This is a genomic window from Dictyobacter sp. Z7_2, assembly GCF_057551105.1.
In genome coordinates this window covers 1-57,276 of sequence record NZ_BAAJPE010000001.1, presented here as the reverse complement: position 1 = coordinate 57,276, position 57,276 = coordinate 1, and the positions used below count along the sequence as shown (strand labels likewise).

Annotated in this window: 57 protein-coding genes and 4 pseudogenes; 36 read left to right on the top strand and 25 right to left on the bottom strand. The window is 50.3% G+C overall.

The genetic code is table 11. The annotated features are described in order from the left end of the window. Positions 1-458: 458 nt before the first annotated feature. The gene (locus AC27N8_RS00305) at positions 459-1,358 is read left to right on the top strand and encodes a serine/threonine protein kinase (RefSeq protein ID WP_487062798.1); all 900 of its coding nucleotides are present in this window, start codon (positions 459-461) and stop codon (positions 1,356-1,358) included. A gap of 30 nt (positions 1,359-1,388) precedes the next feature. After that, positions 1,389-1,988 carry a hypothetical protein gene (locus AC27N8_RS00300; protein ID WP_487062796.1) on the top strand — a complete coding sequence of 200 codons (600 nt, stop codon included), beginning with the start codon at positions 1,389-1,391 and terminating at the stop codon, positions 1,986-1,988. A 22-nt stretch (positions 1,989-2,010) separates the two neighbouring features. Here AC27N8_RS00300 and AC27N8_RS00295 read toward each other — a convergent pair whose 3' ends face one another. Both AC27N8_RS00295 and AC27N8_RS00290 read right to left on the bottom strand, forming a co-directional pair. Then, a complete protein-coding gene (locus AC27N8_RS00295; RefSeq protein WP_487062794.1) occupies positions 2,011-2,238 on the bottom strand; it encodes a response regulator transcription factor in 228 nt (75 codons plus the stop codon). A 320-nt stretch (positions 2,239-2,558) separates the two neighbouring features. Further along, the gene (locus tag AC27N8_RS00290; RefSeq protein ID WP_487062792.1) at positions 2,559-3,377 is read right to left on the bottom strand and encodes a GNAT family N-acetyltransferase; all 819 of its coding nucleotides are present in this window, start codon (positions 3,375-3,377) and stop codon (positions 2,559-2,561) included. Positions 3,378-4,075: 698 nt separating this feature from the next. On the opposite strand from AC27N8_RS00290, the gene AC27N8_RS00285 reads away from it, so the two are divergent. Next, on the top strand, positions 4,076-4,351 hold the full coding sequence (locus AC27N8_RS00285) for a transposase family protein (protein ID WP_487062790.1): 276 nt from the start codon (positions 4,076-4,078) through the stop codon (positions 4,349-4,351). Positions 4,352-4,442: 91 nt separating this feature from the next. Here the strand turns inward: AC27N8_RS00285 and AC27N8_RS00280 are convergent, their stop codons facing one another. Together AC27N8_RS00280 and AC27N8_RS00275 are read right to left on the bottom strand one after the other, a co-directional pair. Then, the gene (locus tag AC27N8_RS00280; RefSeq protein ID WP_487062788.1) at positions 4,443-4,667 is read right to left on the bottom strand and encodes a hypothetical protein; all 225 of its coding nucleotides are present in this window, start codon (positions 4,665-4,667) and stop codon (positions 4,443-4,445) included. Between the two features lie 87 nt (positions 4,668-4,754). Then, positions 4,755-5,060 (bottom strand): S24/S26 family peptidase, encoded by a 306-nt coding sequence (locus AC27N8_RS00275; protein WP_487062786.1) that lies wholly within the window; start codon positions 5,058-5,060, stop codon positions 4,755-4,757. A 203-nt stretch (positions 5,061-5,263) separates the two neighbouring features. On the opposite strand from AC27N8_RS00275, the gene AC27N8_RS00270 reads away from it, so the two are divergent. The 4 genes from AC27N8_RS00270 to AC27N8_RS00255 all read left to right on the top strand — a co-directional run bounded on the left by AC27N8_RS00270 (position 5,264) and on the right by AC27N8_RS00255 (position 9,205). Continuing rightward, complete coding sequence (locus tag AC27N8_RS00270) at positions 5,264-6,778, top strand: ISL3 family transposase (protein WP_487062784.1); 1,515 nt, start codon at positions 5,264-5,266, stop codon at positions 6,776-6,778. A gap of 417 nt (positions 6,779-7,195) precedes the next feature. Then, the gene (locus tag AC27N8_RS00265; protein WP_487062782.1) at positions 7,196-8,044 is read left to right on the top strand and encodes a GNAT family N-acetyltransferase; all 849 of its coding nucleotides are present in this window, start codon (positions 7,196-7,198) and stop codon (positions 8,042-8,044) included. A gap of 91 nt (positions 8,045-8,135) precedes the next feature. Then, positions 8,136-8,636 (top strand): hypothetical protein, encoded by a 501-nt coding sequence (locus AC27N8_RS00260; protein ID WP_487062780.1) that lies wholly within the window; start codon positions 8,136-8,138, stop codon positions 8,634-8,636. Then, complete coding sequence (locus tag AC27N8_RS00255) at positions 8,633-9,205, top strand: AAA family ATPase (RefSeq protein ID WP_487062778.1); 573 nt, start codon at positions 8,633-8,635, stop codon at positions 9,203-9,205. The genes AC27N8_RS00260 and AC27N8_RS00255 overlap by 4 nt, the downstream gene beginning before the upstream one ends. Here the strand turns inward: AC27N8_RS00255 and fxsT are convergent. After that, positions 9,191-11,683, bottom strand: coding sequence for an FxSxx-COOH system tetratricopeptide repeat protein (gene fxsT, locus AC27N8_RS00250; RefSeq protein ID WP_487062776.1), 2,493 nt, complete (start codon positions 11,681-11,683; stop codon positions 9,191-9,193). The genes AC27N8_RS00255 and fxsT overlap by 15 nt on opposite strands. A 234-nt stretch (positions 11,684-11,917) precedes the next feature. Here fxsT and AC27N8_RS00245 point away from each other — a divergent pair, with 234 nt between their 5' ends. The 4 genes from AC27N8_RS00245 (at position 11,918) to AC27N8_RS00230 (ending at position 16,067) form a co-directional block, all read left to right on the top strand. Beyond that, positions 11,918-12,439 (top strand): hypothetical protein, encoded by a 522-nt coding sequence (locus AC27N8_RS00245; RefSeq protein WP_487062774.1) that lies wholly within the window; start codon positions 11,918-11,920, stop codon positions 12,437-12,439. 218 nt (positions 12,440-12,657) lie between these two features. Then, the gene (locus AC27N8_RS00240; RefSeq protein ID WP_487062772.1) at positions 12,658-13,356 is read left to right on the top strand and encodes a DUF998 domain-containing protein; all 699 of its coding nucleotides are present in this window, start codon (positions 12,658-12,660) and stop codon (positions 13,354-13,356) included. Positions 13,357-13,775: 419 nt separating this feature from the next. Beyond that, entirely contained in the window at positions 13,776-14,654 is an 879-nt protein-coding gene (locus tag AC27N8_RS00235) for an aminoglycoside 6-adenylyltransferase (RefSeq protein WP_487062770.1), read from the top strand. 384 nt (positions 14,655-15,038) lie between these two features. Continuing rightward, entirely contained in the window at positions 15,039-16,067 is a 1,029-nt protein-coding gene (locus AC27N8_RS00230; protein ID WP_487062768.1) for an RNA polymerase subunit sigma-70, read from the top strand. A 269-nt stretch (positions 16,068-16,336) separates the two neighbouring features. On the opposite strand, the gene AC27N8_RS00225 is transcribed toward AC27N8_RS00230, so the two are convergent. Both AC27N8_RS00225 and AC27N8_RS00220 read right to left on the bottom strand, forming a co-directional pair. Further along, the gene (locus tag AC27N8_RS00225) at positions 16,337-17,347 is read right to left on the bottom strand and encodes an aldo/keto reductase (RefSeq protein ID WP_487062766.1); all 1,011 of its coding nucleotides are present in this window, start codon (positions 17,345-17,347) and stop codon (positions 16,337-16,339) included. A 538-nt stretch (positions 17,348-17,885) separates the two neighbouring features. After that, a complete protein-coding gene (locus tag AC27N8_RS00220) occupies positions 17,886-18,395 on the bottom strand; it encodes a pyridoxamine 5'-phosphate oxidase family protein (protein WP_487062764.1) in 510 nt (169 codons plus the stop codon). Positions 18,396-18,547: 152 nt separating this feature from the next. Between AC27N8_RS00220 and AC27N8_RS00215 the strand changes: the two genes are divergently transcribed. The 3 genes and pseudogenes from AC27N8_RS00215 to AC27N8_RS00205 all read left to right on the top strand — a co-directional run. Further along, on the top strand, positions 18,548-19,180 hold the full coding sequence (locus tag AC27N8_RS00215; protein ID WP_487062762.1) for a TetR/AcrR family transcriptional regulator: 633 nt from the start codon (positions 18,548-18,550) through the stop codon (positions 19,178-19,180). Between the two features lie 208 nt (positions 19,181-19,388). Further along, positions 19,389-19,922, top strand: a complete 534-nt coding sequence (locus AC27N8_RS00210; RefSeq protein WP_487062760.1) for a transposase family protein — start codon at positions 19,389-19,391, stop codon at positions 19,920-19,922. Between the two features lie 555 nt (positions 19,923-20,477). Continuing rightward, positions 20,478-20,744: pseudogene (locus AC27N8_RS00205) on the top strand (transposase); the annotation flags it as partial. Between the two features lie 167 nt (positions 20,745-20,911). Here AC27N8_RS00205 and AC27N8_RS00200 read toward each other — a convergent pair. Continuing rightward, positions 20,912-21,325, bottom strand: coding sequence for a hypothetical protein (locus AC27N8_RS00200; protein WP_487062758.1), 414 nt, complete (start codon positions 21,323-21,325; stop codon positions 20,912-20,914). A 240-nt stretch (positions 21,326-21,565) separates the two neighbouring features. Between AC27N8_RS00200 and AC27N8_RS00195 the strand changes: the two genes are divergently transcribed. From AC27N8_RS00195 to AC27N8_RS00180, 4 genes are all read left to right on the top strand, one after another. Further along, positions 21,566-21,766, top strand: a complete 201-nt coding sequence (locus tag AC27N8_RS00195) for a site-specific integrase (RefSeq protein WP_487062756.1) — start codon at positions 21,566-21,568, stop codon at positions 21,764-21,766. Positions 21,767-21,796: 30 nt separating this feature from the next. Further along, positions 21,797-22,648, top strand: a complete 852-nt coding sequence (locus tag AC27N8_RS00190; RefSeq protein WP_487062754.1) for a tyrosine-type recombinase/integrase — start codon at positions 21,797-21,799, stop codon at positions 22,646-22,648. Between the two features lie 22 nt (positions 22,649-22,670). After that, entirely contained in the window at positions 22,671-23,195 is a 525-nt protein-coding gene (locus AC27N8_RS00185; protein ID WP_487062752.1) for a hypothetical protein, read from the top strand. Positions 23,196-23,356: 161 nt separating this feature from the next. Further along, positions 23,357-23,503 carry a helix-turn-helix domain-containing protein gene (locus AC27N8_RS00180; protein ID WP_487062750.1) on the top strand — a complete coding sequence of 49 codons (147 nt, stop codon included), beginning with the start codon at positions 23,357-23,359 and terminating at the stop codon, positions 23,501-23,503. A gap of 174 nt (positions 23,504-23,677) precedes the next feature. On the opposite strand, the gene AC27N8_RS00175 is transcribed toward AC27N8_RS00180, so the two are convergent. The 9 genes from AC27N8_RS00175 to AC27N8_RS00135 form a co-directional block, all read right to left on the bottom strand. Then, on the bottom strand, positions 23,678-24,445 hold the full coding sequence (locus AC27N8_RS00175) for an alpha/beta hydrolase (protein ID WP_487062748.1): 768 nt from the start codon (positions 24,443-24,445) through the stop codon (positions 23,678-23,680). A 156-nt stretch (positions 24,446-24,601) separates the two neighbouring features. Continuing rightward, positions 24,602-25,114 (bottom strand): RNA polymerase sigma factor, encoded by a 513-nt coding sequence (locus AC27N8_RS00170; RefSeq protein WP_487062747.1) that lies wholly within the window; start codon positions 25,112-25,114, stop codon positions 24,602-24,604. Between the two features lie 14 nt (positions 25,115-25,128). Next, complete coding sequence (locus AC27N8_RS00165; protein WP_487062745.1) at positions 25,129-25,368, bottom strand: YgaP family membrane protein; 240 nt, start codon at positions 25,366-25,368, stop codon at positions 25,129-25,131. 98 nt (positions 25,369-25,466) lie between these two features. Beyond that, positions 25,467-25,928: a terminase gpP N-terminus-related DNA-binding protein gene (locus AC27N8_RS00160; RefSeq protein ID WP_487062743.1), complete on the bottom strand. Its 462-nt coding sequence runs from the start codon at positions 25,926-25,928 to the stop codon at positions 25,467-25,469. Positions 25,929-26,059: 131 nt separating this feature from the next. Continuing rightward, positions 26,060-26,233, bottom strand: a complete 174-nt coding sequence (locus tag AC27N8_RS00155; RefSeq protein ID WP_487067864.1) for an HNH endonuclease — start codon at positions 26,231-26,233, stop codon at positions 26,060-26,062. A gap of 74 nt (positions 26,234-26,307) precedes the next feature. Next, positions 26,308-26,490 carry an HNH endonuclease gene (locus AC27N8_RS00150; protein ID WP_487062741.1) on the bottom strand — a complete coding sequence of 61 codons (183 nt, stop codon included), beginning with the start codon at positions 26,488-26,490 and terminating at the stop codon, positions 26,308-26,310. A 99-nt stretch (positions 26,491-26,589) separates the two neighbouring features. Further along, complete coding sequence (locus tag AC27N8_RS00145) at positions 26,590-28,179, bottom strand: reverse transcriptase domain-containing protein (protein WP_487062739.1); 1,590 nt, start codon at positions 28,177-28,179, stop codon at positions 26,590-26,592. 909 nt (positions 28,180-29,088) lie between these two features. After that, positions 29,089-29,412, bottom strand: coding sequence for a group II intron reverse transcriptase/maturase (locus AC27N8_RS00140; RefSeq protein WP_487062737.1), 324 nt, complete (start codon positions 29,410-29,412; stop codon positions 29,089-29,091). 169 nt (positions 29,413-29,581) lie between these two features. Beyond that, positions 29,582-30,508, bottom strand: coding sequence for a WD40 repeat domain-containing protein (locus tag AC27N8_RS00135; RefSeq protein ID WP_487062735.1), 927 nt, complete (start codon positions 30,506-30,508; stop codon positions 29,582-29,584). Between the two features lie 879 nt (positions 30,509-31,387). Here AC27N8_RS00135 and AC27N8_RS00130 point away from each other — a divergent pair. The 6 genes and pseudogenes from AC27N8_RS00130 (at position 31,388) to AC27N8_RS00105 (ending at position 34,407) form a co-directional block, all read left to right on the top strand. Continuing rightward, positions 31,388-32,083 (top strand): AraC family transcriptional regulator, encoded by a 696-nt coding sequence (locus AC27N8_RS00130; RefSeq protein WP_487062733.1) that lies wholly within the window; start codon positions 31,388-31,390, stop codon positions 32,081-32,083. A gap of 171 nt (positions 32,084-32,254) precedes the next feature. After that, entirely contained in the window at positions 32,255-32,902 is a 648-nt protein-coding gene (locus AC27N8_RS00125) for a pentapeptide repeat-containing protein (RefSeq protein WP_487062731.1), read from the top strand. Positions 32,903-33,061: 159 nt separating this feature from the next. Continuing rightward, positions 33,062-33,157: pseudogene (locus AC27N8_RS00120) on the top strand (LacI family DNA-binding transcriptional regulator); the annotation flags it as partial. Continuing rightward, complete coding sequence (locus AC27N8_RS00115; protein WP_487062729.1) at positions 33,111-33,317, top strand: hypothetical protein; 207 nt, start codon at positions 33,111-33,113, stop codon at positions 33,315-33,317. The pseudogene AC27N8_RS00120 and the gene AC27N8_RS00115, both read left to right, overlap by 47 nt. Positions 33,318-33,797: 480 nt before the next feature. Next, positions 33,798-34,034, top strand: coding sequence for a hypothetical protein (locus AC27N8_RS00110; RefSeq protein ID WP_487067929.1), 237 nt, complete (start codon positions 33,798-33,800; stop codon positions 34,032-34,034). Next, positions 33,958-34,407 (top strand): ISL3 family transposase, encoded by a 450-nt coding sequence (locus tag AC27N8_RS00105; RefSeq protein WP_487062727.1) that lies wholly within the window; start codon positions 33,958-33,960, stop codon positions 34,405-34,407. Before AC27N8_RS00110 ends, AC27N8_RS00105 begins: the two co-directional genes overlap by 77 nt. Before the next feature lie 273 nt (positions 34,408-34,680). On the opposite strand, the gene AC27N8_RS00100 is transcribed toward AC27N8_RS00105, so the two are convergent. The 3 genes from AC27N8_RS00100 to AC27N8_RS00090 form a co-directional block, all read right to left on the bottom strand. Beyond that, positions 34,681-35,919 carry a leucine-rich repeat domain-containing protein gene (locus tag AC27N8_RS00100; protein ID WP_487062725.1) on the bottom strand — a complete coding sequence of 413 codons (1,239 nt, stop codon included), beginning with the start codon at positions 35,917-35,919 and terminating at the stop codon, positions 34,681-34,683. Positions 35,920-36,359: 440 nt separating this feature from the next. Further along, the gene (locus AC27N8_RS00095; protein WP_487062723.1) at positions 36,360-36,827 is read right to left on the bottom strand and encodes a GNAT family N-acetyltransferase; all 468 of its coding nucleotides are present in this window, start codon (positions 36,825-36,827) and stop codon (positions 36,360-36,362) included. After that, the gene (locus tag AC27N8_RS00090) at positions 36,828-37,631 is read right to left on the bottom strand and encodes an alpha/beta fold hydrolase (RefSeq protein WP_487062721.1); all 804 of its coding nucleotides are present in this window, start codon (positions 37,629-37,631) and stop codon (positions 36,828-36,830) included. It lies immediately after the preceding gene. 420 nt (positions 37,632-38,051) lie between these two features. Here AC27N8_RS00090 and AC27N8_RS00085 point away from each other — a divergent pair, with 420 nt between their 5' ends. Beyond that, entirely contained in the window at positions 38,052-38,531 is a 480-nt protein-coding gene (locus AC27N8_RS00085) for a hypothetical protein (protein ID WP_487062719.1), read from the top strand. A 534-nt stretch (positions 38,532-39,065) separates the two neighbouring features. Here AC27N8_RS00085 and AC27N8_RS00080 read toward each other — a convergent pair. From AC27N8_RS00080 to AC27N8_RS00070, 3 genes are all read right to left on the bottom strand, one after another. Then, a complete protein-coding gene (locus AC27N8_RS00080; protein WP_487062717.1) occupies positions 39,066-40,571 on the bottom strand; it encodes a TIR domain-containing protein in 1,506 nt (501 codons plus the stop codon). A gap of 442 nt (positions 40,572-41,013) precedes the next feature. Beyond that, positions 41,014-41,535, bottom strand: coding sequence for a HEAT repeat domain-containing protein (locus AC27N8_RS00075; protein ID WP_487067862.1), 522 nt, complete (start codon positions 41,533-41,535; stop codon positions 41,014-41,016). 217 nt (positions 41,536-41,752) lie between these two features. Continuing rightward, positions 41,753-42,781: an FTR1 family iron permease gene (locus AC27N8_RS00070; protein ID WP_487062715.1), complete on the bottom strand. Its 1,029-nt coding sequence runs from the start codon at positions 42,779-42,781 to the stop codon at positions 41,753-41,755. Positions 42,782-43,376: 595 nt separating this feature from the next. On the opposite strand from AC27N8_RS00070, the gene AC27N8_RS00065 reads away from it, so the two are divergent. The 5 genes and pseudogenes from AC27N8_RS00065 to AC27N8_RS00045 all read left to right on the top strand — a co-directional run bounded on the left by AC27N8_RS00065 (position 43,377) and on the right by AC27N8_RS00045 (position 46,059). Then, a complete protein-coding gene (locus AC27N8_RS00065) occupies positions 43,377-44,198 on the top strand; it encodes a COG4705 family protein (RefSeq protein WP_487067860.1) in 822 nt (273 codons plus the stop codon). A gap of 123 nt (positions 44,199-44,321) precedes the next feature. Further along, positions 44,322-44,681: a hypothetical protein gene (locus tag AC27N8_RS00060; RefSeq protein ID WP_487062713.1), complete on the top strand. Its 360-nt coding sequence runs from the start codon at positions 44,322-44,324 to the stop codon at positions 44,679-44,681. Between the two features lie 370 nt (positions 44,682-45,051). After that, positions 45,052-45,264: pseudogene (locus tag AC27N8_RS00055) on the top strand (helix-turn-helix domain-containing protein); the annotation flags it as partial. A 177-nt stretch (positions 45,265-45,441) separates the two neighbouring features. Further along, entirely contained in the window at positions 45,442-45,687 is a 246-nt protein-coding gene (locus tag AC27N8_RS00050; protein WP_487062711.1) for a hypothetical protein, read from the top strand. A 246-nt stretch (positions 45,688-45,933) separates the two neighbouring features. Then, positions 45,934-46,059 carry a hypothetical protein gene (locus tag AC27N8_RS00045; protein ID WP_487062709.1) on the top strand — a complete coding sequence of 42 codons (126 nt, stop codon included), beginning with the start codon at positions 45,934-45,936 and terminating at the stop codon, positions 46,057-46,059. A 75-nt stretch (positions 46,060-46,134) separates the two neighbouring features. Here AC27N8_RS00045 and AC27N8_RS00040 read toward each other — a convergent pair whose 3' ends face one another. Beyond that, positions 46,135-46,890, bottom strand: coding sequence for an aminoglycoside adenylyltransferase domain-containing protein (locus AC27N8_RS00040; protein WP_487062707.1), 756 nt, complete (start codon positions 46,888-46,890; stop codon positions 46,135-46,137). Positions 46,891-47,156: 266 nt separating this feature from the next. Next, the gene (locus tag AC27N8_RS00035) at positions 47,157-48,239 is read right to left on the bottom strand and encodes an IS256 family transposase (RefSeq protein WP_487062705.1); all 1,083 of its coding nucleotides are present in this window, start codon (positions 48,237-48,239) and stop codon (positions 47,157-47,159) included. A 553-nt stretch (positions 48,240-48,792) separates the two neighbouring features. On the opposite strand from AC27N8_RS00035, the gene AC27N8_RS00030 reads away from it, so the two are divergent. The 6 genes and pseudogenes from AC27N8_RS00030 to AC27N8_RS00005 form a co-directional block, all read left to right on the top strand. Beyond that, positions 48,793-49,626, top strand: a complete 834-nt coding sequence (locus tag AC27N8_RS00030; protein ID WP_487062703.1) for a protelomerase family protein — start codon at positions 48,793-48,795, stop codon at positions 49,624-49,626. Between the two features lie 278 nt (positions 49,627-49,904). Continuing rightward, positions 49,905-51,323, top strand: a complete 1,419-nt coding sequence (locus AC27N8_RS00025) for a tyrosine-type recombinase/integrase (RefSeq protein ID WP_487062701.1) — start codon at positions 49,905-49,907, stop codon at positions 51,321-51,323. Then, the gene (locus AC27N8_RS00020) at positions 51,304-54,315 is read left to right on the top strand and encodes a hypothetical protein (protein ID WP_487062699.1); all 3,012 of its coding nucleotides are present in this window, start codon (positions 51,304-51,306) and stop codon (positions 54,313-54,315) included. Before AC27N8_RS00025 ends, AC27N8_RS00020 begins: the two co-directional genes overlap by 20 nt. Positions 54,316-54,562: 247 nt before the next feature. Next, positions 54,563-55,138, top strand: a complete 576-nt coding sequence (locus AC27N8_RS00015) for a hypothetical protein (RefSeq protein ID WP_487062697.1) — start codon at positions 54,563-54,565, stop codon at positions 55,136-55,138. Next, a complete protein-coding gene (locus tag AC27N8_RS00010) occupies positions 55,096-55,764 on the top strand; it encodes a hypothetical protein (RefSeq protein WP_487062695.1) in 669 nt (222 codons plus the stop codon). Before AC27N8_RS00015 ends, AC27N8_RS00010 begins: the two co-directional genes overlap by 43 nt. A 28-nt stretch (positions 55,765-55,792) precedes the next feature. Then, positions 55,793-57,276, top strand: a pseudogene (locus AC27N8_RS00005) (hypothetical protein); the annotation flags it as partial.

The window sequence follows — 57,276 nt, the reverse complement described above, 5'->3', positions numbered from 1 at the left end:
CTGGTTATGCTAGACGAAAAAAGGGCGTGTGTATAGGACCATTTAGCGTCGATTATCTCAGACCATTTTGGACGTCCTCCACTTTTGGAGGATCGGAGAAGCGAAATATGAGAGACTGACGTCAGAAGGGTTCCATGAACAAATCTCGGCCGATGTACACCAAAGCATTCAAGTAGCATGCTGTGACACTCTTTAAAATCATATAAAAGAACAATCCTATCGCCAACATACTGATCTGTATTCTCATCTCCTGAAGTCGCTCAGTGCAAGCCAAAGAGGAATTTTAAAAAGCTCTGCTCTAGAACTTATTCCCTTTACAAAATTCTCTGCTGGATTTATGATTACTGATAGATCAGCAATATCGAGATTACGCTGGAATTTTACTATCTGGATGAATAAGTCTATTTGAATCGAATGATATTTTATTTATTGCTCTACTCAAGATAGGAGTCAATTTTATGAATGCTTCCCCCATTTTTTGTAATAACTGTGGTGCAGAAAATAGCGTAGATACACTTTATTGTCAATTTTGTGGAGAATATTTCCGTAATGATATTTCTCATGCTTCTCACATTGTTACTGCTGAACCTCAAAAATTGCTTCACCAGCGTTATCGTATTGTTGCCACACTCGGACATGGTGGGATGGGAACTGTCTACAAAGCTGAAGATGTTCAGTTAGGGAACCGTCTCGTTGCGATCAAGGAGATAGATCGAACACATCTCAACAAAGAGGAGAGTGTAGAAGCGTCAGATAACTTTAAACGTGAAGCACATATGCTTGCTGGACTCACCCATCCAAATTTACCCAGCATCCACGATTATTTTGAAGAACAAACATGCTGGTATCTTGTAATGAGTTATATTGAGGGGCAGACGCTTGAAGACTATGTAGTGGGGAGAGGGAAAAAACTGACGCTTATGGAAACGCTCTCCATTGCTACAAGCCTCTGTTCCGTTCTGAGTTATCTGCATTTGCATCAGCCACCAATTATCTTCCGTGACTTGAAGCCAACAAATATTATGCGTACGACAGATGGCCATATCTATCTCATCGATTTTGGCATTGCGCGTCACTTCAAGCCGGGTCAGGCAAAAGATACAGCGAACTATGGATCGGCTGGTTATGCGCCACCCGAACAATATGGACGTGCTCAGACGACTCCTCGCTCGGATATCTATAGTCTTGGTATTCTGCTTTATCAACTGGTATCAGGGTATGATCCATCGTTATCCCCATTTCGTCTTCCTCCTCTGATGGCTGACCAATTGAATATCCCCGTCAAGCTTGTCAACTTGATTACACAGATGACAGAACTTGATGAAAAGAAGAGACCGGCTAGCATGAGCGTTGTATAAGAAAAGCTCCACGAGCTTTCTCTCTCCGATATGTCAACTTCCCTTTCTCAAAAAGAACAAACCTTCTATGAGGAGCCGTCTGTCTATAAACAGATTGATGAACCAGTACGTGTCTATAAGCAGGTCGCCGAATCTACACAGAATGATAACCCTCAACTTCATGAGTTACAGGGGATACGTGACACTCCAGAAAGGCAACAGCAGTCTTTCCAGCAAATGTATAGTGCTTCTCCATTGGCCTCTGCTCCTACAAATAGGCATAAGTCAGCGCTGTGGCGCAGATTTTGGTTGGTTGTGGGAATGATTTTGGGGATAGTACTGGCATTTTTAGGAAGTGTCAGTTTTTCTGACGCCTTTTTTAATCAAATATATCATGTGGGCACAAGTGATCCAGCAGGTGACTATGTGTTTAGTTCAATTTTTCTATTGCCAGGACTTTTCCTACTAGCAAAAAGCACGATATCGGTCATCGGTAAATATATTGGTATTCCAATTATTCTTCTTGGCTTGATCATCATCCTGGCTGGGTTGGCGTCCAGTGGTCAATTTGTTTCCTATCTTATTGGAGGAGCCTTTACTATACTGATGGGTGCAATGATGTATGCATTCTCACGAGGCCGAAAATGGTAGCTGTTCTGGGCATACCATTGTGTTAGAGCAGGCCGTATTCCCGTGCACGCGCAATTGCCTGTGTTCTGTTGGCGGCGCTCAGTTTACTAAGAATACTGGAAATATGCTTCCTGGCCGTCGAAAGCTGGATTACCAACGCATCGGCAATCTCCTGATTGGATGCCCCTTGTGCCAGTTGTTGGAGGACACGCCGTTCCTGTGCCGTCAGCGGATCAACAAGCCCGCAAGCTCTCCTCTTCTCGACGAACATGTTCTCTGTTAAAAGCAGAGTAGGTGTCAGTTTGAGTGGCGCTATCAATGAGCTTCTAAGGCGATAGAATATGGTTCAAGGGTTGGGTAGTAAATTAACGTGAATGTTCGACGAGAACTCGTCATCTATCCCCCTCACACACCGCTACGCATTATACGTGCGCTGAAAGGTTCCCTGTGGATCAGGCAAGGAACAACCTGGGCAATACGCTAATACAATGAGAGCGTGTTTAACAAAAGGCTTTTGTCTTTTTGCTAAGCACGCTCTATTTCAAAAAAAGGCTATCCTGCTTGCTTGGAATAGTCTCCTACATGCATGATTTATGTTGGCACTTGTCTATATTGACAGTAATAAACGGGATAGTCCAGCCTCTTCTCGAAACCTAACTTCAAGGCAGTTGCTCTGGATGGCGTGTTTGTGGCCGAACAATCCCAGCCAATTTCCGTTGCTCCTTTGTTAAATGCGTGCTTGATCACTACTGATGCGAGATGTGTTGCAATGCCTTTGCGTTGGTATGCTTCGATGGTCCCAATACCCAGTTCATAGCAGCCCTGATAGTGATATTCGGCCAGACACCAGGCGACAAGCTTGTGACCATCTTGTGCACAGAAGCCGAAATTCTGACGGAAAAAGTGCTCAAGCGAAGGACTCTCAGAGTGTATCTCCTCAAGCAGAAGTTGCCTGTTCACAAGTGTGGCATCTCCTAACATGGTCTCATCAAGGCAACTGAAGGTGATCGCTTCTGGAAGAGACTGGCTATATGGTGGGTGTGGTTCTCTCAGGCGATAATACTGTCTCCACCCAGGAACAGTTTCTTGCTCTTTCAGCAATTGCTCAAGGGCCTGTTTCCAGGGGGCTGATACGTCGTACACCACAAATTCGTAGCTCTGCGCAAGAGACTCTTTGAAGAGCATGTCTATGACGTCTGCGAGCATGCGAGGCGATGGTTCTCCGCTCACATAGACTCGATGCTGATTGGACGGGATCAAAATGGCAGTTCCTGGGCAGCCGGGATCATCGACATAGATTCTTCCTGGCAGTATTCTAGCAAGGACAGTCTGTACTGCAAGATGATAGGTTATTTCCTCAAACAGGTGATGGACGGATGGATAGTTGTCTGGTTCGAGCAAAAAAGACATAGATATCCTCTCTTGACGTTGAGACTCATGCCAACCTGGCTGAGTCCTATCGGTGTTGGACTAAAATTTCGGAAAGGCTCCTGAGATGAAAAGCACAAATCGCTTCCCAGCGCCGCGAAGAGGCCATTGTGCACTTTTGCTCTTTCCTTCCTACTGATGCTCTCATTGAGAAGCTATTGGGTGGGAAGAAGAGCGCATTGTCATCTCGCCTGTGCGCAAGCATATCTAGGCTCTGGTTGGGCAAAAGGCACCAGTGAAAAGATCAAAATGAAGGTGTTGTATTCCCGAGCAAAAAATGTGGTCCACTCAGGGTATGAGGAAGAGATGGGGAGAGTCTATGAACAACCTGTATGCCCGTGAGATCAAGACTGGCTTACCCTCTTTATCCATACACCTGTGTAGAGAAATCGCTGTTCAGAAATAGCGAACATCATCGCGATCATATGTCCTCCTTTCGACTCCTGTAAACAACAATAGAGAAGTGTAGATTAAGTGTAGTATCAGCAGCGCTCTGTGTCAAGAGTACATTTGGGAAAACTCTCTCTCTCCTTAAAAAAGCTTCTTGAATGTTGTAGATTCTCATTATCCTAGGATCTGGCACACTCTTGGTGACGACGATCGTTCGCTTGCATCAGCTCATCATTTGGATTATCCTTCTGAGCAAATCAGCCTGTTCTTCAGAGAAGGATCAGACGAAGATGATGAACATGAAGCTTGCTCTAACGCTCCCCAACGACTTCCAACTTGTTGGGGTGGAGAAGGGGGATGATCATCTGACAGTGATGATCGCTTCGACGCAACTTTTTTCTCGCTGCCCCTTGTGCGGAGGAGAAGCAACGCGGGTGCATAGCCGCTCCATCCGCCACGTTGCCGATCTTCCGTGCGCAGGACAGCCAGTACGCTTGTTCATTCATGCTCGCAAATATTTTTGTGAGGTAATGACCTGTACACGCAAAATCTTTTTGGTGAGATGATGCTATGTGCAGGTGCGCTTGCATCTGTTTGCCGTTTTTGGTGCGATAACGAAGCTTAAAGGTGTAAGGCTGGTCGTAATAAGCAAAAACGTCAGGATCGTGCTACCATTAGGTAGATGGCTCCAAGCTCGACCAGGCTCTCAAACTGGATTGTCATCCCCATTTTTCGGCTGGAGTAGAAATCTGAGACGTTCCCAGCGCGTCCTTGAATGCGGCGAGCAGGATCTGACTGACGAATACGTGCCAGAAACTCGGAGGTCTGAGGCGGAAGGGCACGCTCCTGGCAATAGCGCTGTAATTGAGTCGACGTTATCATCGAACCTCCTTTTTCAAGGTACATTGACAGGGTTTCAGGCCACTCAACACTTTTGCTCATCGAGAATGGGATGTTCGCGCGCTTCCTCTAACGTCCCTCAATCTGCATGGCCCGCCCATAGATGGCATGAGGACCAACCCAACCATTAATGCCTCCATGATTATTTCCAATCAGAAACCGTTTTTGGTCAATGGCCTTGATTAAGTGCAAATAGACATTCCCTTTGACCTGCACCAGGACAATATCGCCTACCTGCAACAGCTCTGGAGAACACGGCTGGAGGGTGACGAGATCTCCATCATTCACTTTCCCAGTCATTGAATGACCTCGTGGCTTGATCTGTGCTTGTTGTCCTTCCCGTAACTTCTCTATGGCAAATGTTGCCCAATTCATATGAGAATTCCTTTTCACTATCATCTTGTAATTTGTTCTCACTTGTAATTCGTTCTCTAGTTTATCATATCCACAGGCAAATAAACATGTTTTGAACCATGTATTGATTCTTACGCAATCTTGCTGATCCCCCATGTGGTACACGAAAAATTCGAACATTTTTTCGACTCTGCATGACTTTTTCGAGGAACTCAAGACATCCCATGATCATCATTTTTCCAGACCTTCCCACCTTCGAAGTAGAAGGAGTAGAGGAAGCTGAGGAGATTATCCTCATCCTTCGTGCGGTATCCCCAACAGCACTTTGTCCCTCTTGTGGGGCTGCATCTTCGCGTGTCCAAAGTCGATATACAAGGACACTACGCGACCTTCCTTCTGTTGGGCGCCCAATCCGTCTCATTATGCGAGTGCGTCGTTTTTTCTGTAAAAACCGTACCTGCGCTCAAAAAATCTTTGTTGAGCGACTTTCAGAGCTCTGTCATCCTCATGCACAACGCACAAAACGCTTGCAACAAGCTCTCTGTGGGCTTGGGCTCAAAATAGGGGGCCAAGCTGGGGTAGATTGTGGAAGTGAGCTTGGCATAAGTGGGAGTCGCGATACGATTTTGCGTCTGATTCGAAAATCAGAACCACCAGCCCAACAAGAGCCACACATCATTGGTCTGGATGACTGGGCGTGGAAACGCGGACTGCGCTATGAAACCCTGATCTGTGATCTGGAGCAAGGTGTGCCCATCGATCTGTTACCCTACCGTGCCGTCGAGACAGTCTCAGCGTGGCTGCAGAACCATCCCAAGATCAACATAGTCAGTCGTGACGGCTCACAGGAATATGCCTCAGCAATCAAAAAAAGTGCTCCAAAAGTCAGGCAAGTGAGCGATCGCTGGCATTTGATAAAAAATCTTGCAGGATGTGTTTCGGTCGTCCTAACCCAATGTCTCACGGAGATCCGTCATGCAGAGCGGGCTACCGTCACGATCCCTGAAGAAGAGCAGCAAAGACACCTCCAGAGCCATCCAAGGACACAGGCAGAGCGACAGACACAACAGACTCGTCAGTCCGAGCGAAGCGCTCGCTACGAGCACATCATTGCGCTCTCCAAACAGGGGATGAAGTTTTCAGATATTGCGGTTCACGTCGGAATGCCTGAACGGACCATTCGACATTGGCTTTCAGAGCGAGGCATCCCGTATACTCGTCCGCGTCGCCAACGGCCTCGCCTCATTGATCCCTACAAAACCTATCTGCTTTCGCGTTGGCACCAAGGCTGTCACAATGGTTTACAACTCGAAAGAGAACTGAGAGCAAAAGGCTACAAAGGATCTGAGCGTGCGGTCTATCGCTACTTGGAGACGTTAAAACCATCTGAACTCTCTGTTCGAAAACACCGTTCTGCTGACACTCTAGGACAGCGTGTTTTTCCCAGAGTGCCCAATCCACTTTTGACCCTCTCAGCACCACAAGCGACCTGGCTCTTTTTCCGCAAGCAAGAGGATTTAAAGGAGGAAGAATTGGCGTACCTTCAATTGTTGAGGCAGGCCAGCCCACCAGTTGAAGCGACGTATCAACTGGTGAACACCTTTCTGCATATGGTGCGCGAACGCACAGGAGAACAGCTTGATGCTTGGCTGGAAGCAGTCCAAGCGAGTCATCTCAAGGCATTTCAATCCTTTGTGACTGGTGTACTACAAGATAAAGATGCAGTTCTCGCAGGATGAACATTGCCTTGGAGTAATGGTCCTTTAGAGGGCAATGTGAATCGACTGAAGCTCATCAAAAGAAGCATGTATGGTCGCGCTGAATTCGATCTTCTCAAGCTTCGAGTGCTCTACCAAAGTCAAAAGAATCGGGGCAGAAAGGACAAGAAGCATCAAGCACAAGAGGTAAATTCCCTGCAGAAACCGAAGATGATGAAATGTGGTATAAACCTCTATTATACCACAACTGACATCAGCAAGGTTGCGTAAGAATCAGGTTATGTGTCAAAAGCCCCGTCTTCACCTGAGAATATGGTAAACTAGGGAGGGAAGAAATTTCTTTAGAACATTTCCACGAAAAGGAGCCTGTACGGAAGATGCCGACGCATAGGAGTGTTTGGCACATATAGCAAGCATTAAACCATCCAGGAGCTTCCTATGAATCAACGACTACAAGACCTTTCAGAGCCATCCATCATGAATGCAATTGAGGCCAATGTCCGAGAGTTCTTGCTTACTCTCGGACGGTTAGGAGGGGGAGAAGAGCGCGATGAGCCAGCCATTCAGTGGATTATTGGTGGTGCACCCATTAGCTACCATAATTGTGTGGTGCGTGCGACCTTGACAGCAGAGACTGTAGATGAGGCTATTCTCGCCTCGGTGCAATGCTTCCAGGCACACAAGGTGCCAGGGTCTTGGCACCTTGGCCCCTCGATGCGTCCTGCTCATCTTGGCGAGCGACTGGTTGCGCACGGCTTCACGCCGGGTGGTAGTGAGCCAGGCATGGCCGTCGATTTGCAGACCATTCCTGAACAGGTTTCTATTCCTACAGGCTTTGTGATTGAACGCGTCCATGATAAGCAGGAACTCTGTGTGTGGAAACAAACGCTTGGCATGGGTTTTGGTGAGGGGGAGATCGAGGCGAATTGGGTCGGGGAGATGTACCAGAAGGCCGGCCTGAGCGATCAGGAAGCATGGCATCATTACCTGGGCCGTTGGAATAGCGAGCCAGTGGCCACGGCATCCCTCTTCCTGGGGGCAGGAGTCGCCGGAATTTACTTTGTCTGGACGCTTCCACCAGCACGACGACAAGGCATTGGGGCTGCGATCACCCTGGCAGCGTTGCAGGATGCCCGCAGGCTTGGCTGTCGATTAGGAATTTTAGGCTCATCCTCCATGGGTTATGCGGTCTACCAACGCCTGGGCTTCCGAGAATACTGTCGGATCGAAATGTACGAGTGGCCGTCATCCGATACCAACTTCGTAGGAACCCAATGGGATCAGTGAGAGGAAAAAACGCCTTGAGGAATTTTTCCAAGACACCGATTTTGGTCGGGGTGACCAATTGCTGCCGTCCGTCACCTGTTTCCAGGAGTAAATGATGACGCCAGCACAGTTTCAACGCTATTGCCAGGATCTTGCACTTCCGGTCGAGGCGGTCGATTTTCTTGCTCGTGTTCACCAATCTCCACCCGCTCGTCGTGTCCAGGGGCGAGCGGGGAATGTCTCTGGCTTTTACTCGAGTCGAAAAATGGGGGTAACGATCCAGTTCGAAAGTCTGGTGGAACTTGGTGCCATTTATCTGATGGAGCACGATTTCGCCGTTTTTGCCTTTTACGACCAGCCCCACATCTTCAAATTACGCTACCTCAACAAAACTGGGAAGCACATGCAAGGGCAACTACTACATTCCAGATTTTCTGGTACTCCGCACGACTGGCGTCGTGTTGGAAGAGTGGAAAACGGAAGAAGAGCTCTTCAAGCTGGTCGAAAAGCAGCCCTATCGCTACCAACGAACGGAAGAAGAAGGCTGGCTCTGCCCACCAGGAGAGGAGATAGCGAAGACGCTCGGCCTGTCCTAGGGAAAAGCTATCCTTGAGAGCATCGAAGGGACGGCAAACAATCTTGCCCGCCTCCCTTCTTCGCCAAATGGAACGCACAAACAATGCTTCCCCTCCTATTTCTGAGCCACACAGTCCGTCTGTGCCTGTTCCTCTCTTGCTCCTGGAAACGCGTCCACCAGATGGGACGACCTTTAACCGTGCCGATTATTACCGCAGCGCTCTCAGACGATTAGGAGAACAGACCTATGAGCATTGGACGTTGGTGAATATTGATGAGGAGCATGTCTGGGGGCACAAACTAGATCGTGACAAAGGAGCAAAATTTCACGACTCATCAGAACTACGCCACGTCTATGAAGCAGCACTCCAGCGCAGAAGAGTGCAAACTATTATTTTAGATGAGGCTCAGCACCTTCTCAAGCTGGCCAGCGGGATCAAACTCATCGACCAACTGGATTGGCTCAAAAGCATGACCAACACAACGGGAGTCTTGCATATTTCAGAGGAGAGGACTCACGGAGCCCTCTTCTGCCCTATTTCTTTCAGATCACATTCCCCCAACGCTTCTTGCGCCGCTTGTGCCCATTCCTCATGCTTCCTCTAACTGAGCAAAAAGCACTCGTGAGGCGACCGTCTTTGGGTGTGTCTCTCCCAAAAACTGTGAGCGGATCCGAAGGGCACGTTCAACAAGGAAATATGCCTCGCTTCTCCTGCCCTGGAACGAATAGAAACGCGCCAGCTCATGGAGCGTTTGTGCTGTCTCTGGATGATCCCGACCGAGACGCTGTTCGCGGATCTGCATGGTTCGCTGAAACAGCGCCAGGGCCTGCTCATCGTGGCCCTGTTCGAAGCTTAGCACCGCCAGGCCATGCAGGGGATACGCGACTGCGTGATGCTCCAAGCCAAGCGCTTGTTCAAAAATAGTGAGGGTTCGCTGATACAAAACCTCGGCCTGTGGATATCTGCCCCACTCACAGTAGAGATCAGCTAGACTCACAAGCATATATGCCACATCCGGATGAGCCGGACCTAAGGTCTCCTCAGCCAGGCACACGGCACGCTGGCAAAACGGCTCGGCAACTTCATACTTGCCCTGCTCCCGATAGAGGTTACCCAGATTGCTGAGTGGGGCCGCCAAGCGAAAATGCTCCGATCCTAATGCGTGCTCCCGGATCTGGATCGCCCGTTGAAACGTCGCCTCAGCCTGGTCGTACTTGCCCTGCTCATAGTAGACAATCCCCAGCCGGTTGAGTGCCTGGGCGACTTCTGGATGCTCTGGACCTCTTGTCTGCTCTCGGATCTGCAGCACGCGTTGCTGCAATGGCTCGGCCAGCGCATACTTGCCCTGCTCATAGGAGGTCATCGCCAGCCCTTCGAGAGGCCGAGCAACTTCCGGATGCTCCGATCCCAGCACCTGTTCCAGAGCTCGCACTGCGGACTGGAACAGCGGCTCGGCTTGCGCATAGTTGCCCAGAATCCGATGGAGATGGGCAAGTTGGCTCTGCAGAGAAGCGACCTTGGGATGCTCCGGCCCCAATGCCTGTTCCCGGATCTGGAGCGCTTGCTGATACAACGACAGCGCCTGTTTGTATCCGGACCGCTCGTGCAGGTAGTCTGCTGCTTTCAGGAGCAGATCGGCCAATTCCTGATCGAGGCCTCCATCCTGGACTGCTGCGACACAGGTCATCACGTGGGGGAGCAGGCGCTCGCAGGTCTCCCAGAGTTCGATGCCAGTGTAACTCACAACGGTAGGAAAGGCTGCATCCAGCAGATGGATCACTCGCTGTTGCCACGCAGTACGCTCTTGCTCGCTCATCTCTGCTTGCAGGACCGCCTGCACCAGTCGATGCACCGAGAGTGTCCGCTTGTCCGGCTGACGTTGGACCAGCGAAAAGGTCCGCAGCGTGGCAATCGCCTGGTCCAGTTGGTACCGATTGGTCACGAGAGCAGGACGAACAGGAGATACATCGGCGACAAAGAGTTCCTCAGGAATGCCTTCCGCGTAGAGCAAAGCGCAGAGGCAGAGCAGATCAGCCGCAATGGGATAATGCTGCTTGACGTGCGCGTACGCCAGAGAGAACGTGGTAGTCACACTGTGGGGATGATTGCTCCCAAGCGTTCCTCTGCGCTCCAGCAGTTGGGCACGCTGATGCGTATAGTGGTGGAGATAATCTGCGATACTGCATCCAGTTTCTTCGATGTATGCGCCGGCCTGGTCAAGAGCTAACGGTAACCCTCCCATCATGCTCACGAGGGCCTTCGCCTCTTCCTCCTGTGTGGAGACGTGGGAACGTTGTTCTCGGCTGGGGGGGTCCTGGAGGATCTTGGCGCGACGCAAGACAAACACCATACCTTCCTCTGGCATCATGGGAGACAGTTCAAGGCTCGGAGTGAGCGTTCCCAGAACAGGGTTGCGGGTCGTGATAAGGAACGCCCCCTGATGGACTGGAGGCAAAAAGCGTTGGAGGAGTTCCAGATCTTCCACATTATCCCAGATCAGCAACCATGTGCCGTTGATGGTTAGCCAGCGCTGGACTGCGGCGACCATCCGCTGCTGATCCGCATCTCCTTGCTCTGGAAGCTGCAAGTGGGCGGCAATGCGATCCAGACTCGCCAGAATGCTCTCGCTGGTTTCCGCCTCAATCCAGAAGACCGCGCTATAGTCCAGCGCGTAGCGGTACGCATACTCCAGGGCGAGTTGAGTTTTGCCAATGCCACCCAGTCCATGTAAGGCATACGATTGGGTAAGGGCCGCCGCATGATCGGTGCGCAACAGCTGATGTAATGTGTCGAGCAATGTTTTCCGTCCGGTGAAGAAGACATTGCGTGGATACGGCACGGACCAGTGAGGGGAAAGCGCGATCAGACTGGCTTCCAAGAGTTGGCGTGTTTCTGCATCTCTGAGCCCGAGCTTTCGCCCCAGTTCCAATACCATACTTTTACTGTCAGGCAGGTAGTTGCCTTGTTCCCAGGACCAGATGGTATTACGATGCACACCCAGTTTCTCGGCGAGTGCCCGTTGGCTGATGCGTTTGCGCGTGCGGAAGTCCCGCAAAACGTCTCCAAAAGATGCGATTGACATGAAATGGCGTCCACTTTCTCTCAAAAAAAGAACAGCTATCCAGATGCACAGGTTGGCACAGCTATTCTGTGCAGGCCATATTGTACCATAAAAGAGGTAAATAGTCTGTGCTTCTTCTTAAGAAGCATGGATATTCTGTGCAGGCCGTATTGTACCATAGAGAGGTAACGGGCCTATGTTTCTTAAAAAGAGGTAACGGGCCTATGCTTCTTAAAAAAGAAAGGAAGAACAACATTGTCTCATTTATTCAGTCGTTTCAAACTTGTGCTCCTTGCCTCCGCCTTGTTGCTTATGCTCTCTGCAATGAGTTTCATCGCCCCCCAGGCGCATGCGGCAAGTGTCAGGCACCTCTCGAAAACTCAGATGGCTGCTCCCTTGACCAACACGGCTCATTGTAGCTCATTAGGATCTCTGATCGAGTACGATCCGATCTATGCCAATGGCACGCAGATTGGCGAACTGCAAGTGTATTATAACGGTTCAACTGGATACAACTGTGCCTATCTCCATACGGGTGGCCCGGCCTATGGCCAGGCACAATATATCGATGTGTGGATCGGGACGTGCCAAGAAACGGGCGGTGACCAATGTACCATCATACAGCAGGACGAGGATGGTTCTTATAACTACCGCTACTATGCTGGCCCAGCCGGGGTCTACGGCAGCGGGCATTGTATCGCAGCTGTGGGCCAGTTAGAATGGCAGAACAACTGGTACGGCGTTGAGACTAATCCGTTTGTTGGCCACTGTGGCTAGCAGATTGCAACGCGTCTCAGTTCTTTCTGATCGGCAGCGTTGGGGGAATTCCTCTTCCAATGCTGCCGATCAGTGCACGAAGACATGTCCAAGGGAGAAACGCACAGAAACTGAAGAAATTCGCTCACACTGCGAAAGGAAGGGAAATGAGTGAGGTGTACACTGAGCTGGCAACCCGGGGGACGGGGTGATGACAAGCAAATTAAGGAGGTATCCACATGTCCCTATCTACGACCACACCACCGCCCGGCACAGCCGGTGGTCTCGTGTTTCCAGCCATGCTTACGAAGCAGGTTGTCTTCGGAGGGTTCTGCTGGCTCCTGACACTCACGTTCTTCGTCGGGCAAATCATCGTACAGAGTCAGATGAGTACACCGTATAGCCTGGCCACCAACGAGATCAGCGACCTGGGTGTTACCATGTGCGGACCGATCACGGTGTTCACCTACCATGCCATCGTTTGCTCGCCCTTGCACACCGTGATGAACGGGACCTTCATCGTGACGGGCCTGCTGTTCCTGCTGGGCATCATCGGCACCCGCCGTGCCTGGCCACGACGACGCCTTACCATCTGGGGGCTGGCCTTTCTGGCCCTGGCTGGCACCGGCGAGATCTTGGCTGGTCTGGCACCTGAGAACGTCAACCCGGGGTTACATGTATTCAGCGCCCTCCTGGGCATCCCCGGCGCCAGCATCGGCCTGCTCCTGCTCGGAATGGCCGTCTGGCGTGGGAAACGGTGGGTGGGGATCTTCTCGCTGCTCTGTGGGACCGTGGGGCTATTCGGCTTCTTTATCGCGCCGTCCACTGATCTGGCTATCGGCGTAGCGGAGCGCCTGGCGAGCTTCCCAACGGTCGTCTGGATGATGGCGCTCGGCGGCTTCCTGCTCTGGTCTGCGGCACGCTCCCAGAAGATGTAACTATAAAAATTCCATGAACGGTCCGGTTTTGATGGGTGGGCGGGATATAACGCTCTTCCCACTTGACATTTTCGAGAGAAGCTCAGGATACGTGGAAAACTCGTAACTGTTCAGGAGGGCTATATCATTAGCTCAATAGAGTGTCGAGAGGCAATGAATGTGAGAAAAACTTGCCCAATCTTGTCTCTGGCAGTTGGGATAGTAGAGAGATCAAGTTGCTCGTTATCACATTGCTTGATAGGTCGAGTCTGGTAACGCGAGAGCGCGGCGAGTGTATCTCTGCCTCTGATAAGAGTACACTCTCTCAAAGAGGAACACGTTAACCACACCTTTCTCTGTTACCAGAACAACTACTCACCCGTTTCCCCTTTAATGGGGACTGTCATCTCTAAATGAGTTGAAGGAAAGGGTACTTGCTCATGGTATTGCATAATAAGGATCAAATCCTCTCGATTCGCAATGGTATTACCTCATTTAGGCCCTTATTGCACGTCTTCGATCATTGCATCACTGAGTTGACGCGCAAGATAAGTATCGGTCTTGCTATGACTGGATCTCTCACGAAAGGAACTGCCGACCAATATTCTGATCTCGATTTTCAAGTGGTAATTCCTTCAGAAACATCTCTTGCAGAAGCAAAGCCCTGGGTTATTGAATGTGTCGCTTCCGCTGGTCAGTTGCTCGCCTTTTTCCCGGCAACCCATCTTGGATTACCCAATCTTCTTATCTTCTTTTTGCAGGTTGAGAGCCAGATCGTGAAGGTCGATGTTCACATGTTCCCCATCGATGAATTTCGCACGCTCTCTCAGCCGGTCATCCTTTTTGATCCAGAAAATCAATTCGTGGGTTCTCCATTGAGAGGAGAGCCCGAAGCATCTCAACTTGCGTTCACGCCAAATTTTGCCGATCTCTATCAGAAATTCTCTGGGTGGACCTGGTACACCTATACGAAACTGGCCCGTGGGGAGTATCTTGAGACTGTAGATGCACTTGATGCCATGCGTTCACAGGCATTGCTGCCTTGTTTGCAGTTCATCGAACACCTTCCCTTTGAAGGATATAGGCGCCTGGAAACACGATTATCGGAGGGTTTTCTTCTTGCTTTAAGGCAAACATATCCTTCCCATTTGCAGCGAGATGAAATCCTGCGTGCTCTCAAAGATCTTGTCAGGATCTTTTCTCAATTACAGCCTCTCATTATTGAGCGGCTGGGTCAGGATTATCGCCAGGCTGATCTTCAGCAGATATTTTCTGCTATAGAGCGGATGGAAGCATTCAACCATTTACGTGATTTTTGAAACAAAACGAGAGCCGAAGGCTCCTCTCGCTGGCCGTACTCTCTTGACTCGTCACGGGCGCTTTGAAGGATGTCCAGTGCTCGCTTTTGAACAATCATGAGAGAGCCCCGTGATGGGTGGGCAGAGAGAGTCAAAGATGCGCCAGATACTCTTGTGGACTGAACTCTGGGTCAATTTGGAGCGTCAGGCCAGTCCCGATCTGCGCATTGGCCCAGGTGTAGATGTGGCGTTTTTGGTTATTTTACTGGAGAGGAGTTGTATCAAAAAGTGGCGATGTTCTGTAGTGATGCTATTTCATCATATCCTATCGCATCAACGCCAAAATAGTTCATTGGGTGTTCTGGATGAGATAACGCAGGTCGCTCGAGAGGAAGAGGTATGGTCATGGAAACACCACCCCAAACCGCCCTGGTGCTCGCTGCTCAAGCGGGCGATCAGAAGGCGTTCGAGACCCTGGTAGGCGCATATCAGCGCGAACTGCTCGTGCATTGTTATCGAATGCTGGGCTCGCTCTCTGACGCCGAAGATCTGGTACAAGAGACCCTGCTGCGAGCCTGGGAGAAACGTGCGACGCTCACCAGCCCGGAAGCGTACCGTGCCTGGCTGTACCGCATTGCCACCAATCTCTGCCTCAATCGACTCACGCGCGCTCCTCGTCGGTTCTTGCCATCAGAAACCCATCCACCGAGCGATCCCCACAGTCCTGAACTCCCACGGCTACGGGAGCCGATCTGGCTGGAACCGTTTCCCGATGATCTCCTCGCCGATCCTGAGGCTGATCCCGAAGACCGCGCGGAGAGGAGCGAACGAATCACTCTGGCTTTTCTGATGGCGCTGCAGCACTTAAGGCCAGTGCAACGGGCTATTTTACTCTTGCGTGAGGTGCTGGAGTGGGAAGCCTCCGAAGTAGCCGAATGGCTTCATCTCTCGGTTCCCGCTGTCAATTCCGCCTTGCAACGTGCTCGACGTGCTTTGCGCCAGAGCCATATCGGAAGCGAGGCGCAGATGGTTCTGCCTCGCCCCCAGTTACAAGAGCTGCTTGACCGCTACGTAACCCTCTGGGAACAAACGGACATTCCCGGTCTTGTGGCGTTGCTGCGAGAGGATGCCTGGTTCACCATGCCGCCGTTTCCCGTCTGGTATCAGGGACGAGTGGATATCACCATACTGCTCCAGACCCATCTCTTTACTCTCGGCTTGCAATGGTGCTTGCTTCCAACGCACGCCAATGGCAGTCCAGCATTCGGACTCTATCGGCGAGAGGCTTTTGCAGACGACTATCAGCTTTTCGGCCTGATGGTTCTGGGCGTGGAGGGTGAGCAGATTGTAAGCCTGATCGCGTTCCTGGAGGTATCCAGCCTCTCCTTTTTTGCCCTGCCGCTCACCCTGCCACGCGTATGTGCAGAAGGGTGAGCAGGACGGAGAAATCTCCCCGTCCATGGAGCAGAGGCACCAATGGGAGGCATTCCGCCCAGAACGGTGATGCATGAGGGCGAACCTTTGTCAGGATTGCAGTTCATTGGTGAGCTTTACAATGGCTTTCGAGAAACTCTTTGTCTCAACAATCCTCCATCTGGCGGTTTCGCCCTCTCGGAAGAACTGCTTCCCTTGCCCCACAACCAGCGGATGAATGGAAAGATCGAACATGTCGAGCAAATGGTACTTGATGCTTATGGTCAGGCTTATCGGCGCGCAAGGAAGGGATCACGCTCACGTGGCATGGTGTACCAGAGATCATTGCAGACTTTGCGCTCTTCGTCATCCAATGAAACAGTGGCACCACGTAAACTTTCCGTGAATTGTTCCGGCTTGCTGGCTCCCAGAATGGCACAGGTAATGCCAGGCTGAGCCAAAACCCAGGCCAACGCCACCTCGACAAGCTTCTTGCCATGCGGCTCTACAATGCTGGCGAGACGGTCAACAGCCTCAAACATGGGATCGCGCCAGTAGCGTCTCTGATACATTTCCCCGCTGTTTTTTAGTGTAAAGCGAGTATTTTGCTCAAGAGTACGGCTTTTTTGATAACGTCCGGTCAGCACACCAGCGGCCAGAGGATTGTAGACGATAACGCCGACGTTATGAGCCTGAGACAGTGGAATCAGTTCGTCTTCGATCATGCGGAAGAGCATATTGTAGCGTGGCTGGACGCTCTCGAAACGGGCCAGATTGAGCAGTTTGCTGGTCCAGAGCGCATCGGCGAGTCGCCAGGCCGGGAAGTTTGAGCAGCCAATATAGCGTACTTTGCCTGCATGCACCAGGTCGTCAAGAGCACGCAGAGTTTCCTCAATGGGCGTGGTTGGATCAAAGGCATGCATCTGATAGAGATCGATGTAATCAGTTTTGAGGCGGCGCAGGCTTTGCTCACAGGCGGCAAGAATGTGACGGCGGCTCAATCCTTCGTCGTTGGGGCTTGGACCCATCTTGCTGTAGCCCTTGGTTGCCAGCACGATGCGATCGCGGGCCTTGCGCTCACGTAGCCAGTTTCCAATGATCTCCTCCGTCTTGCCAACCATCTCTAAATCAGCGTCGAACGGATAGACGTCGGCGGTATCAAAAAAATTGACGCCAGCTTGATCAGCGGCATCCATCAGAGAGAAGGATGTTGCTTCGTTTGTCTGATTGCCAAAGGTCGCGGTCCCCAGACAGATTCGGCTGACTTTCAGGCCAGTACGCCCTAATGATGTAATGTCCATTAATGGCTCACTTTCCTCGTGTTTCTCTGTATTCAAACTCGATGTGTGAGAGGGGTCAATTCCCTTTCACCTCTAGGACACACAAGTGATCCCAAACTCATCGCAAATGATCAGCCAATTTGGGGAAGAGGGCGGTAGCTGCGTCGATGAGCGCAAAAAGGCAAGAGAGGAAAAGAGGTTTTTCCATGACTTTTTGTGGGGAGATTATGCTACTTTTTTGCCCAATTCGAGTGCGTATCCCTTTCAAGCATCATGTGACGAGGTGTCCTTTTGTACCCCGCCTCGTGTGCCGCTTCAGTAAAAGGCCATCCTGCCTAGCCAGAGGATCACTCGCGCTCGTTTTGCTACATCCAGCCGCTCGCTGGTGGCTTTGGCTATGCAGTGCAATTTCTGCTCTTCGGACGATGTAAAAGCGCGCAGCGGATAGTTTTGTGCTTTCCCTCTCCAGGAAAGGCAAGCTTTCGTGCTATTCTCTCGTTGATCATTTTCCGAGCCTTGGAAAAGGCAGGACATCCAGGGCTCATTGCTCCTGGGGGGTTCAGAAAGAAACCATCATGGTCAGGGGATGCACGCGCAAGGCTACCGGAGTAACCATTGCCGCTTGCTGGATGGTCAATCCCATCTGTGAGAAAAATGCCTGATATTTTGCCACCCAGTCGGGAACGTGATCAGACGAAGGATCGTCCAGGCTCACCTTCACCTCACCAGTCAGGATAAAGGAGTCGGCACCACTCAGGTCGAGGTTAAAGTGCAGGCCCACTTTTGGATTCTGCCGAAGGTATTGCCACCGCTGGTCGCGATCCTCCTCTGACGCAGAGTAGATGAGAAAGGTGGATTGTGCCTCATCCCACAGAAACGCGACTGGGAGGGCGTGCGGCGTCTTGGTCGCATCAACGGTGATGAGCCAGAGAAACAGTTCCTCGCGCAGGCGGTGAAGGATCTTCTCCCCAGCAGGAGTCGAGGGATCGGGAGACTGAAAAGGGACCTCGCGATGATGAGGGAGGCTTCCGCGGTTGGGTGTCGAGGGATCAGAAGAGTGAGAAGACATCGATTGCTCCTTTCGTTTGTGTCTCGTTTGTGTCACTGTCGTCAACACATGCCCTTTCCTAAACGCAGGAAAGATTGCATTAAGTATAGCTGGAACTCGTTTGTAATGCAAGGCTCCTGGCGTTATCACGCGACACGAGATATACTGGTGATATGAAGATACCTCGCCCGAATGCGCCCCTCGCCATCCCGACAGGCGATGGGAGAGATGCGGTGCGCCGCCGACCAGGTGGTCGGAGTGCTCGTGTGCAAGTTGCTGTGTTTGAAGCAACTATTCAGCTTTTAGCGGAAAGGGAATATGAAGGGCTTAGCATCGCTTCTATTGCTGAGCGTGCTGGTGTCCACGAAACCTCCCTATACCGTCGCTGGAAAACGAAGGAGCAGTTGATCCTTGAGGCAATCGATCGTCGGGTGGCACAAGAGATCCCTGTTCCTGACACCGGGACCCTGCGCTCTGATCTCGTCGCAGTGTTGCAATCTCTCAGGCTTTTTCTGCAATCGAGGGAAGGACAGGCCCTTTTCCAGACGGCAGTTGCGACGCTTCACGTGCCGGAGCTCCGTGTTCTCCGGCAAGAGCACTGGCGTCAGCGATGTGCTCACCTGCAGATCCTCTTTGATCGTGCTATCGCACATGGGGAAGTATCGCCACAGCTGGATTGCCAATTCCTCTTAGAAATGCTCAGTGGCATCATATACATGCGCTTCTTTGTGGTCAATGAACCGGTTGATGAGATGTTACCCGAACGGGTTGTGGATCTGATCCTTTCAGGGGCAAAACCAGGCTAATTGCTAGCTGACCCACTAGGATAGAGAGACGCGTGTCCAAATGTCCGGCAGAGGGGCGATACTTCCTAGAGTCGTAGTGCAAGATGTGATGTGTGACCTTGACCCACTTTGAAGGCTCTCCCGCAACTTTCGTGCTTCAAATACAACCCTGATTCGTAAAAAAGAGAGAGGAACATTTTTGATCAAACATTGCTTCAAGGTGGTTATCTTGTCACATATTCCCTTTCTGCTCCCAGGTTTTGAGATTCAGCAAGTCACTCGTGTTGAGGGTACGCTGACCATTGCGGCTGTTTCTCCTCGTCACACTGCCATCAGTCCTTCTTGTGGGAAGACGAGCAAGCGTCTTCATAGCTATTCCATGCGTTCACCTCATGATCTTCCGAGTAATGGTCTCCTAGTACACCTTCAACTCTCTGTTAGGCGCTTTCGTTGTCAGAATGAAGACTGTCCTCGCCAGACGTTTGTGGAACGATTGCCGGAACTGGTTGCAGTCTCGGCTCAGCGAACGATGAGGCTGACTCGGCTTCTATATGCCTTCTCTCTTGCCCTGAGCGGGGAAGCAGGGGCTTGTCTGCTCTTAGATGTTGGAGCACTCACCAGTCCTGATACCCTTTTACGGCTCGTCAAAGGCAGCCAAGTACCCATCACAAAGACACCCAAGGCGATTGGCGTGGATGATTTCGGTGCGACACGAAGCTACATCTGTAGCTGTAAGGACTCTCGAAAGGAGACTCTTACCTAGGGTTCTGCCCCAGTGCCCTACCAAGCTGAATCAAGTGCGCTTGGGACAACGTAGCCGCACCCGAAAGGGTGATCTCGAAACCGTAAGAGGACGGGATGACTGCTAGCATCAAGCGGTTGTGGAGCTAGGGCGAAATATGGTATGGCTAACACATGTAAATCGCTGTTAAACGTCGTCATCCACAACAAGCCAAAGATGCTGAGAGGCTTGCCCAAATTTTGCCCAAAAGGGAACGTGGTTGGCTCAGGGGTTCGAAATTCTCCTGACGCAGATAAAAAAACCACCGGCGGAGAGGCGGAGCCTAACCCATATCCGGTACAGTTGTGGAACGTGGTAAACCGATTATGCACCTGGATATTAGGAAAGTACATCGTAAGATGTGACTGCAAGCATAGTCGGTACAGGATGAGGGAGAAAGCGAATGCTGCTCTGTAATAGAGCAGATAGGGGTTGCCTCACGAGAGAATATCGCCCCGCGCGAAAGCGAGCTGGAAGTCCCCCACTTTTGGAGGGTCGGAGAAGAGAAATATGAGAGACTGACATGAGGAGGGTTTCATGAACAAATCTCAGCTGACGTACACCAAAGAACTCAAGCAGCAAGCCGTCATACTTTTTGGAACCAGTGGAAAAAGCAAAACACACATTGCCAGAGATCTCGGCATTTCTGATAGTGCATTAAGTAAATGGTGCAAAGAATTTGGAGAGCGAGGAGATATCGCATTTTCTGGCAAAGGACATCAAAAGCCACTTGAAGAAGAAATGAAGAAATTGAAACGTGAAAACGAGATTCTGAGGCAGGAAAGGGATATCTTAAAAAAAGCCATGAGCATCTTCGCGGGTAGTGCTCCACTAACTGGTGACTGAGCATAAAACCCCCTTTCGGAGATACACCCGAGGTTGTTGAGCGATCGTAGGATCAGTTGGGAGGCGTTTTCGCGGACGTCCTGGCCGCTTTGGTTCGATCCAGGCAGCAGGAGCGACCTTGTAGGTCAACAATTCGGCACACTCCAAATATGATTGGTGAGCCCACTGGCCATCGCTGGTGTACACGCTGATCCTCGATGCGTTGGTTTGCTCAACTCATGATGAGGCCAACAAAAATTGTAGGTACAGCCGATCAGATACATACCGCGTTCTAGTCCATCCAAACGGCAGGCGGCATGACGACATTTGCGTGTCAATGCAGCCAGTCGTTCTCGCACTGTTCCATTCAGACGTTCAATAAACGCCGTATTGAGCACTGTTCCTCCTCCTGAGATCTGAAGCAGCTGTTCAGCTTGTTCCAATGTTCCTCGAGTCATCATACGCGTTACTTCAACCACACGTTTTTTCTCCGTGCGCTTGATCACTGTGGCAATACAGAGTTCTGACCACACCTGCAAACATGCTCGCCCTCTCCCCACTGTTCTCTTCACCTTGTCGCGAAAAGCGCGTTGAATGCTTTTCGGGTAGGGTAGGCACCCGGCGAGGTACATTGCTTTATGGAGACAAAGATAGCATGGTGTAAAGAGAGTCAGCAGAGTTGCCTTTTAATCCCTTTTCAGACATTTCCGATGGAAATATAGGGAAAAGAAAGTATTGCTTACTAACGTCAGGAGTGATATACTTCCGGCGTTAGCTGTTGTTACAAGGGAGGGGTTGTGATGGTTCGGGCGGTTTGGGCAAAGCAAGAAAACAACAAACAACTCTATCTAGTGGATAAAAATTGTGAGTTCATCCTTCCAGTCAAACGTTACCTCGACTATTTGATTGCTCTAGAGAGATCTCCCCACACCTTAGAAAACTACTGTCGTCATTTGTGTCTCTACTTTACCTTTTTAGAACAAGCTCATCTTGATTGGTAGTATGTTGCTCCTGATGATCTTGTTCGCTTTGTGCAATGGCTTCGTGATCCACAACGCCAGGTTGGAACACTTGCAGTTTACAGTACCAGTCCTCTCAGCGAACGAAGCGTCAACACCATCGTAACAGCCGTCAGTAGCTTCTATCGCTACCAAATCCAACGAGGAGAAACACTCCAGAATCCAGTCCTCTACGAGCAAATTTCGAATCGTTTCAGTGGCTTCAAACCCTTTTTAGTTCATACCAGTCGTGGAAAAACCATCAAGCGAGTCGTCAAACTCAAGGAGCCGGCGAAACGTGTCAAAATCGTGAAAGATGCGGATTTCGAGACATTTTTGGCTGCCATTGACAATTTTCAGTTTCGCTGTATTGTTCTTCTCATGAGGGAAGGGGGCCTTCGCGTAGGTGAGGTACTCGGGATTTTCATCCAAGACCTGGAGTTCCACCGTAACGGCCTTTGGGTTCGACGCCGATCAGGGTTAGAGAATGGCGCACTTGCCAAAAACATGATAGAAGGTGAGGAGCGCTTCGTTGATCTGTCGCCAGAACTGATGGCGTTGCTTGATCACTTGCTTCTACAACACACCTTCGATACAGATCATTTCTTTGTAGTGCTCAAAAAGAATGCGAAAGATAAGTGGGGCCAATTCACCTACGGTTCCCCACTTGATCGAGAGGCCATCAAAGGGCTGTTTCGCCACTACAGCAAAAAAAGCGGTATTCCCATTCATGCTCACCTCTTACGACACTGCCATGCCACCGAACTTATCAAAGCAGGATGGGATGCCAGCTACGTTCAAAAACGCCTCGGGCATGCTCAAGTGCAAACCACCATCAATACCTATGTGCATCTGGATGATGATGAAATGAATCATTCCGTTTAGAAAGATATCAATAACTCCTGAATTGACTGATGCCCAGAAGAAATTCTGGAAACTTTTACAGGAGGAGGCTAATCGCGCACTTCCTGTCATCAAACTGTGCGAAAAAGCAGGATATTGCACGAAGACTCCCTGGTATGATGCCATACGAGACGAAACCTTTCGAACAAAAATAGAGGCTATCGGAGTACCAATTCAGCGTGCAGTCACCTACAAGGGGAAGATAGAATTGGCACAAGATGCCGAAGAAGAATGGGCGAAAGATATTATCGATATGCGGCGCTTGGTTGCAGATTATCCGAAACATATGGGTGCTGGTCATTTCAGGCTCAATTTTTCTTGTATTCGTAACCCAAGCTTGAGAAATCTGACTAAGCGTTATTTTCGGGCACATATAAGCTTCTGGGATGCAAGCACTTTCCAATCGGTATTAAAGGCCCTGAAGCCCTTTTTCTTTGCATTAGGAAACAGATACCCAGAAATGGCGTCATTTGCCTCCCTTACCCAGAAAGATGATCGAGCCATTGCTGATATTGCCAACATGGATTGATTCTCGTGGGTATATACACGCGATTTCAATACACAAAAAACATCGCATGTGGACGAGACCGGTGGCTGCATTGAGGGGGATCTTACATTGGTTTTACGTGATGAGCACACCATTTCTCACGATCTTCCACTCCCGCTCATGAACAGCAACGCCCCTCGCGATTGGCCACCAATCAAGAACGCTTTGACTTCATGATCGAATTACAAAAGCTTGGTATTCCACAAGAGGAGATTGCTCGGCGACTCAGGGTCACGAAGCGGACCATACAAAATTGGAACACGAATGGGAGTTGTCTTGGAACGAAGTGAGGCTGACCCGCTTAAAGTAGAGCAGATTTCTCTTCTCCAACTCACCAAAAGCGGGTCAAGGTCATGCTTTCGATACGTTTGTTTTTTTTATCGTCGCAGATGGCAGTGTCTTGCCGCTCCTTTTCCTCTCTCTCAAAAAACCTCTACTCGTAAGGGACGACCCCGTACTTTTCCTCATTTTGCGGTGATGTGAGCCTGGACGAAAGCAACGGTTTCTTCGACAATACGATCTTTATCGGTATCAACGGAGGCAAAATGATAGGAGTCCTCCAGCCAGAGCAACCTCTTTTCCTTACTGCGAATATGTTCGTAGATAAAGAGGCCATTGGCTGGTGGGACAACGTGATCCGTACGCGATGTGACAATGAACGCGGGACAGACGATCCAAGGAAGCATTTCCTCAGTGACTTTAAGAATGGCCGCTGCATGCTTGAGTATAGCGGTCGGCAACAGAGGATAAGCACCCTCACTGGCTCCTTCCAGCTTGACATCACCTGCGAAACCATGCACATGTGCAGGGGCATCTGGCAAAAAAGCGAATCTGACGAGGTTGGGATTGTGAACAAAGATGCCTGCATTGATAGGAATAACCCCCTGAAAGCGTTGGGGATAGAGACCAGCTAGTAAGAGCGAGAGGGTACCGCCGATGGATAACCCGCTTATAAACAAGGATGTACATCGTTCTTCCAACCAGACAAGGGCTTGCTCGATATCGACCATCCAATCCTGTGCAGTAGCGGTGGCTAGATCGGCGGTCGAGGTGCCATGACCCTTGAGACGTGGGACCGCAACGCTCCATCCAGCCTCGGCATATTTATCCGCAAGGTGGCGCATACTTTGTGGAGAAACGGTCAGGCCGTGTATCAGCAGTATCCCAACCGTGCCTCCTTCTCTATAGTAAGGCTCTGCTCCTGGCAGAATAGCATTTTCGTGTTCGCTCATGATGTTATCTCCTTATATGAATGGGTATGGAATGCTTTCCTTCTGGGTGCCAAAGGGGCCGGAAGGAAAGCATTCCAAGTGGTCTGGCAATGACCAGATAGCCAAATCTCATGTGTGCACGCGCTTCTCGATGGTCTCGTGCGCCTCGCCTGCCAGTTATTTCCAATCCTTAAGGCTCAGGCGCAACATGGCTCTGGCACGATGAAGGCGACTCTTGACAGCCATGACCGTAATCCCGAGCCGAGCCGCAACCTCTGATGCAGGCAACTCTTCGAGGTCGCGCAGGAAAAATACGTGCCGCTGTGACGGTGGCAGCGTCGCGAGAGCCGAAGCCAGGTCATGGCGCAGGGCGATTTGGCGTTCGGTATCCTCATCGGATGGGACAATTTCTAGAAGGGTGCGGGTCGTGCCTGTTCGTCGAGTAAGTTTGAGCAATCGAAAGCACTGATAGCGCACGACTGTGAACAGCCATGATCCAAATGCCGATGCCACGCGCAAGGTGCCAATCCGTTGAGCGGCAATCCAGAGCGTTTCTTGCACTGCATCCTCGACATCTTCGGGAGTTGCACAGAACTCTCGTGCAAAGCGGATCACGGACGGGTGGTACTGAAGCAGCAGTTGTTCTATTGCTTCGGGATCTCCACTGATCGCATCGTTGATGAGTTGCATGTCAGGAGATGGCTTCATTGTGCACGCTGGTTCGACTTGAGCTTGCGTCCAACTAGGGCGCAAGCAGGACACCATCCGACGAAGCCAGTAGCCGCAACGAAGAGCGCTGAGACGAGCAACGCCAGGGCGAGCCAGTTGGAAAACGCACCATGCGCAGGCTGGAGGAAGAGGAAGAGAGCACTTGCTGTCAGACCAATACCCAGCACGACACGTAGGATACGCTCAAAAGAAGGAACGTTTTTCGTATAGAACATAATTATTCTCCTTATAATCTGGTAAACAATACTGTTTCCTCATACTAAGAGACCAGAAATGATCAAAAGGGTTCAGCGAATTTTCAATTGCTCTGATTTCACTGGCATGTCAGCAAGGTTGAACAACGGTACTCCGTGAGGTAATTGCGTACCACCGTTTCTGAACCAAGGTATCCTTGAGCATGAACTGCTTGAGAGAGGAAGGCGATAGTGTGTTCTCCGGCAGTCCATTGCGTGCGGAGACATGGGAGGGAAGGAGCGATTTTGTGTCCTTGATCACTGCGTGCTTTGGGAAAGTGTTCTGCCTGAGCATACTTCACTGCGGTCTTTTTGTGGATACCAATCATACGAGCAATCGAAGCACCACTCCATCCTTGCGCTGATAGTTCGCGAACTCGCCTGTAGGTCGCGAAGCGTCGCTCACGTCTCGCTTGCCGAAGTTGCTCCGTTTGGGAACGAACCATGCTGTGCGCCTTGGTTTGCTGGTCCAATGTGGCAATCACCTGTTGCTCTTCGTCAGACGTCAACGCACGTTTCGCCTCGGCATGATGCCGCGCCAAGACGTTCTCCAATGCCTCGCCCACATTGTGGTGGGATGGGGAGCCGACGAGGTACCATGAGATTGCGGCCCTTTTTCGACCCCTTCCCCCAAACCCATCGTGCAGCTTTCACTGCAATGGGCTTTCCAGCATCATCTTTTACGTGAAATGGACATTGGCTTTCGTCTCATCGGTCTTCCATAGGTTACGTCTTGGCGGCATGTAACGCACAACACCAGCTTTTTGCGCTTTCGTGGCGCCATGATTTTGACCCATGCCGGTTTTTCTCGGCCGTCATAGGATTTGAGGTTTTTCGGCGCTCGGATGTGGTTGGGTCGGGAGCGGTCGTCCCTTATGGGGATCGCCCGTCACCCGCCCGCCGAACCGTGCGTGCGCCTTGTCAACGCACACGGCTCTTGTTTACGCGCTTCCTGATGGACTCTTTGTCAGGGAGTGTGCCTGCATGAAGTTGGTGATGGCAATTCCGGCACAGGACAAGTGTTTTCCTGTGACGGGCTGCCATCATACGCTGCCAGAACGCTTTTCCTTTCGCTACATCTTTCAGCTTACGGATGTGATGCACCTCAAATGGCCCTTCCGTCGTTTCGCAATACTCGCATTGCTTCTTGCTCAGTCGCTTTATGACTTCAGAAAAGCTTAGTGTCCAGACATACCCATTCTGCTAAACATCGAGTTGGGCGTCGTTCGGTACGGGTTTTCTGAGGTCTTTCAGGCGAAAAACCTTCGTGTAGCGTGTCTCTTGCTCCCTTTTCACAGCGAGCTTGAGTCCGTCTTGCGTCTTGAGCCGTTTGACAATTTTGTTTACGCTCGTTTTGTGCTTGTTCGCCAGGGTCTTCAGAAGACTCGTTTGCCAGATCCATTCTAGCTTGTGCAGGGTCTTTTTCACCCCGGTTGCTAGAGCGTAATAGTTTACCAATCCTGCGAATTCTCCGTTGTAGGCAAGAATGATTTCGGCATCAGTGAGATTCATCCATTGCGGTTTGTGGGTTGCCTTCCCTGTTGCGTAAACCCCATACCCCCTTTGCGTACAAAACTTCTGCATTTTGTCCTGGGGGATATGAAGTTGGATCGCCTCAGAGAGCGACTTTACCCAAGTATGGCGCGTGCCGCGCTTGAGCTTGATAACCCGATCTGCTGAGTAGATTCTCAACTCGTACCCGACGAACGTCACGCCCTTTTTACTGTGGCTGATATGCGATTTCTCTTCGGCTATGGTCAGTCGGAGGTCGTGCTCGATGAATTGTCGCACTTCCTGTCGGACTTGCTCCGCATCTGCACGCGAACCAATGATTCCGATACAAAAATCGTCGGCATAACTACAGTAGAAGAGGCGCTTGTATCCGTCGTCAAACGGATCTCCGCTTGGTATCTGCTTCCGCAATTGGTCGATTCGTCGTATTTCCTGTTGGATGCGCTGAAGCTCGTGCTTTGCTTCCTCCCTTCCCTTCAGGCTATCCCATTTTTCTCTGAGTGATCGAATTTGGTAGGAGTAGTGCCGGTACAGGGGGTTCTCTTTTCGTTTCTTCCCCTGATCAAACCGGCGTTTCGTCGCGCTCATGAACGTGTCCAGTTCGTGTAAGAGCACGTTGGCAAGGATGGGAGCACAGATGGAACCCTGAGGGACACCGCTGTAGGTGGCGTGATAGCGCCAATCCTCTATATAGCCAGCATCGAGCATGGCTTGGATGAGGCGAAGAAAGCGTTTGTCCTCAATCTTCTTCGAGAGTAATGCGACCAACAGATCATGTGGGATCGTGTTGAAGTAATCTCGAATATCCATGTCCACAAACCATTTGACTGCCTGCCATTGTCGATCTATCTGCTCTAATGCGGTATGTGGTGATCGTCCTGCTCGAAAACCATGCGAATGGTTATCAAAAATGGGTTCGTAGATCCGTTCCAGGATGATTCGCACCACCTCTTGAACCAGTTTATCATCCCCAGAAGAGATGCCGAGTGGGCGTTTCTTGCCATTTTTCTTTGGGACGTAGGTCCGGCGAACTGGTTGAAATCGATAGGTTCCGCTTTTGAGTCGCGTAATGATGGACGTGACCCGTTCTTCGGAGAACCCATCAAGAGTCACTTCATCTACGCCTGGCGTCATTGCCCCAGCGTTGGCATAGATGTTGGCGTAGGCTTCATGCCACAAGATCGGGTCTTCCAACAATCGGAAGATCCCATTGATCCGTTTCCCTTGTTTTGAGATCGTCTCAAGTGCTTCTAATCGCCTAATGACTGTAGCGGATAGCATCAGCACATCCTCGCTTTCGGGTATTTTGAAGCTGTCGTAAACTCTTCCCCTTCCCCCTGATAGCGGAGGTTTCACGGATATTACTATCCACTTATCCTTGTACCAGTATCACATCCACATCGTTGCGGTGCAATCTGCGGAACCCATTACAGGCCCACCTTGGGTATTACGGGAAGTCCGTACCCTTGCAGAGTTGATGCTCTGTTTAGGGCATCCCGCCTTTACAGCAGAGTGAGATACGGCGTGCCCAGGCGTCCCGTTCGTCCCTTGTTTCCCTCGTACAAAGGGTCTGCTAGCGCCGATGGATATGCTTTAAGTCCACCAATTAAAGCGTAGGCGCTAGTCCTAACGTTTGTAGCCACCTTCCGTTAGGGCCATCGAAAAAGCCAGCGGGACTAGGATTCAAACAGTGTCGTCTTCGCCATACACGCCTTGTACTGGCCGTTCAGAAGATCGGTGACTTCTCCCTACCCAGCCTTCCCCACATGCTATGGTCGCCTTCCTCTTTCGAGGGGAGGGTAAGTGGGGTGTACAGAGAACCCTCCATCAGTTCTCGCACCATCTGGTGCGCTCTATCTCTGCCGCCGAAGCGGCGCACATGAACCTCGATCTTCTCAGTCAGACGGGTCGCCCCGCAATACTCGCAGATCTGGGCCAGGAGTCGTCCTTCGAGTTCTGATCGGGTATTTCAAATCTGTCGTTGAGGCTGGTCGTCTATCGAGGCTTTGACATCCCATTTTAATGGAACGGCTCCCCAGGTCGCTACCAGTGTTTTTTTTTCTCTCGTGGCACAGTCACTTCCAACATTTTTCCGTCGATGTTGAGGGATGTTTTGTACGTGGCGTAGATAGCAGCCACTGTGGTTTTGTGCTTGTTTGCTAGCGTCTTTGTTAACGATTGCTCCATGGTCTATTTGAGGGTGTTCAGTGAGGCCATATTGTAGGCACCGTGATAGTAATTCGCGATGCCCCGATATTCGAGTTGGTAGGTTGCTATGATCGTGTAATCACTTTCATTGAGCAAATCCGCCCGATGAATGGCCTTGTTCCCACGTTGGTAACGGTTGCGCTTTTCTATCAACATGGCTCGTGGAATACGAAGTCCAATCCGTCCATTGATGCTTCGCCGTTTGAACCCAGCTTTGGTTTTACTCTGCTTGGCATTGGAATGAAGTGTCGTGATTTCATATCCGAGAAAGCTGGCAGCGCTGGTTCTTGCGTGGAGTGTACCCATAGAACGAGACCATACAAAAGAGATGCTCTTTGAGCTCCTTTTCCTGGCTGACGGGGGAGCTCTCCCTTAAGGATTTATTCACCGTCAACAGAAGGAAACGATCCGCTTCTCATGGGGCAGCATGCTATCTACTTCTCTGATTTGTGGTCTCGAAGAAGGGTTCATTCCACTATCCATTCCATTGCTTAACCGCCGCTTTTGGCCAAGGGAGCCAAGGGAAGAGAACAGAGACCGGCCAGATATGTACGCGGCCCCTGACATCAATCGAGGCGATGCGCTTGCCATCGGGAGACCAGGAAAGCGATCTGGGGCCATACTGGGTTTTCGGAGGGACCAGATACGGTTTGTCTCTCAGATGACCACCATAACTGCGTTCTCGTTTTCCAGTTTGCCAATTCAGCAAGATGATCATGTCACCATCAATCAGCGCCAGATGTTGGCCATCTGGTGACCACGTTCCACACAGCGAGAGAGCAAGAGAGCGGGAGTCGGTCAGACACGGTTGGGTAAACACCTCCCAGAAGCTTCCCAAAGGTTTCGGAGCAGAGGCTTTGAGTGCTGCCATGGCGTGCTTCACAATTGAAGTTAATGTTCCTCTTTTTAAGGAACTTCCCCAGAGTTCGTGAGAGGGAAATTGACAGGCCAGCGCCCCATCAGTACTCTGCCAAAGCTGGGTTGTTCCTCCAATGGGGGCAGAGCAACCAGAGGAAACAAGTAACGTACTGTCTGGGGACCAGGTGAGCTTGTCCACGTAGGAACTCTGTTGATGCCCGTGATATTCGACAAGTGACGTGCCAGTATGTGCATCCCAGATATATACCCGCCCTCCACGATCCAGGTTCGTACTGTGAGCAATACGTGTCCCATCGGGGGACCATGCCATCTGTGGTCCGCCTCGCCATTGACGCAATGTTTTTCCAGTAGCAAGGTCTCGCAGGGAGAGATCAGATGAAGCACCGATTGCAAGAGTTGTGTTAGTAGGAGACCAGCCGACGTAGTGTTTCGAGCTGACCAGGCCATGGGTGTATATCATGACTTGCGGCGTTGAGCCACGAGCACGCCTATGGAAAAAGGCGCGGGGCAGATATGGAAACATTGAGAGACCCTTTCATTTATAAAGGTTTTTGTTGAGAAGAGCATAACACAGAAAAAAATGCTGCGCATGGGGCATCTGACCTCTGTGCTATCACGTATTTCCACCTCAGCCAAATGTTCTCTTCTTATTACTTGACCGGCTCTCCAGGAAGTGACATTCAAATCAAATTGTGTGCTCGTTAGGAGTTAAATCGATGGGTCATAGCCAAACGCTCGAAGATATAGTGTCCTGCTTTCATTGCTAGCTCTCACGGCTGGGCGATCTCTGTCCTCCTTTGCGATGGTTACTTCATTTGGCTTTCGATGCAAGCCCCATGAGAAGCGTTGGACGTATTCGTTTCTTTTTATGAAGAGTAATATATCAAATGCTGAGCTTATGTGAGCTATTCAAGGAGGAAATGCAATGTCCAGCAATCCTGTTCTCCGATCACACAATGTGCCTGCCTTGCCGCGCTGGTTCGGACCTAGGGCCAGCCCCGATGATCCGGCCGTCTCGGCCCTGACGAGGAGCTACCTGATCCACTCCTGTATGATCCTGATATTCACAAATGTCATCGCAACGGAGCGTATCGTCCGATCACAAACGTTCCACCCCAGTGCAAAGTCATTCGTCTTCCAGAACATTCCCTTTCGAAGCGGTAACAGGCCGATGGAACGAGAAATCTCAGGAGAGGAGAGCCGTTAGGCTCATCAAGCATCCTTGGGACCTTGAGGCTGCGCCCAATTGCTGGGATGTCCACCCTAGCCAGGAGCGTGAAGTAAGCGATGCTGCCCGGCCTGACCCTTGACGGAGAGGGGAGACTCTAAGAGCGAGAGCGACTGGGCTAGCGTGCTTCATCAATGCAGAACCTCAGTCGCTCTCAGCGCGAAGCGCTCGCCCTTGACGCGAGAGGGCGGTATCGCCCACTCTCCTGGCGTACCGAAATGCCAACTTGCCTCCGACACACAGCCATTTCTCAGCCTGTGCCTCTCTCTTGATCCCAGTATTGTCCGTTCGGTTATGCTTGACGCCGGTTATGTCCCGACAAGAACACCTGTCGGAGTCAGGGCTATCGATGTACGTCTTCTGGATGCCAATCTGTTAGAGGCGGCGGTGCTCCTCACCAGACTTCTGAATGCTCCAGCCGGAACCCCAATTCTGCTACCGCTGATCATGCGGGAGATCATTTATCGGCTTCTGATAGGAGAGCAAGGCACCCGATTCCGACACCTGGCGGCGTTTGGAGATGAGTCTTCTCCTAGTGCAAAAGCCGTCGCACTGCTTTGTCAAGACCTCAACCGTCCCCTGCATATCGAGCAACTTGCCCATGAACCGGGCATGAGCGTGTCAGGATTTCGCCAGCACTTCAAAGCGGTCACCGCACGAAGTCCTTTACAATTTCAGAAGCGGTTGCGGCTGCAAGAGGCAAGACGTTTGATGTTATTGGAAGTTCTTGACGCAGCAAGTGCGGCCTATCGCGTGGGCTATCAGGATGCCTCCCACTTCAATCGGGAATACAAAAGTCTCTTTTGGTGCTCCCCAATACGAGATGTACAACATTTGCGGGCAGAGGCACGTTCCAACGCTGATCGATGAGGAAGGTCGAGATCACCAATCTGAACGAGCCTATTAAGAGACCACGTCTAAGAAGCCCTCACATCTACATGCAGGCATTTCATAGTAGCTGTGATGCCAGAGAAGAAAAGTGCTTGTCCGAGGGCGCGATTTTCCTCTCTTTCATGCTATTATTTATGTGAGGAGGAAACAATGAGAACGTATACTGATCCATTCTCAGGGAAAGAGAAAATTGCGCTGACACGCATGGAAGTCGAGGCACGAATTCAAAGTGAAGGTGGCAGTAAGCTCGCCGATTTTGTGGGAGAAGATCTCAGGGAGGCTGACCTCAGTCATATGGAACTTATCGAGACCAAGTTCAGAAGGGCCTCTCTGAGCGGGTCAGATCTACGTGGAGCCAATCTGAGTATGGCCGATCTCAGAGAGGCGGATCTTGAGGAAACAAACTTGAGTGGAGCTATCCTTCAGTTTGCATTCCTGAGGGGTGCCTTCCTCAATGGTGCGATCCTCCTCGAAGCTGATCTGTGGAAAGCCTACCTTAGTCGAGCCTATCTATGGATGGCTAACCTGAGTGGTGCTAACCTGAGCAGGGCCGATCTGAACGGAGCCAACTTGAGCGATACTATCCTGAGTGGTGCTGATCTAAGTGGGGCCAACCTGACTCGGGCTGACCTGAGTAGCGCTAATCTGAAGAATACCAATCTGAGTGGCGCTGACCTGAGTAGAGCCGACTTAAAGAACGCAGACCTGACCGGGGCTAACTTGAAAGGTGCAGACCTGACCGGAGCTAACCTCAGTGGTGCCGTAATAGATGAAGCTTTTGGATTTTTAAAGCCATGATCAACAGGTACGCGCAGAGTCCAACACACCAGATCTGGTGATACATAAAAAAACTGGACGTCCGAAAACGTTTTGGGTAACGTGCTATACATCCGAAAACGTTTTCAGACGTTTCTAAACAGGAAAAGAGTTTTCAGATTACATGCAGACAATCATGATGTGACAAAAGCTGCGGGAGTCTCCATCACTACGGTGTCACGTGCGCTCAATGGATACGGAGATGTCAGCGACAAGACGCGCCAGCGCATTCTGGATCAGTCGTCAGCGTAAAGGGATCAGTGTCACCTGTTTGTACGTCCTACTGGAGTATGATGGACTTCGTGACGAATTGATCCAGTTGGGAGCCCACCGAGCAGACCGTGGAGCAACCACGATCCGCTTCTCATCAACTGCGATTCCAGAGGATTGGAAGTGACCCGCAAAGATAGAGACAAAAGATGGTTCGCTCATCAGTTGATCGTTTGCCTGCTCAAACGAGATCGGACTGACATAGGCTCACGTAGAATGAAGCCAAATCGAGTTGTAAAAACATGCTAAGTGCTGTTCCAGGATATGGAATGCCCTTTGATATAAGGTTTCTGCTTCTGCATAGTTGCCCTCCCTCCGCGAGGAGAAGGGCCACGGAACGATGGTAGTACTCGTCGGAGTTACGCCCGACCAGGGAGTTGAGGAAAGCTCAACACAGGGGGAAGCATCGTAGGGAGTACCGTAGGAGAATGCCTGTTGGCGCGTGATGTGTCAGAAAACAAGCAAGAGCAGACGGGAAACTGGAGAACCGTGTGCATTTAACAGTGCAAGCACGGTTCGGGGCAGGGGCGTCGGAAAAGGGCTGGTAAAACAGTACCTCGTTGGCGTCCTATGCTACAAAAATGTGAGAGAACGATTGAAAGTGGTCATGGATCGGAAACAGTCCTATGTACCTGAAGTTGAAGAACATATCTATATTGTGATCCCTGTGACGGCGCGAGCTCTCGAAAAAGCGAGCGCTGAGCAAGGAGCACAAGCGCAGGAGAAGCGTTACCGGACTATTTCGGCAACCACGGATATCTCATCGCATGTCGTCTCCTCGTGCGTCGTGGCTCTTTATCAGCCAACCAGCAAAACTTCGCGAGAGAGAAAAACAAGATATTGAAAAGATTCGAGCAGGGCACCCTGATCTTGAGAAGGCATACCAACTCAGCCAGGATGTTGTTTTGATGTGTGCAGAGTATCGAGAAGCAGATCTTGATCCTTGGTTGACCCAGGCGGCGCACAGCGGCCTTCCCGAGTTCCAGAAGATGGCACATGGCATTCGTCTCGATGATGCAGCGGTACACGCAGCTCTCTCTTCAGTGTGGAGTAACGGTCAGGTCGAAGCGCAGGTCAACTGTCTCAAGCTTCAGAAAAGGATCGTGTTCGGCCGAGCCAACTTTGATGTATTACGGCTTCGTGTTCTCCATCGGATAGAGGGCATCTCCTCTCTCCAGCCCATCCTTATCTGTTTCCTGTTCTTTTTATTTTCCTGACACTGTTGCTGATGCAGAACCAGGATTCCGGTACCAGTATACAGCTTCATCCTCTCAATCGTAACTCACCAATGAGAGGGATGGCTAAGATCCTGATAAATTTGTTCTTGTCCCTCCTTTCTCAGGGATAGATATCAAAGAGGTGAAAACGAATCTCTTCCGTTACCTGGAGCCGATAGAGCTCCAGGTATGCAGAGGTTGAAGTTTTCCTGCAACACAGGTGCATCTGTTTCTTGGTGTGGTAGTAGAAGACCAAAGAGCGAGGATATCTCTCTAAGGGAGCGGGTTGCCGCTGAGATCAAGCTCCTGGAGATTGGGGAGCTGCCGTACTTCTGACGGAATCTGTGTCAATTGGTTGCCGCCAAGCTTGAGCGTTTGCAATTTGGTGAGGTGCGCCAATGCGATCGGCAGCTGCGTCAAGTGATTATTGTTGAGATGAAGCCATCGTAGCGTCGTGAGTTGTCCGAGTTTCGGCGGTACTTGGGTCAACTGGTTATCGCTGAGATCAAGTTCTGTTAGAGAGGGAAACTGGGTCAGTGCATCAGGTATCTGTGTCAACTGGTTGTCACTGAGATAGAGCCCGTGCAGACTGGTGAAGCGGATCAGTCCATCAACCTGCCGCAACTGATTGCCACTGAGATTGAGCGATCGGAGATTGGGAAGTTGTGCCAGTTCAACCGGAATCTGTGTCAACCGATTGTTCTTAAGAAAAAGTGTTTGTAAATTGGGAAGCTGCATTAATTCAACTGGAATCTGTGTGAGTTGATTGTTGTCAAGAAAAAGTCCATGGAGATTGGTGAGTTGTGCTAATGCAACTGGAATCTGCGTCAACTGGTTATCGCTGAGAAGGAGTGTGTACAGTTGCGAGAGCTGACCCAATTCAATGGGTACCTGCGTCAATTGGTTGCCGCCGAGAAAGAGTGTATTCAGCTTGATAAGCTGACTCAATTCGGCGGGTATGTGCGTCAATTGGTTGTTGCTGAGAAGGAGCTCATCCAGGTTGATAAGCTGACTCAATTCGGCGGGTATGTGCGTCAATTGGTTGTTACTGAGAATGAGCGTTTCTAAATTGGAAAGGTGCATCAGTTCTAGCGGAATCTGCGTTACCTGATTGCCACTCAGATCAAGCCTTTGCAGATTGGTGAGTTGACAGAGCTCTGATGGCACTTGCCCCAACTGGTTGTTGGCGAGAAAGAGCCATCGCAGGCTGGGAAACTGTACTAGTTCTGGTGGTATGTGCGTGAGTTGATTGTTGTCGAGATAAAGCCTTTGTAGGTGCCGGAGTTGTCCTAGTTCTAGCGGAATCTGTGTCAACCGATTGTGGCACAAATCGATTTCTTGCAGAGAGGTGAGTTGCATGAGTTCAGGGGGGACCTGTGTTAAATTGAGTGTTGCAAGACTCAAAGCCATTATGTGCCCATCTTCATCAAGTTCTATTCTCGCATGCAGTTGCTGCTTGATACGTTGCTCTAATTGCATCACAATTGCTTGCTCTTCTGGTATAAGATCCATTATATCTCTACCTTTCAAATAATAAGAGAGGATATGCGTTATCAAATAGCCCTTATCGATATGGAAAGATCAGTCATTTCAGCTATTCTTTTTTGTGCCTTCAAAAGCGGTGTTGTCGATAAGGCTCATAACAACCGGCACGTCGCTCTGGCAGGTTGGTATGAACATTGCGCAACCGTTTGACTCTGGGCTGGAGCGTGCAGCTTACATTTCGCGACTACATCGCCTCTCTCGAAAAAGTCAGCTGCTCATAGAGGAGTGATAGGGAGTTGCCTTGAGTTCTTATCAGGGAAATACATCAAATCCTACATCGTACAAACAAATTCCTGTAGCTTCTGACTCACCGGAGCTGAGAAATTTCAGGTAAATGTGTTCTTTGACTATACCATATTAACAGCTTTTTCTTATACCTAATTGGAAAGACTATTGTATGGCATATCTTAGTTCTGACAGTTATACTCATTATCAAATAATGAGAATGCTGTACAATTTAGAAAAAGCAGGTGTATAAGGATGAGGCCTCGGTTCAGAGGAAGGATTGGACTGGTCCAATCCTTTATTGCGAACGCTCGATATACCTGTGCTCTGGTGTTAAGTGTAAAATAATAGAGGCCTTTCGGGTCTCTGTCCTTGCGGGTGAGGTTTGAGCGTAAGTACATAGCCCAGCACTGTTGCTCACGTGCCCATTGTTCTGCGGCTTGTAGTAAGCGTTGTCCATCTCCAGAACGACGAGCTGCTTCATCCACCACCAGCCCTCCAATTTGTGCTTCCGGGTCGGTATGCACGAGATGACATTGGTAGACATGCACCCACCCCAGCACAGGCCCGTCTGTCCGTTGAGCGACGTAGAGAGCATGCTCGTTCTCGGTCAGAAACTTGGCAATACGTTGTTGGATCTGCTCCTTCAATTAAATTATCGAGGCGGCAAAGAATTTTAGTAATACTGGAGCAAGAGCCTCCGCACTCACATCGTGCCTTTGACCTTCCAATGAACAGAGTTGCGCCTGAGGAATTGTTTGATGAAGTACTTGCGCAGTAGTGTACATAGAAGTATCGCCAGCAGAGCCATGCATAAGTAGTGTCGGTATACGCACATGCGCAGCCCGTTCAACAGGAATAGACCCATCTGTACTTGAGATCACCGCACAGTCATATGCCAGCGTTGGCGCAAGCGCCTCAAGCATCGGCCATGCTGGACTATGACGCATCATCTCAATCTGATCGTCTGGCATTCCAACCACACCCATGAACAACGCGATCGCATCCCCGTAGCGTTCGTCTGCTAGTATTCGGGCAAGGTGTTGACTGTATGTATTCCATTCACGTCGAGCAGTAGCATCGTCGTTATAAGGAACCTCATACATTGCAAGCTGCTTGATTTTATGAGAGCCAAGCATACATGTCGCCTCAAGAGCCAGAGCCGCCCCCGAAGAATGTCCATAGAGATAGGCCGTCCCGCCAGCATCATCGATCAAAGCCTCAATATCCTCAACCTCTCGCATGACCGCATAAGGTTTTGTATCTTCACTATCGCCTCGCCCTCGACGATCATAACTGTAGGTTGCAAAATGTGGTGCCAGTAGTTTCATCAACTCCGACTTGGAATTGGAAGAACGGGTACATAAAGCTCCATCCACTAGGATAACTGCTGGCCCCGAACCTTGCTTATCGTATGCTATCTTCGTCCCATCTTTTGACGTTACAGTACTCATAATGTTTCCTCTCTTATGGAGACTATGCCGCTCACCATTGTAGGTAGCAACAGTGTAGCAGCATACGCAAGGAAAAACTTCTCCAATCGTGCTCTCCACATTCTGAGCTCAAACCAGGCTCCCTTGATGTCTCTCCTTACAGATGACCATTTTTGAATGTAGCCTGTTTTACTCATGCGAACCACATAAGTAAACAGGCTACTATTATTTGCATGTATAAAAAATGTAAGACGATAACCTTTAAGAAAGGATAAGGACCCTCTTATTATATATGCCAGTAGCATCAAAAGTATGTGTAAGCCTTTTTACTTTTAAAATAGAAGTAACCTTTCCTATAATTCGAACGTACATATGATGAAGGTCCTGGAGAAGGGGCACAAGACATTGAGCATCCCAAAGAGAGAAAATGAGGTATTTACTATGATGGGCTATCGAGCGCAGAGGCGCTATCAGAGAGCACAACGCAGGGCTTATCGCCGGCAGATGCGCTCACAACGTAGGACCTATCGCCGACAGAGGGACGGCTACTATGGAGGATTAGGCGGTTTCATCTGGTTTATCGTGATCGCGTGTCTGGCGATCACGCATCTCTGGCAACTTGCGCTCCTGGTTTTCTTTGGTCTTCCATTCTTATTCCTCGTATTGAGACCAATTTTTTTCGGTGTAACTACTGCGATGAATCCGCAGCAGTACAGTCAGCCGCAGCAGGAGCAACCTATCTACTATCAGCCTCCGCAGCAGGAGAAGCCGGACTACGAATCTTATAGGGAGGGCTATGGTGCACAACCACTCCCTTTACAGCAGAGCGAGTTCTCTCAAGAGGGTGGAAAGCAGTACCTGTACTCGGACCAACCAGCCCAGCAATACGAAGAGCCTATGGCAATGTATCCTCAGGAATAAAAGTATTCATATTCTATGAAATCCGCAGAGGTGCTGCACATTCTGCTGGCCGAGCCTCAACGAGAGGTCACTCTGTAGACGGACTTCATCGCATTTCGTTCCTCAGTTCCTCTTGCCTGCTTGTTTGTATCTCATTGCGCATCTCTTGGGCGCTAGGATATGTGAGTCCATTCCAATACGAAAAATCAGGAGAGAAACGTACATTAAAAAATATTTGATGTGCTATATATTATATGATAGAATAAAATATAGTATGTTGCGTTACGTAAAAACGTATGACGTTCTCCTTCGCTCTAGCCACTGGAGACTTCACTGCAGTGTCAAAATCGGTGCAAGCTCAAATGTGAAGTTCTTCGATTTTCGTGCTGAGGCAGATCCTGAGCAGACATGTTCGGTCTGAGTTCAACGAGAGTTTACGACACCTTTTCCGTTGTTGGAGCATCTCTTATATGAGTTGTTGAAACGCCAGCCTCCCTTTTGGTGACCCCAAACAAGTGGATCAACTACCCATTGTCGCTCGTCGGCTCAAAGAGATCATGGTGAGGTGAGAATGGTGCCGTTGGTTCCTACGACCACAAACAAAGATCCCGACCAGATCACACCAAGAAATTTTACTGGAATACTTGTCACAGAGGGATGAGGAGTCCAGTTGATACCGTCAGATGAGGTCAGAATAGCGCTATTGGTTCCTACAGCCACAAGCAAAAAACCTGATGAGGCCACATAATAAAGAGCTTCTCCTGATCCGGAGTCGTGGGATCTCCAGGTGATGCCATCAGGTGAGATAACGACGATGCCACTGTCCCCAGTGACTACAAAGAACGATCCCGACCAAGCAACCCCGTCAAGATAGTGCGAGGTATAAGAGATCCTGGGTATCCAGGTAATCCCATCGGATGAGGTAAGAATGGTGCCATTTTCTCCTACAGCTACAAACAGAGAATGCGACGCTCCTACACCATATAACACTTGCGTGATACCCGAGTTCCCAAGCATCCAGACGATCCCATCAGATGAGGTAAGAATGGTGCCATTTTCTCCCACGGCCACAAGCCGAGAGCCGGACGAGGTCACACGCCACAGACTGGACGTTGTACCAGAGATTCTAAGCGTCCAGGTGATGCCATCAGGTGAGGTGAGAATGGTGCCATGGGATCCGACGGCGACAAGCAGAGAACCGGAACTGGCAAGGCGATAAAGGTCGTGTGCTGTGCCAGATTTTTGAGGGTGCCATGTGACGCCCGTATTGGCTTGAGAGATAGGTGTGGCAGTAGAAGTAGCGGTAGCGGAGACCTGCGTAGGAGCGTGAGTCGTAGTACTGGTGGGTCGATAAAGTTCCAGCCCTATTGTACCTCCAGCAGTTCCTACCACTACCACTATCAGGCTTGTGGTCATTATTCGCCGTGAGAGTCTTCTCTTAAGCACACTTTTCAGAGGATTTGCCTGAATGGGCAAAGAAGGTGTGGTGGTTGATGGTAATGCCAGCTTCATGATCTCGTTGGTCAAGGGAAACGGCAAAAAAGATGGTGCAGGTGCCTCGGAAGAGCCCTCTGTCTGTAAATGTTTCGGTGGTTCATCTGGCATGTGCGGATGTTGATGCTCATAGAGGAAGCGATTGATGTGCCCGGTCACATCATGAAAGGCGTCATCGCGGTTCGACCATCTGGTCACAGGTGTGGCATTGGTTGGGATCATTTGGAGCTTTGCAAAGGGAGCCGTCTCCCAGTGGACCGGGCGAAGCAAAATAGGAATGATGTGCGCATTGCCCTGGTCATGACGCTCAATGGCTCGCTTCATTTCGGTGCTATAGCAGTAGTCTGAAGCCATAAAATCAGGACTGATGAGCAGCAAGAAGATGTCAGCGCTCTCTAAATGCTGATGGAGTTCTTTTTCCCACTCGACGCCAGCATTCAAATTGATATCACTCCAGACTATAATCTGGCCCTGCCGTTGCAAAAGCATGAGATGTTTTTTCAGATGCTCCAGCATCTCCTGGTCTTCGCGTGCATAGCAACAGAAGACTTCGAGTGGAACAGACATGGTAAGCTACCTGCCTTCGTCAAGATGGTATGGCCTCTCTGGCTATGCGTCCGCAGTGAGAAGCCTAAAATACATCATCATTATAAATGTATTGATCAAGAGAAGCAACAAAAATAGAAAATTTTGCTCTCAAGCACCTCTTGGAACCGCCTTTAGGAAAAGGTGGAAGGACCTTCTGTTTTCTTTCCTGGCGCTTGAATGGCCTTTTTCTCAAGGAGGTCATTCATCGTGTCGCGGACCATCTGGGAAAAGTCGTTGTAGTGGTAATGATACACCTGTGGGTATTTCGTCTGGCGCAGTGTCTCCTTCCCTACAAGAGGATAGATGGAGGCAACATCCCCGCTGAAGAACTGCAAGATCCACAGGAAGGAATGTGAATAGGTTCTCGTCGATGGATGAAAGCCACGTGTCGCATAGTTGTCGCGAATGGCGAGAGCCAGATCTACATATCTGCCCAGGTCATGCGCAGCAGGGAAGGATACACCTCCTCTGGCACTTTTTTTCCCATTCGTTCCAAGACCAGCAACGCTGCACATCTCACAAAGGCATTCGAGTCACCCAAGGCGGTGATCACGAGATCAATAGGGACAGCGTGTGGATGATTTGCCAGAGCGTCCAGAGCACTTTCTCGCACCTGGGCATCTTCATCCCCGAGTGCAGCGATCAACAGAGCAAGCGGGACACGTGTTCCAAACCACTCTAACAAGATGTCGATACCCAGCGCTGCTGCATCGCGGACTCGTGGGTCTGTATCATTGAGTGCCTCAACTATGGGTTCAATGGGTGCCCGTTCGCGTGCAGAACTGAGTGCTCGTATTGCTGCCTTGCGGACAAACCATGCTTCATGAGCAACGCATACGAGGATTGGCTCCAGAGGTGCACGGGAGCCTTGATCTATCAATGACCCAATTGCTGCGGCACAAATAGCCGGATTAGCGTTATCCTCGAGAGCTCTTTCCTCTATTCTACTTTTTCCAGATGAAACAAAGATGAGTAAGCTTTACCGACTTAGGATACTTATCACGATTGAAGTCAGCACGAGGGTGAGATAAAGATTTGATAAAGAAGGGGGGAGATGTTGTTCTCAAATGAACCGTTAAAATATGCTGAAGTTGCTTTACTATCTCACTCACTCCCACTTCTCAAGGAGTAGGAGTGAGCCTTTAATATGCACATGCGTTTTAGACTGGAATGGATGAAGTTTCAGAGGGCTTTGCGGACATCTCTCCACGTCGACGTGGGAACCATTGTGTTTGATAGCGAGCGAAGAAATAAGAGCCGATAACGAGGACAGCCGCAATAAGTTGAGCAATAAGCGTCTCAACAGTAGGTAGAACTGCAAACCATAATCCCATCCAGGCAGGAATCGGCCAGTTGAGTGGTGTTGTAGAAATCCAATGGGCAAGCTGCATCTCTTGAGCTTGTTCTCCTACCATAACGAGAAAGACGACTCCTAGCATAACTCCAGTTAAAATCAGCATTTTTTTGTAGGGAAGATGGCGATGAGCAACAAAGGTAAGTATCCCAACAATAGCTGTGAAAAAGAGTCCAATAAGTACGCCACATAATACAATCAGTGATCCAACCTGTAGGCGTAGCGTTTGCAGAAAAAGTACAACCTCAAAACCTTCACGATAGACTGAAGCAAATCCCAGTAAAATCAGCCCCCCAAAAAGACGAGGTTGGGAAACAGTCTCCTCTTGAGCTTGAGAGAGTAAGGTACGCTTACGCCGATTGTGCATAGAGATCCAGCCGGTCCAGTAAATTTTATGGAAAAACCAATTCATAATCACAACAAGCACAATTACGGCCAGCAGCCCAGTTGCTGCCTGCACATCTAAAGCAGGAATACTGTTGCTCAGGGTACTCAGAATGCCAACGACGATAAACCAGGTAATGATACATGCTCCCATCCCAATGAAGGCACCAAGGGCAATCGGGCGTCGATATCCTCGATGTGTTCCCGTCATGCTTGCAGTGATAGCAGAGAGGACAAGGATGCACTCGAGCCCTTCACGAAGAACTAATACACCGGTATCAACAATGGCGGCTTCTTGACTCATATGAGGAACCGTTGGGTCTGGATTTCCTGCGCTTGTAACACCTTGCCAGACAAGCACACCTCCTACAACTAGTGCAGCACCTATAAGGAGAATATAAAGAAACAATTTTCCACCGTGCGTAGGAAGAGGAAGGGATTTTTGTGACATACGACATCCTTTCTAAATAAACGGTGAGGAGGATAATCTAACAATCTCTGACATATTAGCCAATGTTAATATCCGACCTGATGACTAAGATATTAACATTGGCTAATATGTGTAGTCAAGGGTGACTTTTTCAATGAAACTTGACGAGACAAGTGTATGGGCCTTTTCGCTAATTACATCAAAACGATTATATTCATCAATACCACCCCTATTGGTTATCCATATTGCGGATAACCAATAGATATATTAGACCCATTTATTGATATCAAAGATTTCTTTTTACATCAAATTCGATTCAGCTATATATGCTCATTTTATTTTCTCATCATCATTTCATCTACAATAGTTAAAATAGCAGAGAGGAAATAAACAGTGAATATTCATTTTGAAATCATAATTTCCTCAATCCCTTTCCTGGAGCGCTGGAACGTAAGATAGATCCAAAGCGTAATCACCTTTAAAATTGTTAATGAAGCATAAAGAGATAAAAAAAGTAAACCAAGTTTACAAGTTTGTTCCTCTTTCTGTTTACAGCTAGCAAAGGAGATCATATCCATTGAATGCAGTGAAAAAGTGGCGTAGAAATGATGCTTTCATGACAGGGCGTCAGATATTCAACAAAGTACCAGCAGTTACTCTCTCTTTCTGGATCATTAAGATCCTCTGTACCACTGTCGGGGAGACTGCGGCAGACTTTCTCAATACCAATCTTCATTTGGGCCTGACTGGCACGACGATCGTTATCGCTAGCCTGCTCATTATCGCGCTTATCTTTCAATTTACCTCAAGAAAATACATCCCAGGTGTCTACTGGCTTGTAGTTGTCTTGATTAGTGTTGTTGGTACACTCATTACTGATAACTTGACCGATAACATTGGAGTTTCTCTGGAGACGACTAGTATTGTTTTTGGTTGTGTCTTAGTGGCGGTCTTTGTCGCCTGGTACGTCAGTGAGAAAACCTTGTCTGTCCATACCATTTACACAGTGAGGCGTGAAGCCTTCTACTGGCTCACCATTCTTTTCACTTTTGCGTTAGGAACAGCTGTCGGTGACCTCGTGGCAGAGAAATTCCAGTTGGGGTATCTGGTCTCTGCTCTTCTCTGTGGTACCATTATTGCCGTCATAGTGGTTGCCCACCTTCGTTTCAGGTTACACGCGGTTTTGGCGTTCTGGCTCGCCTACATTTTAACGCGCCCTCTTGGGGCCTCTCTAGGGGATTACCTTTCTCAATCACAGGATGATGGTGGGTTGGGATTAGGGACGGTTTTTACAAGCACGATCTTCCTTATTGCGATCATTGCCACCGTCGTCTTTTTGAGTGTGACAAACAAAGGCACCATTGAGATTATCAATGTCCCCCCCACTCAACCTGAGAACCAAATTAAAGCAGAAGATGAGTTCATATCCTCCTTGTAACAAGCATTTCTATGAAGTATCCTTTTTCGCTCTGGATTAGGAACTTAGAGCAATTCTTTCTTTCTTTTAAACTGTTGACGTTTAGACTAAAATGACGTAGCCGATTCCCGATAAGGGATCGGAATGGATAAAAATGACATTCATTGTGCAGCATTCAAACTCATTTCCTGCGTGTTTTTGGCACAGGTTTGGGTTTGCGCACCACTTCAAAACGAGGTGCTTTCCTTCGTTTCCGGCCTTTCGGCCATCCCGGCGATTTTCCGCGCGGTTTGGGCAGATGTGCTGGTGTGCCAACCTGCTGCAAAATGTTCGTCATTACTCGCCGCACTTGACGAGGGGTCACTGCACGCTGCCGACTTTCCCACGGATGCAACACCGCCAGACCGTTCTGTTGACACAACAACAATTGATTGCAAGGCACATGCGACAATCCAGCCCCATCGCTCCATTTGCTCCGGGGTCCATGCCTCAAAGAGTCTGTAAAAATACCCCTCCAGGAACGTGGCGAAAAGGGTCCGGCCGTTTTTTTTGTGCGCTGAGTGAGGAGAAATCCGGCGAAGAACATGAGGGGGAGGTGAGCGTCTGGTGAAAGAGCACGCGAAAAGAAGGAAAAGCCCGTTGTTCTTTGCGCGTGGAAAGAACATGTGGTGAGGCATGTGAGGTCTTGGTACCCTGAAAAGGGAGGCAAAGACCTCAATTTTTCTGCAAAAATTGATGGAAAAAAGGAAGAGAGGGGGATAGACTCTTCTGGAGTAGGAAGAAGGGTGTGATATGATAAAAGGTGAAAGAGCATATGGAGAGAAGGGTAGTGACACTGGCGGAGTGAACGGAAGAGCAACGGGCGGAAGCGTATCGACGCTATGAGGTCATACGAGGAGCGATGGAGGAAGGCATCCCGCAAACGGTGTTGGCGAGGGAGCAGGGGGTGGCGCTCTCGACGTTCCAGAGGTGGGTCTATCGGTATCGGAAGCCTGGGCTTTGTGGGTTGGCGCGCGCAAGTGCGTGCAGATCGGGGGGACGCGACGAGGGGAAACGGCGGGAGATAGTCAAAGTGATCGAAGGATGAGCCTTGCGCAAACCGCGTCGCTCGGTCGCAACGATGAGAGCGTCAGGTGAGTGCGATGCCGTTGGGAGCCTCGGTGGGAAGAGCCGAGTGACGCGCAGGTATATCGGATCATCAGGGAGATGAAAGCCTCGCTGTTGACGTTGGCCCACGCGGGTGCAGGGGCGTATCGTGAGGAGTATGATCTGTTGTATCGGCGAGAGGCGAGCAGATCCGAACGCGATCTGGCAGGCGGATCATTGTCTGTTGCCGATGTGGGTGAAAGACGGTCAAGGGAAGACCCAGAGGCCGTGGTTGACGGTGATCGAGGATGAGAAGAGTCGAGCAGTGGCAGGCTACAGACTCTCGTGGTCGGCGCCGAGTGCGATCCAGACGGCGCTGACGTGGCGGCAAGCGTGTGGAAGACGCGCAGTGGCTGTGGATTGAGGAATTGCAGTAGAGCGAGACAGACTTTGCAGAAGAGCGAGAGGAAAGAGGGGCGTGGGGAGGGTTGCTCTAAGCGAAGTCACAAGCTCATCTATTGGAGGGGGTGAGAGGGCGGGCGGCTGAGCGGGTTATTTTTCTCGTCATACTAGAAAAGAAGGGGAGAGTGGAAGGAGTGAAAGGCTCCTTTTTTGTGGTAGTGTGAGCATAGGTTCAAGATGGGGGTGGATATGTGTAGGATGGGTGAGCATGGTAGGAGAGAGGGAAGGGGCGTCGTTGCAGGAGTTGGCCGCTGCCATGGTGGAAGACCTCGACGAGAGGCCAGAGGTAGATATCCAGACACCATCCCGCGTTGTGTGTAAAGGCAAACCATAAACGAACAAGCAGAGTTTCAAAAGCGATGCGCTTGTCTCCAGAAGTTGAGCAGATTTACATGTTGCACCGTTCAAGTTAGGCTTGGCTGATCATGAATTGGGCAAATGTAATCGTTTCAGCTTGCGCTGCAAGACTATCCGCTTTATCCGACGAGCCGTGCCATTGAGTCGCCTGTTGAATAAGCTCAGCCCATTGCGGATACTCTTGTGCAGCCCATGACGCACCCTTAAACTTTGATACCTGCTTTCCGAACCGTATCGCATACAAGCCGCGACACAAGGAGAGAATCACGTATGATTGGTAGCCCACCCAGCGTGCTTCCTTTGCTAGGCCTAGCCAAGACGAGAACTCGCCCTTAATGGAGGTAACAAACTCATCCTCAGTTATAGTCGGAATGAATGTCTTGGGCGAAGGGCCTTCTATCGTCAAACCCTGCTCCTGCACCATATACCAGTCCATGAGCCACTGAATGTCCATGTCACGGTAGTGGAGATATTCACCTGGACTGACACGAGCGATTCTCACTGTACTTGTCTTAAAGGCTCGCATCGCTTCAACATCAACGTAGGCTACCTCTATTCGATCGTGCCAAGCGGGATGCTTCTGGACAAAGTCTTCGTGCATGGCTTTTAAATCGTGTAGCTCGTCGTCCGTGACATCACTTTCAACGATAGCTAGTAGGTCAATATCACTGGTTTTTGAATCGAAGTCGCCACCAACCAGTGAGCCGAACAAGTAAAAGCCGCGTAACCTTTCGCCAAGAGCGATTTTAATAGAAGTGTGCAGCTCGCTAATAAGCTGATCTACTTCGGGATAATGAGTTTTAGACATAATCTACCTTTCAATTGATGTTTAGACAAAAATAAGCTCAGACAATCTCCTCTTGCAGAAGATTGTCTGATTGTAAATTTGCTCACGCGCATGGGAGGAAATTTACACAGAAGAAGGAGCGCTGGCCCAAGTATATCATCAGTGATCAGAAAACAACTGCTGCAAGGACGGATTGTTACACAGGACGATCGACAAAGGCAACCTTCCCCTAACCCAGCCCAACAGGCTGGTTGCTTGATCTCTCCACCACTATGAGTCTTCAGCCGTTAGCCAACCGGGATCTTCGGTAAGCGAATATCCTGGATTACCGCCCAGACGATGGTCAGGCAACTGGTTTCGGTGGTGAAGGTATCAATCTGATCCGTGCGTTGCCGAACATTGCTGAAGAGGCTTTCAATGGCATTGGTACTCCGGATGTAGCGATGCATGACCGGTGGGAAGGCATAAAAGGTCAACAAATGCTCTTCATCCTCAATCAAGCTGCGAACAGCTTCAGGATAGCGCTTCTGGTATTTGGCTTTGAATGCCGCTAGGTTCACGAGGGCGTCCTCTTTCTTCTCCTGAGTCCAGATCCCTTTGAGATCGGCCATGACCTCTGGCTGTTCGCGTTTGGGAATCGCACTCATCACGTTGCGCTGTTTGTGAATCAGACAGCGTTGCCGAGGAGTGGCTGGAAAGAGCGCGGAGACTGCGGCGAGCAGGCCATCGGCACCATCAGTCACCACCAGATCAATGGCTTTCATGCCGCGATTGCGCAGATCTTGCAACAGGCCCTCCCAGCCATCCTGACTTTCTTCGGCGCAAGCTCGGAAGCCCAGGACTTCACGGCTGCCTTCCAAATCAACTCCCAAGGCCGTTAAAATCATCGTGGAATCGGTTTGGGTTCCATGACGAACCGTGAAATGGATCCCATCCAGGTAAACAATCCGGTAATGAGCGAGCAGAGAACGCTGCCTCCAGGTCTCATATTGCTCAGTCAAACTCTGGTTGAGACGACTGACGGCGCTGGCAGAGGGCGCGACTCCCATCAGCTTTTCCGCCACTTTGCCTACTTTCTGGGTACTAGTTCCACTAACAAACATCTGGGTGAGCGCTTCTGCTACTTCTGGTTCATAGCGACTGTAGCGCTCGAAGACGCCGGTGTGAAAGACTCCTTCCCGATCTCTGGGGATTTTGAGATCCTCAATTTCTTCTAGCATGATCTGTTCAAGCAAGACCTGAACAGCGCTCACCGCGAGACGACGTAAGTACTCACGGAAGTCCTCTGGCTCCGGCAAGAGGTTTGGCCTGGCCTCTGGCGTTGAAGCTAGAGCGTCTGATGTGGTAGGTTTGTTCTTAGACACAGGCATAACACGCTCCTTTTTGTGAAATGAGTGACGAGTTCCAAAGGAACTGTTTATGCCTGTAGTATCGCCTCAACACTCTCGCTTTGAAAAGCTTCTCGCTTACACACAACGCGGGATGGTGTCCAAGCGAGTCATGGAGGAGAAAGGTCCTAGTTCTATCGACTCAACGGAGGGCATGCGCGTGAGCAGAAGGATTTTTCTTCTTTTCTCAGATGACAAGAGCCTCGCGGTGCGCTTTTAGGAGGACGAGAGGGAAGGGGAGGGAGGATGTGGGCAAAAAAAAGAGCTCAGTGAGATATGCTCAAAAAAGCTTACCTAATAAGTATACCAGAAGAGAGGCCAAAAAGCAAGGGGCCGTTTTAAAACGTCCCACCGAGCGTCTGCGTGTGTGGTGAAAGGGACGTATTGAATGGTTCACGTGGCCACCATATTGATTACTACTTGACAGGAAACAAGGTAGTATGATACACTTTCTTGAAAAGAACAGCAGTGGAGATGTCCCCCGTACGCGTTGGGGGCTGTGACGTCTGTCTGTTGGTGAGAAAGGAGGGAAGCCATGCCGACCCCAAGGTGGTTACGGGCCTATTGGAACGACGCATTAGAGCCAGCGCTTGCCGAGTGGGAACTGGCGGGAGGAACGCAGGCGCAGTTGCAGGGCCTCTTTGAGCAGATGCTCGTGGATTGGCCGCAGCTGCGTCGTAAGCCGCTCTCGGACTATACGGTGGCGACCTATCTGACGCAGACGCGTGAGTGGTTGAGTCGGTTGCCACTCACCGAGCGCAATAGCGTGCGCTCAGCTGAAACAGGGAAGCTACAGCATGTGGCGCTGAGTGCCTTTAATTTTGCGCCGGAGCACTGGGCCGAACTGACGATGCGCTCACGAGGCACGGTGGAGCAGCGCAATCAGCATCTGGTCCGGGTCCCAGATCCGCAAGCGATTCTGGTGCAGGGATGTGCATTGCTGGCGCGTGAGGACTGGGCGCCGCTTGCGGCAGGTCTTCTGGCGATGGTGGGTCGACGGGTGGGTGAGGTGTTGCTCTCAGGAGAGATTGCGCCCAAGTCGGCGTATTCGGTGATGTTCTCGGGACGCTTAAAACGCAGAGGGATGCCGGAGTATGCCTTTGAGATTCCCACCTTGTGTGAGGCATCGCTGGTGCTGATCGCGTGGGAACGCTTACGGGCGCACCCTGATCTCGTGGACCTGTTGGTGCCGGGTGAGCAGCCAACCAGGGGGCAGCTGGACCGGATCAATGGGAAGCTGTATCCACGTGTCAGGGCTGCGGTGACGCACTTCTTTGGGGGACTGATCCCGGGCGTTGGGGAGGAGGAAGACGACGAGAAATTGTATACATTTTTACGGGTTGGGGCTTCTGCTTTCGCTTTCAATTGAGTTCTCTCCTCACTTCACATCATCTGAGAGATTCTCACACAGATGATCTTCATTCTTCGTAAAGGGTTCCTCTTTGAACGGTTTTTTCTCTCTTCCTTTGGTTGATAGCTCGTTTATCTGCTTGTATAACTTCTTGTGTATCTTTTCCTGTACTTTTTCTCTTATTTTCCTATTTTCCTTTCTTTTTTCTCTTTGCTCGACTATACTGGTAGCAGGGGGGATAGGGTGTGGTGGAAAACTGATACAGACTCAGAGGAGTGAGTGGGAGGGAATCTGTGGTGGAAGAGACAAACGTTTTCATTCTTTCAGTGGAGCGTATGTGCCGTCGATGTGAGATTGCGTGGAGCGATCAAGAGGAAACGAGGGAGTCGCGCAGCCGCGAGGAGCAACGGCACGTCTTGCAGTTGGGGACGAGTGTGGTGGCAGTCAATGTATGGCTGATGTGTTTAGGGGCAGATAGTGGATATGCCTTTGGTACGATCTATGAATATGCAAAGGTGCTCCTCTATACGTTGAACTGGCTGGCTCAGCAACCAGTTCGGTTAGAAACGGCGGAGGCGGTGGATCGTTCCCTTTTTGCGCTGACGCGAGCGGATATGCGTGCGCTCTTTGCGTGGTTGGATCTTCCGGTTCATGCAGTGCAGGCTCGCCAAACGGTCTGTCAGACAGGGAGATTGCCTGTTGGGTATCAGGAGATGCAATTGTCGGCGGCGACACGGAATCTGCGCTTTGCGGCTATCTCGACGTTTTACGATTGGCTGGTGAGCGAGTATGTGGTTGATCGTGTGGGAAAAGAAGCGCTTGCGTGTCATCCTTTCTCCCGCATCGAGCACCCTCTCTCGTGCTGGCAAGAGGCGAAGTTGCCAGAAGGATTGCTCGGGCGTTCTGGGAAGGAGATGCAGAGACCTTCAAAACTGTTGCGTCGTCGTCAAGATACTCCTAGTCCTGAGGCATTAAGTCCCCAGGAATTGCATTTGATCTTTGAGGCCATTCCGTTGGTGAGCCATGGTCGCAATGCGGCCAACCGGAACGGCGCGATCTTGCGAGTGATGCTGTGGGGGATGTTACGAATATCTGAACTGGTGAAATTGAGTTGGGAAGCGGTGGATGGTCAGGTGGTGCAGATTGTCGGGAAAGGGAGGAAAGCTCGTTTTGTCCCGATAGTTGACGTGGGTACGTGGACGTACGTGAATACCTACACGAATGAACTGCATCTTCCTCTGGAAGAGCGGTATCATGGAGCCCTCTTTCGTCACATTGATCATGAGGAATGTGCAGTCACGAAACATTCGGTGGAACATCTGCTGTTGGCGCTCAAAGCCCATTTTCAGCACACGCTTGCGCACAGCTCTCCAGGGGAGCAACAGGTGCTGAGAATACTGTGTGAGAAACTGCATAGTCATATTTTTCGGGCCACGGGAGCGACGCTTCTGGCGGCAGCGGGGATGGATCTTGTGCGACTTTCTCTCTTGCTTGGCCATGAGAATCCTGCAACAACCCAACGATATTATGTGGCCGCAGAACAGATGAAACTGCCTGAAGAAGTGAAGCGGATCGGTCAGCGTGTTCAAGAGGCTCTCAGTGCCCCAACCATTACGGCGAATGCCCAGCATTCGCCGTTGGGGTGGTATGAACGCCGAGGATATGGTACTGAGCAAGGAGGAGGGAAAGGGAAACATGGTGTTCTCTTTGGATGAAGAGCGTTCCTCTGATACCTCTGCTTACCAGTGGTTTGCCAGACGTTCTGCTCTGAGTGAGGAACAACCTCTTGCGGCATTGATGAGTGATGTGTTTCATTGGTTGGAACATGTCTGGCATGTGCCCATTGTCGATGTGAAACAGGTTCCCATTGCCTTCCCTCTTCCTTTTGTTGAGTTGAATGAGGATGTCACTACTGTTGCCGCTTTGAGGGATGTGTATGGAGGGTCGGAGGTGCTCAGTCGGAGAGTGCGAGCGCAGAAACTGACACCTGTGGGATATAGCGTCGGGAAGGGGGGAAAGAGAGCGCTGTATAAAAAAGAGGATCTTGCCCCGCTCCTACGTGACTGGGAATGGGAACGTATAGAGAGAACGCTGAAGCAGTGGTGGCTTCGCTTTTGTCCTCCTGCGTGTCAAAAATGTGCAGCGTGCTTCCAGCCTGCTTCCGATTCTCCGACCCAGCAGGTGGTGTGTCGGAAGCATGGGAATCAGCAACTGGGCTTGTGCGTACTCCGTTTTTTGCGGGAAGTTCATCGTCTGGGGAGTGTGAGCGCCTGGTGGGGTGAGCATGCGGCTTGTACATGGAAAGAAGTTCGGAGCCGTGGTTGGGGCATCCTTTTTATCTATCTGCTTGATCGCCAGTTGATCCGGATGTCAAATGAGGAATTATGGCAACTGACCCCGTTACTGACACTGACGATGAAAGATCTTACGGCTCTGTGGAGAGAGCGCCAAGCAGAGGAGTATTCCCAGTTTTGCCATGCGCTGGGGCTGATCAGTTCTGATGCAGCTGTGCACCGACGTATCCTCGTTGTGGTGAGTGTGTTTCTCTGCTTGCACTATGGGTTGAGCAGTCTTGGAGATCTGGGGCGTGCGTTCTCGGCAGAGGAACTTGAGCGCATGTGTCATGCTGGTCGTTTGGTGACCCTTCACCTGGGGCACGGGATTTTTCTGCCGTATCCTCTTCTCGCGGATAGTCGCATTGGTCACGGAATTTTGGATGATCTGCGATTTTCTTGTTGGCAGGCTGCGGCCTCTGGGAGACAGGAATCGGAAAAGGATTCCATCAACAGGGGGTCTTTTCCTCTTGCGGTGTCAGTGATCACAAGCATAGAGCGAGCATTGGCGGCACCTGTGTATGGTAACGGGCGCGGAATTCTTCCTCGACGACCAGAAATCAAGGAGTTGCTGGTGAATCCCTGGCTTCTTCGTTCTCGGAGAGAGCATGAAGGGAAAGGGTATGCGTTACAGCCGCAGGTGGTGAGACAGCAGTTGATGGCCTATCTTGTCTTTTGTCATCGAGAGAAAGGTTTGGCACTCTCTACCCTGAAGGGGCGAGCCACTATGCTCATGCATTTTTATTGCTGGGCGCGGGTGCAAGGGGTGTTAGAAGACTATCCTCATTGGGATCGGACCTTTGCGCACACGGTGTTCCGTGGATATGCATTGCGTGGTTGTGGTGAGATGAAAGAGGAGATGCGTACTGAGTACCTTGGGACTCTTGCACGCTTTTTTGAAACCATTGCAGATCAGGGATATGTTGTTCCAGAAGGATATCAGGTGCTCTCACTGGGAAGGAAAGGGCGTGTGCATCAGCCTCGGGCGGTTCCGCCGGAAGAGGTGATCGATCGAGTGTTCCGAGATGGAGTGTGTCAGCTTTCCTATGATCCACTTGTTCGTGCCGCGTTGGCTATTCAATATTATTGTGGAACGAGGGTGACAGAGACGTGCGATCTGCATGTCTTTTGTATCCTTGAGGATCGAGAGGGTCATGCCTGGTTACTCATTCCGCGTGGAAAAACAAAGCAAGAGCGGCCGTTCCCACTTGTGGACATAGGAATGGGGATATTACTGCAATATATTGATGAGGTTGTTGCGCATCATTTTTTTTCGAATGGGACCTCACGGACCTTGGGGAGGACCAATCTGCGGTATCTGTATGATGATCCTGAGCGTGGGCAGAATTGGCACTATTTATTTGAGCGCGTGCCGGGTGATTCTGCTGCACGAAAGGGTGGTCAGGGACATGGCAGGTTAAGCCATAATCGTGTAGGTAAGGCGTTACAGGAGGCACTGTGGATTGCAGCGAAGTGCAATCCCCATGGTCTCTTTCAGGTTGGAACCGGGACGAGCCACTGCCAGTATCGAAGAGAGAAAGGACAAACATGCGACTATTTTGTCGCACTGGAGGGCATCGTGGTGTGTCCTTGTTGCGGTGGGTCTCTTTCGGGAGAGCGAGGCAAGCGTTGTCTGCATCGCTTTGACAACGCGTTTAGCTGTGATGGGGTGGCCAATGAAGGCGAAATGTTTTGCCCAAAATGTGATATGCCATTGGCCCCCTTTCTCTCTCTGACGTCTCATATGTTGCGCCATAACAGTGTGAGCCGAGCTCACCGTGCTGGGGTTTCGCTCTCTACGAATATGCGATTACATGGGCATCAAACAATACCGATGCATTTGCGTTATCTGCATCCATTGCTTGAAGAAAGCGCTGAGGAAGTAGACCGTATCTTTGCGCAAAAGCGATTGGAAGAAGTCCGTGTGTCGTTACAGATGCAGCATGAACAACAGTCGGGCAGATTGAAAAACGCCGCACCTCTTTCTTTAGAAACGTATCTCACTATCAGCTTGCTTCATTCACTCAAGCGGCGTACCTGCGGTATTTGGGGAGGTTTCTGGGCAGGCGCACTCGCCCAGAAAGGAATCGTATCTCCTCTGGCTGTTTCAGAAGAGATTGTTCTTCCAGAAGAGGGGTATGAGCATACGGTGGCGCAGTATTGGTACGAAGCCTTGGGTGTAGCAGTTTCCGAGGTGGCTTTTGAGGCGGCCACTGCAGGAGAATGGCATGCGCAGATCCCTGTTTTTCTGAACCGAGAGAAGATTGATGAGCTGGTCCAGTTTCATCTTCCCATTGTGCAGGATGCATTAGGGAGTTCTTTGGGTCGGAAACTGATCGAAGCCGAGATTCGCGAGAGCAGAAAGCCTTTTTGAAGAGGGTCGCAGACCACTTACATCCGTGGTGGCAGCATGTGGGAACAATTGACCACCTTGTCGAAGTGATGGCACCAGTAGGGGGATCACATTTTTCTGCTCCCTTGAAGCCAATGACGAACGTTTCTGGAGAAATGATCGCAGAAAGGGAGCGTTAATGGGAGAGTCCTTCGCGCAAGAAGAGAATCCCGGTGCGTGTGCTGGAAAAAGTTTTTTGCTCGAGACACGGTGATTTCAGAATGGGAATGTGTATAGTATTACGACAGATTTTTTTTTCTGGTTAGAGACCGAGTGGCACCTTCCTCTGCATTCTGAGGAAGGAGTGAATCCGCCCTTACTGAGTCCCATCGAGTTGACGAAAGAAACCTATACGGTGGCCGAACTCAATCATGTGTATGGATTGGCCGGTGTGGGTGCTGTATTGAGGCGGTATGAGATCAAAGCGACCGGGTCACAGGTCAATAAGGGTCGTCTTGCAGCAGTGTATGCTGCTAAAGATCTTGCTCAGTTGATGCCACGTCTCAACGTTGACGTGGCAGGCATTCCCGCTTTCACAGAAGAGGTCTTTACGATTGAGGAGTTCTTAGGTCTCTTTCCTAGAGTGAATCAGCGGTATTGCTATAAACTTATCCGAAAATATGGTCTTGTGCCAAAGGGATACCGGTCAAGCCAGGGAAAACGAATTCCTCTCTACAAGAAAGATGATCTTGAGCCAGCTCTTTTTCAGTGGGAAGGAGATCGTCTGATCAGGACACTCCCAATGAGTGTGGAGGCGTTTTTTTGCTCCTGCCTGTCAGCGGTGCGATCGCTGTCGAGAGCATGAACGCAATCCTCTTCCTCCAGCAGGTGAAGTGTCAGGGATCAATCCTGAACCACCTTCGTTTTGCTGTCGCGAGCTTTCTTCGCGAGGTTCTTCGTTTGGGGAGTGTGCGTCTGTGGTGGAGCGTTCACCAAAGAGATGGGTGGGAAAAAGAGCCGAATGCTGCGTGGGGAATTATTTTCATGTATGTATTGGATCGACGACTTCTTCACCTCTCGATAGAGGAGATATTGCGCATCAAATCGCTCTGCTCAATGAAGAATGAGGATCGAACGCGCTTATGGCGGCAACGTTCTCCACAGGAATATCAGCAATTTCTTGCAGCCCTGCAGGCAACCAATTATCGACCAACATCCCATGAGTATATACTGAAAATAGTGAGTTTACTTGTCCTCTTACGGTATGGATTTGCTCACCTCGCTGAACTTGGACGCCCGCTCTCTCCTGATGAGTTCAATCAAGCCTGTCATGAGCATCGTCTCGTGACATTCCATTTGAGTCATGGCATGTTTTTTCCTTTCCCCTTATCTAAAGATATTCGTATGGGTCATGTGATTCTCGACGAAATTCGTTCGTACTTTTTGGGAGTATGCTGCACGGCAAGAGCAAGACAGGCATCGAAGGGATGATGGACCTCGTCATTGGCACCAGGAGTATGTGCGTGCGCTTGAGCAAGCGCTTGCAGCGCCGATGTATGAAGAAAAGAAGAGCATCCTTTCGCGAAGGCCTGAAATCGAGCAGCCTTTGGTGAGTCCTTTGCGTTTGCATCAAAAGGGCCTGTCTGCAGAAAATGGGTATGCTTTGCTTCCATTGGCTGTTCAAGAGCACTTGTTGACGTATGTCACCTGGGGGTACCAAGAACAGGGATTGGCTTTTTCCACGTTACAAACACGGGTGGCGGCTCTGCTGCACTTTTTTACGTGGGGACGATTGCACGGTCTTCTGGTTGATTATCCTCATTGGAGCCGAGAGAAGACCCAGCAAGTTTTTCGTGGCTATGAAGAGACGAAATGTCTTGAGATGACGGCTCATTCCCGATCTGGACAACTGCATATCCTGGCCACTTTTTTTGCCAATCTGAGGAATCTGGACTATGTGGTCCCTGCTGGTTATCAGGTCCTTTCCCTGTTGGCGAAAGGAAGAAGGTGGGAGCCAAAGGTTATTCCCCAAGAAGAGGTGTTTGATCGTATTTTTCATAATGGTGTCTGCCAACTTTCCTATGATCCTTTTGCCCGCTTGGCGCTGACTATTCAATATTATTGTGGCACGCGTGTGACCGAAACGTGCGAACTCCATCTCTTCTGTCTCATTGAGGATCATTCTGGGCATGCGTATATCTTGATTCCTCGCGGGAAAACCAAGCAGGAGCGGCCTTTTCCTATTGTCGCGGTCGGCATGGAGCGTTTGCTAGAATATATGGATCACGTTGTCTCCTTGCGCCTGAGAGAAGATGGAACATCACGCACGCTTGGGCAAACAAATTTTCGCTACCTGAGAGAAGACCCCGAGCGTGCCAATGATTGGCATTATTTATTTGATCGTGTGCCGATAGCTGAGGGGCGCCATAAAAGACACGTGGAAGGCTGTCTCCGATACGAGTCAGTCAGGCGTTGCGAGAAGCATTGCTCTTTGCCGCGAAGCGAAATGCAGATGGATTATTCCAACCAGGAACATACAGTCCTCTGTGTCAGCAGAGACGAGGAAAAGGGATGGAATGCCGCTATTTTGCGACGGAAGAAGGTATTACGACATGTCCTCGTTTGTGGTACACGCCTTTCAGGGCATCAGGGGGTGTACTGTCATCACGTTCTTGAGGAGGATTTTGTCTGTGATGGAGTGGCGCAAGCTGAGGAGGTATTTTGTCCGAGATGTGATGCCCCACTGGCGTCGTTTGTGGCGCTTTCGACGCATCTTTTTCGTCACAATAGCGTGAGCCGGACGTACAACGCAGGTGTTTCCCTGGTGCAAAATATGCGTTTACATGGGCATCAGACAATTCCAATGCATCTGCGCTATGTTCATCTCTATTTGGATGAGACAACGCAAGAAGTCCGTCATCTGTTCGCAGAAAAGCGCTTACAAGAGGTGAGTCTAGCATTGTCTTCTCCTTCTGGAAAAATTGTGGAGGAAGGTGTCGCATC

Bases quoted from the DNA above. Each gene is read 5' to 3' on its own strand.
- AC27N8_RS00305 (WP_487062798.1), top strand. From the start codon at position 459: ATGAATGCTTCCCCCATTTTTTGTAATAACTGTGGTGCAGAAAATAGC.
- AC27N8_RS00300 (WP_487062796.1), top strand. From the start codon at position 1,389: ATGTCAACTTCCCTTTCTCAAAAAGAACAAACCTTCTATGAGGAGCCG.
- AC27N8_RS00295 (WP_487062794.1), bottom strand. From the start codon at position 2,238: ATGTTCGTCGAGAAGAGGAGAGCTTGCGGGCTTGTTGATCCGCTGACG.
- AC27N8_RS00290 (WP_487062792.1), bottom strand. From the start codon at position 3,377: ATGTCTTTTTTGCTCGAACCAGACAACTATCCATCCGTCCATCACCTG.
- AC27N8_RS00285 (WP_487062790.1), top strand. From the start codon at position 4,076: ATGATGAACATGAAGCTTGCTCTAACGCTCCCCAACGACTTCCAACTT.
- AC27N8_RS00280 (WP_487062788.1), bottom strand. From the start codon at position 4,667: ATGATAACGTCGACTCAATTACAGCGCTATTGCCAGGAGCGTGCCCTT.
- AC27N8_RS00275 (WP_487062786.1), bottom strand. From the start codon at position 5,060: ATGAATTGGGCAACATTTGCCATAGAGAAGTTACGGGAAGGACAACAA.
- AC27N8_RS00270 (WP_487062784.1), top strand. From the start codon at position 5,264: ATGATCATCATTTTTCCAGACCTTCCCACCTTCGAAGTAGAAGGAGTA.
- AC27N8_RS00265 (WP_487062782.1), top strand. From the start codon at position 7,196: ATGAATCAACGACTACAAGACCTTTCAGAGCCATCCATCATGAATGCA.
- AC27N8_RS00260 (WP_487062780.1), top strand. From the start codon at position 8,136: ATGATGACGCCAGCACAGTTTCAACGCTATTGCCAGGATCTTGCACTT.
- fxsT (WP_487062776.1), bottom strand. From the start codon at position 11,683: ATGTCAATCGCATCTTTTGGAGACGTTTTGCGGGACTTCCGCACGCGC.
- AC27N8_RS00240 (WP_487062772.1), top strand. From the start codon at position 12,658: ATGTCCCTATCTACGACCACACCACCGCCCGGCACAGCCGGTGGTCTC.
- AC27N8_RS00235 (WP_487062770.1), top strand. From the start codon at position 13,776: ATGGTATTGCATAATAAGGATCAAATCCTCTCGATTCGCAATGGTATT.
- AC27N8_RS00230 (WP_487062768.1), top strand. From the start codon at position 15,039: ATGGAAACACCACCCCAAACCGCCCTGGTGCTCGCTGCTCAAGCGGGC.
- AC27N8_RS00225 (WP_487062766.1), bottom strand. From the start codon at position 17,347: ATGGACATTACATCATTAGGGCGTACTGGCCTGAAAGTCAGCCGAATC.
- AC27N8_RS00220 (WP_487062764.1), bottom strand. From the start codon at position 18,395: ATGTCTTCTCACTCTTCTGATCCCTCGACACCCAACCGCGGAAGCCTC.
- AC27N8_RS00215 (WP_487062762.1), top strand. From the start codon at position 18,548: ATGAAGATACCTCGCCCGAATGCGCCCCTCGCCATCCCGACAGGCGAT.
- AC27N8_RS00195 (WP_487062756.1), top strand. From the start codon at position 21,566: ATGGTTCGGGCGGTTTGGGCAAAGCAAGAAAACAACAAACAACTCTAT.
- AC27N8_RS00175 (WP_487062748.1), bottom strand. From the start codon at position 24,445: ATGAGCGAACACGAAAATGCTATTCTGCCAGGAGCAGAGCCTTACTAT.
- AC27N8_RS00170 (WP_487062747.1), bottom strand. From the start codon at position 25,114: ATGCAACTCATCAACGATGCGATCAGTGGAGATCCCGAAGCAATAGAA.
- AC27N8_RS00165 (WP_487062745.1), bottom strand. From the start codon at position 25,368: ATGTTCTATACGAAAAACGTTCCTTCTTTTGAGCGTATCCTACGTGTC.
- AC27N8_RS00145 (WP_487062739.1), bottom strand. From the start codon at position 28,179: ATGCTATCCGCTACAGTCATTAGGCGATTAGAAGCACTTGAGACGATC.
- AC27N8_RS00140 (WP_487062737.1), bottom strand. From the start codon at position 29,412: ATGGGTACACTCCACGCAAGAACCAGCGCTGCCAGCTTTCTCGGATAT.
- AC27N8_RS00135 (WP_487062735.1), bottom strand. From the start codon at position 30,508: ATGTTTCCATATCTGCCCCGCGCCTTTTTCCATAGGCGTGCTCGTGGC.
- AC27N8_RS00125 (WP_487062731.1), top strand. From the start codon at position 32,255: ATGAGAACGTATACTGATCCATTCTCAGGGAAAGAGAAAATTGCGCTG.
- AC27N8_RS00115 (WP_487062729.1), top strand. From the start codon at position 33,111: ATGGATACGGAGATGTCAGCGACAAGACGCGCCAGCGCATTCTGGATC.
- AC27N8_RS00110 (WP_487067929.1), top strand. From the start codon at position 33,798: ATGGATCGGAAACAGTCCTATGTACCTGAAGTTGAAGAACATATCTAT.
- AC27N8_RS00105 (WP_487062727.1), top strand. From the start codon at position 33,958: ATGTCGTCTCCTCGTGCGTCGTGGCTCTTTATCAGCCAACCAGCAAAA.
- AC27N8_RS00100 (WP_487062725.1), bottom strand. From the start codon at position 35,919: ATGGATCTTATACCAGAAGAGCAAGCAATTGTGATGCAATTAGAGCAA.
- AC27N8_RS00090 (WP_487062721.1), bottom strand. From the start codon at position 37,631: ATGAGTACTGTAACGTCAAAAGATGGGACGAAGATAGCATACGATAAG.
- AC27N8_RS00085 (WP_487062719.1), top strand. From the start codon at position 38,052: ATGATGGGCTATCGAGCGCAGAGGCGCTATCAGAGAGCACAACGCAGG.
- AC27N8_RS00080 (WP_487062717.1), bottom strand. From the start codon at position 40,571: ATGTCTGTTCCACTCGAAGTCTTCTGTTGCTATGCACGCGAAGACCAG.
- AC27N8_RS00070 (WP_487062715.1), bottom strand. From the start codon at position 42,781: ATGTCACAAAAATCCCTTCCTCTTCCTACGCACGGTGGAAAATTGTTT.
- AC27N8_RS00065 (WP_487067860.1), top strand. From the start codon at position 43,377: ATGACAGGGCGTCAGATATTCAACAAAGTACCAGCAGTTACTCTCTCT.
- AC27N8_RS00060 (WP_487062713.1), top strand. From the start codon at position 44,322: ATGGATAAAAATGACATTCATTGTGCAGCATTCAAACTCATTTCCTGC.
- AC27N8_RS00050 (WP_487062711.1), top strand. From the start codon at position 45,442: ATGATCTGTTGTATCGGCGAGAGGCGAGCAGATCCGAACGCGATCTGG.
- AC27N8_RS00045 (WP_487062709.1), top strand. From the start codon at position 45,934: ATGGTAGGAGAGAGGGAAGGGGCGTCGTTGCAGGAGTTGGCCGCTGCC.
- AC27N8_RS00040 (WP_487062707.1), bottom strand. From the start codon at position 46,890: ATGTCTAAAACTCATTATCCCGAAGTAGATCAGCTTATTAGCGAGCTG.
- AC27N8_RS00035 (WP_487062705.1), bottom strand. From the start codon at position 48,239: ATGCCTGTGTCTAAGAACAAACCTACCACATCAGACGCTCTAGCTTCA.
- AC27N8_RS00030 (WP_487062703.1), top strand. From the start codon at position 48,793: ATGCCGACCCCAAGGTGGTTACGGGCCTATTGGAACGACGCATTAGAG.
- AC27N8_RS00020 (WP_487062699.1), top strand. From the start codon at position 51,304: ATGGTGTTCTCTTTGGATGAAGAGCGTTCCTCTGATACCTCTGCTTAC.